Source organism: Ruegeria sp. CDSB029, assembly GCF_059611125.1.
The window spans coordinates 1-42,673 of sequence record NZ_JBXWOX010000028.1 but is presented as its reverse complement, the minus strand read 5'-3'; the positions used below and the strand labels follow the sequence as shown (position 1 = coordinate 42,673).

General features: G+C 59.2%; 38 protein-coding genes and 2 pseudogenes. 21 read left to right on the top strand and 19 right to left on the bottom strand.

The genetic code is table 11. The features are described 5' to 3' along the window. Positions 1-228 precede the first annotated feature (228 nt). Positions 229-615, top strand: a complete 387-nt coding sequence (locus AC2FI8_RS22330; protein WP_496781007.1) for a hypothetical protein — start codon at positions 229-231, stop codon at positions 613-615. Between the two features lie 119 nt (positions 616-734). Here AC2FI8_RS22330 and AC2FI8_RS22325 read toward each other — a convergent pair whose 3' ends face one another. Then, positions 735-2,000 carry an O-antigen ligase family protein gene (locus AC2FI8_RS22325; protein WP_496781006.1) on the bottom strand — a complete coding sequence of 422 codons (1,266 nt, stop codon included), beginning with the start codon at positions 1,998-2,000 and terminating at the stop codon, positions 735-737. A gap of 144 nt (positions 2,001-2,144) precedes the next feature. On the opposite strand from AC2FI8_RS22325, the gene AC2FI8_RS22320 reads away from it, so the two are divergent. From AC2FI8_RS22320 to AC2FI8_RS22295, 6 genes are all read left to right on the top strand, one after another. Continuing rightward, positions 2,145-2,963 carry a hypothetical protein gene (locus AC2FI8_RS22320; protein ID WP_496781005.1) on the top strand — a complete coding sequence of 273 codons (819 nt, stop codon included), beginning with the start codon at positions 2,145-2,147 and terminating at the stop codon, positions 2,961-2,963. Next, positions 2,960-4,483: an FAD-dependent oxidoreductase gene (locus AC2FI8_RS22315; protein ID WP_496781004.1), complete on the top strand. Its 1,524-nt coding sequence runs from the start codon at positions 2,960-2,962 to the stop codon at positions 4,481-4,483. Before AC2FI8_RS22320 ends, AC2FI8_RS22315 begins: the two co-directional genes overlap by 4 nt. A 109-nt stretch (positions 4,484-4,592) precedes the next feature. Continuing rightward, complete coding sequence (locus AC2FI8_RS22310; RefSeq protein ID WP_496781003.1) at positions 4,593-5,399, top strand: PIG-L deacetylase family protein; 807 nt, start codon at positions 4,593-4,595, stop codon at positions 5,397-5,399. Further along, entirely contained in the window at positions 5,396-6,211 is an 816-nt protein-coding gene (locus tag AC2FI8_RS22305) for a formyltransferase family protein (protein ID WP_496781002.1), read from the top strand. Before AC2FI8_RS22310 ends, AC2FI8_RS22305 begins: the two co-directional genes overlap by 4 nt. 277 nt (positions 6,212-6,488) lie before the next feature. Beyond that, positions 6,489-7,340, top strand: coding sequence for a sulfotransferase domain-containing protein (locus AC2FI8_RS22300; protein WP_496781001.1), 852 nt, complete (start codon positions 6,489-6,491; stop codon positions 7,338-7,340). Positions 7,341-7,345: 5 nt separating this feature from the next. Continuing rightward, positions 7,346-8,515, top strand: a complete 1,170-nt coding sequence (locus AC2FI8_RS22295) for a glycosyltransferase family protein (protein ID WP_496781000.1) — start codon at positions 7,346-7,348, stop codon at positions 8,513-8,515. On the opposite strand, the gene AC2FI8_RS22290 is transcribed toward AC2FI8_RS22295, so the two are convergent. Then, positions 8,512-10,080 carry a hypothetical protein gene (locus AC2FI8_RS22290; RefSeq protein WP_496780999.1) on the bottom strand — a complete coding sequence of 523 codons (1,569 nt, stop codon included), beginning with the start codon at positions 10,078-10,080 and terminating at the stop codon, positions 8,512-8,514. The two genes, AC2FI8_RS22295 and AC2FI8_RS22290, sit on opposite strands and share 4 nt — an antisense overlap. Positions 10,081-10,205: 125 nt before the next feature. Between AC2FI8_RS22290 and AC2FI8_RS22285 the strand changes: the two genes are divergently transcribed. Together AC2FI8_RS22285 and AC2FI8_RS22280 are read left to right on the top strand one after the other, a co-directional pair. After that, positions 10,206-11,159 (top strand): hypothetical protein, encoded by a 954-nt coding sequence (locus tag AC2FI8_RS22285; RefSeq protein WP_496780998.1) that lies wholly within the window; start codon positions 10,206-10,208, stop codon positions 11,157-11,159. Positions 11,160-11,376: 217 nt separating this feature from the next. Beyond that, a complete protein-coding gene (locus tag AC2FI8_RS22280) occupies positions 11,377-11,625 on the top strand; it encodes a hypothetical protein (RefSeq protein WP_496780997.1) in 249 nt (82 codons plus the stop codon). Between the two features lie 14 nt (positions 11,626-11,639). Here the strand turns inward: AC2FI8_RS22280 and AC2FI8_RS22275 are convergent, their stop codons facing one another. Together AC2FI8_RS22275 and AC2FI8_RS22270 are read right to left on the bottom strand one after the other, a co-directional pair. Beyond that, on the bottom strand, positions 11,640-12,266 hold the full coding sequence (locus AC2FI8_RS22275) for a sugar transferase (protein ID WP_496780996.1): 627 nt from the start codon (positions 12,264-12,266) through the stop codon (positions 11,640-11,642). A gap of 380 nt (positions 12,267-12,646) precedes the next feature. Continuing rightward, a complete protein-coding gene (locus AC2FI8_RS22270; protein WP_496780995.1) occupies positions 12,647-13,582 on the bottom strand; it encodes a glycosyltransferase family 2 protein in 936 nt (311 codons plus the stop codon). Between the two features lie 212 nt (positions 13,583-13,794). On the opposite strand from AC2FI8_RS22270, the gene AC2FI8_RS22265 reads away from it, so the two are divergent. Genes AC2FI8_RS22265 through AC2FI8_RS22255 form a run of 3 tightly spaced genes read left to right on the top strand, consistent with a single transcriptional unit; the run spans position 13,795 to position 17,528 of the window. Beyond that, a complete protein-coding gene (locus tag AC2FI8_RS22265) occupies positions 13,795-14,478 on the top strand; it encodes a family 16 glycosylhydrolase (RefSeq protein WP_496780994.1) in 684 nt (227 codons plus the stop codon). An 8-nt stretch (positions 14,479-14,486) separates the two neighbouring features. Then, on the top strand, positions 14,487-16,607 hold the full coding sequence (locus AC2FI8_RS22260; protein ID WP_496780993.1) for a glycosyltransferase: 2,121 nt from the start codon (positions 14,487-14,489) through the stop codon (positions 16,605-16,607). Positions 16,608-16,622: 15 nt separating this feature from the next. Continuing rightward, positions 16,623-17,528, top strand: coding sequence for a sulfotransferase family protein (locus tag AC2FI8_RS22255; RefSeq protein WP_496780992.1), 906 nt, complete (start codon positions 16,623-16,625; stop codon positions 17,526-17,528). A gap of 23 nt (positions 17,529-17,551) precedes the next feature. On the opposite strand, the gene AC2FI8_RS22250 is transcribed toward AC2FI8_RS22255, so the two are convergent. Then, positions 17,552-18,571, bottom strand: coding sequence for a replication initiator protein A (locus AC2FI8_RS22250; RefSeq protein WP_496780991.1), 1,020 nt, complete (start codon positions 18,569-18,571; stop codon positions 17,552-17,554). A 434-nt stretch (positions 18,572-19,005) separates the two neighbouring features. Between AC2FI8_RS22250 and AC2FI8_RS22245 the strand changes: the two genes are divergently transcribed. Beyond that, positions 19,006-20,394, top strand: a complete 1,389-nt coding sequence (locus tag AC2FI8_RS22245) for an AAA family ATPase (RefSeq protein WP_496780990.1) — start codon at positions 19,006-19,008, stop codon at positions 20,392-20,394. 31 nt (positions 20,395-20,425) lie between these two features. Continuing rightward, positions 20,426-21,484 (top strand): ParB N-terminal domain-containing protein, encoded by a 1,059-nt coding sequence (locus AC2FI8_RS22240; RefSeq protein ID WP_496780989.1) that lies wholly within the window; start codon positions 20,426-20,428, stop codon positions 21,482-21,484. 207 nt (positions 21,485-21,691) lie between these two features. On the opposite strand, the gene AC2FI8_RS22235 is transcribed toward AC2FI8_RS22240, so the two are convergent. From AC2FI8_RS22235 to AC2FI8_RS22220, 4 genes are all read right to left on the bottom strand, one after another. Further along, positions 21,692-24,454 (bottom strand): SGNH/GDSL hydrolase family protein, encoded by a 2,763-nt coding sequence (locus AC2FI8_RS22235; protein ID WP_496780988.1) that lies wholly within the window; start codon positions 24,452-24,454, stop codon positions 21,692-21,694. Then, positions 24,454-25,602, bottom strand: coding sequence for an acyl-CoA dehydrogenase family protein (locus tag AC2FI8_RS22230; RefSeq protein WP_496780987.1), 1,149 nt, complete (start codon positions 25,600-25,602; stop codon positions 24,454-24,456). Before AC2FI8_RS22230 ends, AC2FI8_RS22235 begins: the two co-directional genes overlap by 1 nt. Then, on the bottom strand, positions 25,583-27,109 hold the full coding sequence (locus tag AC2FI8_RS22225; protein ID WP_496780986.1) for an amino acid adenylation domain-containing protein: 1,527 nt from the start codon (positions 27,107-27,109) through the stop codon (positions 25,583-25,585). The genes AC2FI8_RS22230 and AC2FI8_RS22225 overlap by 20 nt, the downstream gene beginning before the upstream one ends. Positions 27,110-27,183: 74 nt before the next feature. Continuing rightward, the gene (locus AC2FI8_RS22220) at positions 27,184-27,444 is read right to left on the bottom strand and encodes an acyl carrier protein (RefSeq protein ID WP_496781010.1); all 261 of its coding nucleotides are present in this window, start codon (positions 27,442-27,444) and stop codon (positions 27,184-27,186) included. Positions 27,445-27,722: 278 nt separating this feature from the next. On the opposite strand from AC2FI8_RS22220, the gene AC2FI8_RS22215 reads away from it, so the two are divergent. Further along, the gene (locus tag AC2FI8_RS22215; protein WP_496780985.1) at positions 27,723-29,018 is read left to right on the top strand and encodes an NAD(P)/FAD-dependent oxidoreductase; all 1,296 of its coding nucleotides are present in this window, start codon (positions 27,723-27,725) and stop codon (positions 29,016-29,018) included. Between the two features lie 92 nt (positions 29,019-29,110). Here the strand turns inward: AC2FI8_RS22215 and AC2FI8_RS22210 are convergent, their stop codons facing one another. Continuing rightward, positions 29,111-29,977 carry a sulfotransferase family protein gene (locus AC2FI8_RS22210; protein WP_496780984.1) on the bottom strand — a complete coding sequence of 289 codons (867 nt, stop codon included), beginning with the start codon at positions 29,975-29,977 and terminating at the stop codon, positions 29,111-29,113. A gap of 355 nt (positions 29,978-30,332) precedes the next feature. Between AC2FI8_RS22210 and rfbC the strand changes: the two genes are divergently transcribed. After that, positions 30,333-31,025 carry a dTDP-4-dehydrorhamnose 3,5-epimerase gene (rfbC, locus tag AC2FI8_RS22205; RefSeq protein ID WP_496781009.1) on the top strand — a complete coding sequence of 231 codons (693 nt, stop codon included), beginning with the start codon at positions 30,333-30,335 and terminating at the stop codon, positions 31,023-31,025. Beyond that, a pseudogene (locus AC2FI8_RS22200) lies at positions 30,928-31,137 on the top strand (GDP-mannose 4,6-dehydratase); the annotation flags it as partial. The gene rfbC and the pseudogene AC2FI8_RS22200, both read left to right, overlap by 98 nt. Before the next feature lie 176 nt (positions 31,138-31,313). Here AC2FI8_RS22200 and AC2FI8_RS22195 read toward each other — a convergent pair. From AC2FI8_RS22195 to AC2FI8_RS22185, 3 genes and pseudogenes are all read right to left on the bottom strand, one after another. After that, a pseudogene (locus tag AC2FI8_RS22195) lies at positions 31,314-32,325 on the bottom strand (IS30 family transposase). Positions 32,326-32,658: 333 nt separating this feature from the next. Then, entirely contained in the window at positions 32,659-32,823 is a 165-nt protein-coding gene (locus tag AC2FI8_RS22190; RefSeq protein ID WP_496780983.1) for a hypothetical protein, read from the bottom strand. Positions 32,824-33,138: 315 nt separating this feature from the next. Continuing rightward, positions 33,139-33,354 carry a sulfotransferase family 2 domain-containing protein gene (locus tag AC2FI8_RS22185; RefSeq protein WP_496780982.1) on the bottom strand — a complete coding sequence of 72 codons (216 nt, stop codon included), beginning with the start codon at positions 33,352-33,354 and terminating at the stop codon, positions 33,139-33,141. A 226-nt stretch (positions 33,355-33,580) separates the two neighbouring features. Here AC2FI8_RS22185 and AC2FI8_RS22180 point away from each other — a divergent pair, with 226 nt between their 5' ends. Beyond that, positions 33,581-34,801, top strand: a complete 1,221-nt coding sequence (locus tag AC2FI8_RS22180) for a glycosyltransferase family protein (protein ID WP_496780981.1) — start codon at positions 33,581-33,583, stop codon at positions 34,799-34,801. A 138-nt stretch (positions 34,802-34,939) separates the two neighbouring features. Here the strand turns inward: AC2FI8_RS22180 and AC2FI8_RS22175 are convergent, their stop codons facing one another. The 5 genes from AC2FI8_RS22175 to AC2FI8_RS22155 form a co-directional block, all read right to left on the bottom strand. Further along, positions 34,940-36,118, bottom strand: a complete 1,179-nt coding sequence (locus AC2FI8_RS22175) for an NAD-dependent epimerase/dehydratase family protein (RefSeq protein ID WP_496780980.1) — start codon at positions 36,116-36,118, stop codon at positions 34,940-34,942. Positions 36,119-36,391: 273 nt separating this feature from the next. Beyond that, positions 36,392-37,147: an acyltransferase gene (locus AC2FI8_RS22170; RefSeq protein WP_496780979.1), complete on the bottom strand. Its 756-nt coding sequence runs from the start codon at positions 37,145-37,147 to the stop codon at positions 36,392-36,394. Next, on the bottom strand, positions 37,147-38,178 hold the full coding sequence (locus tag AC2FI8_RS22165) for a sulfotransferase family protein (RefSeq protein ID WP_496780978.1): 1,032 nt from the start codon (positions 38,176-38,178) through the stop codon (positions 37,147-37,149). Before AC2FI8_RS22165 ends, AC2FI8_RS22170 begins: the two co-directional genes overlap by 1 nt. Further along, a complete protein-coding gene (locus AC2FI8_RS22160; protein WP_496780977.1) occupies positions 38,165-39,181 on the bottom strand; it encodes a lysylphosphatidylglycerol synthase transmembrane domain-containing protein in 1,017 nt (338 codons plus the stop codon). Before AC2FI8_RS22160 ends, AC2FI8_RS22165 begins: the two co-directional genes overlap by 14 nt. A gap of 264 nt (positions 39,182-39,445) precedes the next feature. After that, positions 39,446-40,552 carry an NAD-dependent epimerase/dehydratase family protein gene (locus AC2FI8_RS22155; RefSeq protein WP_496780976.1) on the bottom strand — a complete coding sequence of 369 codons (1,107 nt, stop codon included), beginning with the start codon at positions 40,550-40,552 and terminating at the stop codon, positions 39,446-39,448. A gap of 368 nt (positions 40,553-40,920) precedes the next feature. On the opposite strand from AC2FI8_RS22155, the gene AC2FI8_RS22150 reads away from it, so the two are divergent. From AC2FI8_RS22150 to AC2FI8_RS22140, 3 genes are read left to right on the top strand one after another with little or no spacing between them, the layout of a single operon-like run. After that, entirely contained in the window at positions 40,921-41,025 is a 105-nt protein-coding gene (locus tag AC2FI8_RS22150; protein WP_496781008.1) for a hypothetical protein, read from the top strand. Further along, positions 41,006-41,179 carry a hypothetical protein gene (locus AC2FI8_RS22145; RefSeq protein WP_496780975.1) on the top strand — a complete coding sequence of 58 codons (174 nt, stop codon included), beginning with the start codon at positions 41,006-41,008 and terminating at the stop codon, positions 41,177-41,179. Before AC2FI8_RS22150 ends, AC2FI8_RS22145 begins: the two co-directional genes overlap by 20 nt. Further along, a complete protein-coding gene (locus AC2FI8_RS22140; RefSeq protein WP_496780974.1) occupies positions 41,179-41,334 on the top strand; it encodes a hypothetical protein in 156 nt (51 codons plus the stop codon). The genes AC2FI8_RS22145 and AC2FI8_RS22140 overlap by 1 nt, the downstream gene beginning before the upstream one ends. A gap of 181 nt (positions 41,335-41,515) precedes the next feature. Here the strand turns inward: AC2FI8_RS22140 and AC2FI8_RS22135 are convergent. Beyond that, a partial coding sequence (locus tag AC2FI8_RS22135; RefSeq protein WP_496780973.1) for a calcium-binding protein occupies positions 41,516-42,673 on the bottom strand: 1,158 nt, incomplete at its 5' end.

Below are 42,673 nucleotides of genomic sequence, written 5' to 3'. Positions count from 1 at the left end.
GTGTCCATCTTTCCGTCCTTCTTCGCCCAATTCCGTCAGACGGGCGCTGATATGAATGTCACCCAAACCTCATGGCCCGGGCCTTCTTCAAGGCGGATACAGCAGCCGGATAGAGTGGTGCGCAGACCCTGGTCCCGATAATCCTCACAAGATCGCCCACCAGCCCCACCTGGCAGATGGCAATGGATCAATCGGGATTTCCCGCTCTTCACAGACACGGCAGACACCATGGTGAAAAGATTTGCCTGCATCACTCCTCTAGCGGCCATCGATACTCCGCCGTACTTGATCTTCGTCTTTTTTAACCAACCCAAACCGGCCTATCCCCGCCTGAACATGGCGGAATATGTTACCGGGTTCGGAACCAGAACATTTACAATCGTCCTAAGATCAGCTTCGGCTCTCGGTCAACAATCCCCAAAAAACCCGGCAGAAATGCGCTCATTTACGGACAATCAGGCGGCGAAACTTTGTCATTTCGATTTTTTAGGGGCAAAATCCCAAAAAATCAGCGGAATTCAGCCTGTTTATAAACACTTCACCGCCGGAATCGGGCATGGTCGCAGGCCATCGGGCGATCTGCAATGGCGGCAGAAACATCCCTCACTTTCTTAACCTCACGTAACCTTAGACGCCGGGGAATACCGGTTGCGGATAAACACACGACCGGTGCCTCATACTCCGCCAGCCAAACCGGAGAGGTCGGGAACCGGCAGTGCACCGCGTCCGGAAACCTACCGTCTCGTGCGCATGAAAATCAGCAATGTCGACAGAGCGCCGATCCAGAACAACATGTGGAAAATGACGAAATGACGAAAGAAATCTGCCTCGGTGAATGTACGCAACAACACGGCCACCGATTGCGTAAGAAAATAGATCTGCGGCATGGAGGCTATGGAAAAGGCCCCGCGCAGGATCCAGCCCGTGGCCCAGAAAATTGTGGCAATCACCAACCCCAGGCCGATCAACCCCTGGTGAACGGCGATCTCATAGTAGCTGTTGTGGAAATTGAAGTGATCAAAGGGTGTCTTGTGATATTCTTCGTAAATACGTCGCACCAAGGGCGAAGCCTGATATCGCCAGAAACCACCGCCACCGACCCCCAAAACCGGTTCTTCTTGGATCTGCTTTTCGGCGTAGTTCCACAAGCCAGTGCGCCCGGTCAGCCCCCGATCTTTTCCAAATGCGTCCAGAACCTTTTCGACGGGGTCGATCTCGGTATAGGGGACAACCAGACTTGAAGCCCCCAACCCCGCGCCCAGCCCGAAACACAGCAGGGCAAGGCGCCCCACGCGCATCAACCCGCCCCGCAGCAGCACCGCGCTGAACAGATTCATCAGCCCGGTTCCGATCACCAGCAGAACCGCCGTGGCAGAGCCGCTGATCGAGGCGGTGTAGGCCGCCAGCAGGGCAGAAGCACCACCAACCCAGCGGATTTTCCGGGACGACCCGGGATCGAACAGCACCGCCGACGCAACCACCCAGGCGACAACCATATTCTTCCCCATCACGTTCTTTTGCGTGAAGATGCCGAGCGGACTGCCGCCGGGTCCATATATTCTCAGAATATTGACGACCACGATGATGCTGGTGGCCAGCAAGACCGCATGCATGATCTGCCGGGGCGAAAGGCTGATCGCGATCTGATAGCAGATCAGGATTGTGAGTGTCACATAAACCGAAAATTTGAAGGCTGCGACGGGTTCTACCGCCCAGAGTGGCGAAATCAGGCACCAGACCGGAAAACTGAGCAACACCCAGGATCGGCGCAGCAGCTCCAGGATTTCCTTCTGATTGCGCCAGGCCGAATAGGTAAAATACAGCGCCAGCGGATAGAGCAGCAATTCGTCGAAACGAAACTGCACAAACGTCACGAGCACCCAGAGCGTAAATGCATAAAAATCCCGGCCCGCTTCACCGGCGGCTGAGTGCCCAAAAAGGGGGGACGATGCGAATGTCGCGGACATAGGTCTGAGTACCTCGAGAATGTCTCCCGTCATTTGGCACGATCCGACCGTGGCGATCCAGCCCCTGCTGTGCAAAAGATGCCGGGTGTCCCTGCTTTGAGAGTTTTCCCATGCGCCGGGCTGTGAAAGACTGCTCGCGGGCCGCCCCGCGGTCAGAAATGTTTTCAGGGAATATTCATGGGTGAAAAGATATTGGTGGATGCTCATGTGCATCTTTACGGCTGCGCAGATCAGGGCCGGTTTCTTGACGCGGCCTGGGTGAATCTGGCAGCCGCGGCAAACGCATCAAACACCAGGCTGTGGAGCGCCAACCTGATGTTGACCGAAACCGCCGAGGAGGATGCCTTTTGCAACCTGTGCGACACCCCTACCTTGCCCGGCGGCTGGACGGCGGCTCCGTTTCCCGACGATCCGGCTGCCGTTGCCCTGCACCGGACGACGGACGATGCCGCGCTAACCGTAATCGCCGGTCGACAGATCATCACCGCCGAAGGGCTTGAGGTGCTGGCCCTGGCCACGACCCGCCAATTTGACGACTGGCAACCCGCCGAGGCGCTGCTGGATGATCTGCGTGCGGCAGGGATTCCGGCGGTGCTGCCCTGGGGGCTTGGCAAGTGGCTGGGCCGGCGCGGGAAGCTGGTCCGGGATCTTTTGACCGCGCAGGACGACCAGCCGCTTTTTCTGGGCGATAACGCGGGGCGGCCTGTCGGATGGCCCCACCCGCCACTGTTCCGCCGCGCTGCCGAACGCGGTATCGCGGTGTTGCCCGGCACAGATCCCCTACCCCTGCCCGGCGCTGAAACCGGTGTGGGGCGTTTCGGTTTCTCTCTGAACGGAAAGCTTGACCGGGAGCGTCCCGCCTTTGACCTAGCCCGGCGGCTGATGGCCTTGCAGGACCAGCCTGCGGTCTTCGGAGGGCGCCGTTCTATGGCCGCGGTTCTGGGCGAGCAGCTGGCCTTGCGCCGCAGCAAATGCCACAAGGAACCCCGGGTATGAAGCGCGCCGGACTGGTCGGGCTGACAAGCAGCATCTACGACGTTCTGGTCATTGGCGGCGGCATCTATGGCGTCATGGCGGCACGTGACGCCGCGCTGCGGGGGCTGCGCACGGCACTGGTCGAGCAAGACGACTTTGGCGCCGGGACATCGCATAATTCACTCAAGTTGATGCATGGCGGCATCCGGTATGTGCAGCATCTGGATTTTGCCCGCCTGCGCGCCTCGGCGCGCGAGCGCGCTTTCTGGCAGTTTGCCGCCCCCGATCTGATCCGCCCACTCGATTTCGTCATTCCACTCATGGGCTATGGGGTGAAAGGTCCCGAAGCTTTCGCCGCCGCGGCGGCCCTTTATAATATTGCCTCGGCTGGTCTGAAGGGACCACACTATCACCGCGCCCGTGTTCTGGGCCGAACAGAAGCCCGGGAGCGTCTCGGAGCGCATGCGCCAAACGGTCTGCGCGGTGGAGGTTTCTGGCAGGACGGCCAGATCCTGGATGTCAACCGGTTGCAGCTTGCGGCCCTGCGCGCCGCGTCCGGGGCCGGAGCGGATCTGGCCAATTACATGACCGTTGTGGGACTGCGTGCCGAGAAGGGCCGGGTCACTGGTGCCCGTCTGCGCGACGGGCTGACCGGCGACCAGGGTGAAATAGCCGCCCAGGTCGTACTGTCCTGCACCGGGGCGGCGGCCGCAGATCTGGCCGCGCCGGTTCTTCCGCAGGGCGCGCACGCCCGCTTTCCCGGATTTGCCCGGGCGACCAACATCACCGTCGACCGGCGCGGGGGAAAATGCGGAATGGGCGTGGTCAGCCGCAGCCGGTCAGACGCGGTCGTGGATCGTGGCGGGCGCATGTATTTTCTGACACCCTGGCAAGGGAAATTGGTAATTGGCACACATGAAGCCGCCGAAACGGAACCCGGCGCGGCGCCCAGAGAAGAGGCTGATATCGACGATTTTCTCGAAGAGCTGACATTCGCCTACCCGGCGCTGGCCTTGAAACGATCAGATATTCTGCATGTCTATCAGGGTCTCATCCCGGCCGATGTGGACGATGGCCAAGGCGAAATACGCCGGCAGACACGGGGGACTCTGATAGATCATCGTGCCATGGACGGAATTGCGGGGCTGATCTCGGTGATCGGGGTCAAATATACCACCGCGCGCCTGATCGCGGAGCGCGCTGTAGACTTGGCGGTGACACAGATGGAACCCGGGCAGGCGGGGCCGCCGACCAGCCATGAAACCCCGTTCCCACCTGTAGGGTTGGCGCCCTGTGATCCCGACTGCACCGAAAGCCTCGCCCGCCGAGTACGTGAAGCGGTACGGCACGAAGCTGCGGTCAGCCTTGCGGATCTGGTCTTTCGCCGAATGCTCCTGGTCGAGACCGGCGGATTACAGGGTGATGCCGGCGCGGCCCGTCTGACGGCAGCGGCAACGGTGATGGCAGCCGAGCTGAACTGGGATCAAGACCGGACACGGAAAGAGATTGCGACAGTCGGGAAGATGGCGGCGCGCGCTTGAGATATTTACTTTTTCCGCCCAATTGGTAGGTTATTGGTCGGTTTTTTGGAAGTTTTTGAGTATTGAAGGGTTGGAGTAAGTGCGTCGCTTCTGGAGCCGTATGGAACACATGGCCCTCCGGGCTTTTTGGAGGGGGCTGAGCTGGAAGGCGCGGGATGCAACCTCGACGCTTGCAAACCGCTCTTGCCTCGTTCTTGCCCCGCATCCCGACGACGAAACACTGGGTTGCGGTGGGGTGATCATGCACAAGCTGGCCGCATGGTCCCGGACCGAAGTGATCGTGGTCACGGACGGGGCAGCTTCGCACCGGGAGGATCCGGCCCGCAAAACCTCGCGCGAGGCGCTGGTCGAAATACGCGAAAGTGAAACGATCCATGCCTGCAAAGAGCTGGGGCTGACGTCGGAACATGTATCGTTCCTGCGGTTTCCCGACGGAGACCTAGCAAAGCATGCGGATGCCCTGCGGGACCGGCTGGTGGCGGAAATCACCGAGCGGCGACCAGAGGAAATCTATGTCTGCGCATTGCAAGACGGGCACCGCGATCATGTCGCCCTGGCACAGGCTGTACGCGATCTGGCCGCAGCCGGACGACTTTGCGGCGCGATCCATTGGGAATACCCGGTCTGGAGTTTCGATTTCAGCTCCTGGCGCCCGCAGGGACGAACCAACAAGGCCGGTTTCGTGCTGGGGGTGATCGAAATGCTGCGCAGCCTGCGTCAGGCCCGGGTGTCCTCGGTGTCGCTCAACGGGTTCCAAGCACGCAAGCGTCAAGCGCTCAACTGTCATCGCTCGCAGACCGGGCGGCTGGAAGACGAACCGAACTGGCCAGGGTTGCCCGAACCGTTCCTGTCATTTTTCTTTCGTGACCGTGAACTGTTTTTTCACATTCCACCAAGGGGCCGGACCTTCCAATGAGCGGTGTCACGATGATTACGCGGGACACGCCGTTCGGGCGGCATATGGCGGCGCGCATGGCCGCGGTTCTGTCGGAAAGCAGCGCGCCGCTGACCGCCATCCTGGTCATTGAGACCGCCCCACCACTACCGCAGCACCGGCCCTCCCGACTCACCCGCCTGTTGCGGCTGAAGGCTTTCAAACGGCTGGTGTCGCCGCAGGCCCGACTGAATTACCGGCTGTGGCAGTTGCAACAGGAGGCCGATACCGAATTTTCCGATCACGCCGGGCCGGCGCCGGATTGGCCTGTGTCGGCCCGTCTGCGTCACATTCCGCAATGCCAGGTCAACACACCCGATACGATCGGCTGGTTGCGCCAGCGCGCGCCTCGGCTTCTGATTGTGGCGGGCAGTCCGATTTTGAGTGCTGATCTTCTGCAAGTGCCGGATCAGGGCACGCTCAACATGCACAGCTCTCTGCTGCCACGGTATCGGGGTACGCGGGCCGAGTTCTGGCAGGTCCATAACGACGAGCTCGAGTGCGCCGGCATCACCATCCACTTTGTCAATACCAGCGTTGATGGCGGAGATATCGTGCGCCGCCATCCTCTGAATCCGGAACCCGGCGACAGCCCCTGGCTGATGCGCGCGCGCAACCAGCTCAACGGGCTGCGGGTTTTTCCGAGAACGGTCCGTGAGGTGCAGGAAGGTCTATGCGCACGCGTCCCCCAGCCGGCGGCAGCGGAACGGGCCTACCGCTATTCCGATATCACACCCGCCGCAACGCGTGCGGTGCTGCGCCGTGTTCGCCGGTCGAACATGTCGTGGCGTTAGGGGCTTTGTGCTAAAAAAAACGCGAGGGTTATGCTATACAGTCAGAAAACACGTGACTAATGTGAAACCGCGCGGCGGAGTTGTGCGGAAAGCATCTGAATTTGAAGGGTGTGTTTTAATTCGGCATCAATGGGTTTTTGCGCTTTGAATTTATGGGTCGACATATTGCAACAAAGCCATCTTGGGAGCGGTTTTTTGCAGGGCATTGGAGAAACTGATGGCCTTTGGAAACAACATCTGAACAGGCCGATTGCCAGGCGAAGCGGGGAGAAACGCGATGCCTCCTGACATCCTTGGTATAGGGGCCCAGAAATGCGCCTCGTCCTGGCTGCATGCGGTGGCGGGCTCGCATCCGGCAATCGGCCTGTCCGACCCCAAGGAGGTGGATTTCTTTTCCTATTACTTCGACCGGGGCTATCGCTGGTATGAACGGCATTTCCCCGAGACGCCGGGTGCCAGGGTTTATTACGAATGCTCACCATCTTATTTCCACGACCCGCGCGCGCCGGGCCGCGCGGTTGCCTACCGACCGGATCTGAAAATCCTGGCCTTGCTGCGCGATCCCGTGAAGCGGGCATTTTCCAACCACATGCACGAGATCATCAAGGGACATGTCCCGACCTGCCCCTTTGAAGACGGGCTGGAAAACAACCCCGCCTATCTTGAGCAGGGGCTTTATGCGACCCATCTGAAGCGCTGGTTCGACGCGTTTCCACGCGATCGGATCAAGGTGATGTTCGCCGAAGAAATCTCTGCCGATCCGAGGGCCGCCGCCGCCGAGGTTTTTTCATTTTTCGGCGTGGATTCCGGGTTCGACAGCGCCATCCTGCATGAGCGGCGCAACGAAAGCGACCGGGCCCAGTTTCCGGCCCTGCGCCTGGGGCTGAGGGCAGGAGGGGACTGGTTGCGCAGGCGGGGACTGGAAACGACCCTGGCCCGGATCAAAGCCACACCGCCCGTGGCCGGTCTCTTGCGCGCCAACAGTATCCAGATCCGCGATGAAATCCCGCCGATGCGCCCAGATACCCGGGCGCGGCTTGCGGCCTATTTCGCCGCGGACACGGAAGAACTGCGCCGCCTGCTGGGTCGCGAGAGCCTGCCGTGGGCCGTGCGCGAAGCCGCGGAGTAGACAACGTGGATTCCGTACAGAAATTGCTGGTCTTTGGGTTCGACGCCGCCGAGGCGGCGCAAATCCGGCGCATCCGCAGCTATATGGATTGCGGCTTCGATGTTCTGGCCTTTACCATGCGCCGTGACAACATGAACGCGGAATTCGAACCGTTCTGGCCCAATATCCATCTCTATGACACGCAGAACCAGAACATGACCCGGCGGTTGCGCGCAATCTCCGGGTCAATCGCCAAGGTCGCCCGGAACCGCGACCGGATGCAGGGCACCGATTTCATTGTAGCGCGCAATCTGGACATGCTGGTAATCGCGGCTGCCGCACAGGCCATGATCACGCCGCGCCCGCCACTAATCTATGAATGTCTCGATATCCACGGGCTGATGACCAATGAGGGAACCAAAGGGCGGCTGTTCCGCGCGGTCGAGCGGAAGTTCCTAAAACGCTGCGCCGCCCTGATCGTGTCGTCGCCGGCTTTTCTGCGCAACTACTTCGAACCGGTGCAGGGATGGGATGGCCCAAGTGCCCTGATCGAGAACAAGGTCTGGATTGGAGAAGACGGTCCGGCCCGACCGAAGCCGGCCGATTTGGCCCCACCCGATAGCAGCAGGCCGCTGGTGCTAGGCTGGGTGGGCACGCTGCGCTGTGCCCGAAGCCTTGCCTTGCTGGCAGAAACGGCCCAAAGAATGGGGTCCCGGCTCAGGATCGAGATGCACGGAATTGTGCATCGCCATGCTGTGCCTGATTTCGACGCCACGCTTACCTGCCATTCCAACATCCACTATGCCGGTCCCTATGACTATCCCGGCGGGTTGGCTGATATCTATGGGCGCTGCGACCTGGTCTGGTCTCAGGACCTGTGGCAGTGGGGAACGAATTCCACCTGGTTGCTGCCGAACCGGATTTACGAGGCAGGCTATTTCGGTTGCCCTTCGGTGGCGGTGGCGGGCACTGAAACCGGAGGGCGGGTATCCGAGGGGTTGGGCTGGACCATTCCCGAGCCGACCGCCGATGCGCTGGTGGCTTTGCTGAACGGTCTGACCCCTGTTGCCGCCATTGAATACCGCCGGTCTCTTTTGCATGCAGCCGCCACGCTATTCCGTCAAAGCCCCAACGAAATCCGCGACGCGATCCTGCTACCGCTTGTTCCGGCCCAGGCGGTTATGGGCAAAGGCTAGATGGACATTCCCTCGCAGTTGGCCGCGCGGTGGTCATGGTCGAACCAGCGGACCGCCATGACCGCGCCCTCGATACGGGTCTCGAAGCTGAGGCCCGCGCCGTCGAACAGGGGTTTCATCGATTGTTCCCCACCCTTTTCGAACCACCAACGGGGCGACGTCACAAGTATCCCCTCGCGCTTGCATTCCAAGACCATGGCGATCACTTCCGATCCCGCCGCAACCGGGCGGCCCGTTCTGGGATCGATCCCGAATTCCTTCGGCGGGTTCAACTCGGTGATGCGGCTGGAACTGATGAGCAGATCATAAGACCCCACATAGGCGAGCATGTGTAATTCGCGGGTCGTAACGGTATAGGGCGCGTTCAGCCAGTCTCCGATCACCTGCTTTGCATGGTTCCAGTCACCGCGCGGGGGCACCCCTTCGCCTCGCGCCAGCACCAGGCTGCGCGCCCCGAAACCGGATGTGGTCAAAAGAACCCCCAGCACGACAATCCCGGTTGCTGCGGTCAGTGCGCGCCTTGGGGCTTCCCGGCCCCGACTCAGGGCGGTCCCGACCCATGCAACCCCGTCGGTCAGAGCCAGGGCCCAGACGGTCAGCAGGAAGGGCACAGCGTAGGAAAGATACCGGAACGCTTTCATCCCACCAAAGCTGAGCGTGAGAAACAGGATGGCAAACAGAACCAGGCAATAGCTTGCAAGCCTGGGCCGGAACCACAGCGCAAGGAGGGAAAGAGCGGGTGTCGCATACCACAAGACACCATAGGTGTTGCGCAGACTCACGTGGTAGAACCCCGCATAATCCCGTGTCTCTGCGGCGTGGCCCGGGGCCCAGCGATAGAAGGCCCAGGCCCGTGCAAGCAGGTCCGTATAAGCGGCTGCTGCAAAAACCAACGCAACCACAACCAGCGCCGCCGCCCATGCTGCACGCGCCCGCCAGCCGGGGATCCTGCCCTGAACCCAAACTGTCCCGGCCCATATCAGGGCTGCGCCGATGCCGAAAACGGTGGTGATCTGCAGCTTGACCGCCAGCGCCCACCCTCCGGCGGCCAGGATTGCCCAGACCCATCGAAGCGACCCCGACATTGTCATGGCGTTGTAGAATGCGGCCAGGCCGACGAAAGCGCACAGAACCTGCAGGGCGTAAAACCGCATCAGCTGCGCTTCGATCAGGCCTTGGGGCCACAGAATGGCAAACCCGGACGCCACAAGCCCGACCGCCAGTCCGGCCGCACGCGTCAGCCATAGAAACAACACCGCAGGCAGCAGGCTGCCCGCCGCCACCGAGATCAGGCGCCCGGATGCAAGATCATCCGTTCCACTGGTTATAAAAAGCCATTGTACAGCTCTAGTAAACAATCTAGCCCGGTTGTATTCACCATCCAGTATTGTCGGTGCCCCGGTCTCCATCCAGCCCCGGGCGGCCAGAAGATGATACAGCTCATCGAACTCGGGGGGCGACGACAACAATCCCACCCGAAACATCACTGCCGCTCCGACAATCAGAAGAAACAGGAGACACAACAAAGGCCGGCTGTACTGGGGAATGTCGATCCTATCGGGCATACTTCTCTTCTAAACAATCTCCAGGTTGGCATTATTCGGATATGAAAGAATTGCGGGAACGCTGAATTCTCTGTTCGGCCTGACGTCTGTGTAAAAAATGGTGGCAGAGAAAGAGCGCAAAATCCATGCCTAATACACTGGCCCATATCGGCATTCAGGCCCTGATCACGCGGGGAATTGCCCAGCGAGCAGACCCAGTCTGGATTTTTGCGGGCTGTGTCCTGCCGGACCTGCCATGGATCCTGCAACGGATGCTGCGTGCCTTGCCCTTGGAGATATCGCCCTATGATCTGCGGCTCTATGCGGTGGTGCAAAGCTCGCTGGCACTCAGTCTGGTTGCGGCTGCGGCTCTGGCTTTTCTGTCGTCGCAACCCTTGCGCGCCGGGGTGGTCATGGGATTTGGGTGCCTTTTGCACCTGCTGCTGGATGCAACACAGACGAAATGGGCCAATGGGGTCGTGCTGTTTGCACCGCTGGATTGGTGGGTCCTGAATTTCGGCCTGTATTGGCCGGAAGACTGGCCAAGCCTGCTGATGACCGGGTTTGGTCTGGTCTGGCTCCTTTGGGCTTTGCTGCACTATCGCCCTTGGACCAGACCAGACGGGGTGACCGGGATACCGGCGATCCGGTGGCTTTGTGCTGCGGGAGGGTTGGTGCTCTATGTTCTGTTGCCTCTGCCGCTGATGCCGCAAGCCTTGCAGGCGAATCCGCATTTCATCGCGACGTTGCAGGACACCGCGGGCAGAGCCGGGCGCAGGGCCGGCTTCGACCGAAGCGTTCTGACGACCGGTTCCGAAGATATGCCGGTACTGCGCCCCTGGACCGAAGAAGGGTTGCTGCTGGCCGGCGATGATGTTGCCGATATCTCCGGTACGGTTTCGGTCATGGGGAAATTTGGCCCGGACGGAACTTTCACGGTGTACAGGCTGCATGTCCATCCCGGGAACCGCCGGGACATCTTTTCCTATATTGGCCTGCTGGCCATCGCGCTATGGGCAGTGACGGCCCTTTTGTCTTTTCGGAAGCCCCCCAAAGCCAGGGGAAACAGACTGCGCCGGGCACCGGATGACCCGGATTGAACCGTGGCTAGCGGGCAAGAATCCGCCCCCCATGCCCAATAACGATTGGACTTTTCATGCGGTTTTTGGCAACTACGTTTGTGGGTACCATCCTAAAGGTTGACTAGTAAGGTCCAGCACATAACTTTAAGTGTAAAAAAGATGGATGGTTTGGGCAGCATATGACCGGAGTTCACTGGTGCGGAGTGATGGCGGCATGTGCGTGAGAGAGGCAAACATGTTCGGGTCCATTGCAAAAGGATACGGCGCTACCCTTGTTGTCGGGCTGGCGGGGTATGTCGCAATCGGTGGCCCGCTTTGGGTCTGGCTGGTGATCATCTGGCTCGCAGGAGCCCCGGTCACGCTCTTTCTCAGGGCACCTGGGAAACGGTCATCCACCAACGCGCGCGCGCATTCGCGCGGTGTGAAGCTGTTGTCCTGGTTGAGGCCCGGATTCGGGAAGACCCGCCTTGGCGGCGGGTCCTGAAGGAGCGCCCCGTTTCAATATGCTCCGGGTGAGCGCCCACTCAGCAGCATCAGCGCGGTTTTACCCATGATCCAGATGTCATTGAGCAATGTCCAATCCCTGAAATAGGCAACATCCAGTTCCACCCGCGCCTCGTAGGTCGCGTCCGAGCGGCTTCCGATCTGCCATGGACCGGTTAGGCCAGGCCGCATCTGAATGTAAAGCCGCGCTGCCGATCCATAGCGGACCAGTTCCTCGCGGGTCACCGGGCGTGCACCGACAATGCTCATGTCGCCCCGGATGACATTGAAAATCTGCGGCAGCTCGTCCAGGCTCAATTGGCGCAAGCGATGACCGATGCCCGGAATGATGCGTGGATCGTTGCGCAGCTTGTGGTAGGCCTCCCATTCCTGCCGTGCGGCCGGATCGGTGGTCAGGAGGCGCGCAAGACGGGCATCCGCGTCTCTTACCATGGTGCGGAACTTCAGACATTTGAACTGGCGCCCGCCCAGGCCAACCCGGGTGTGGCCATATATAACGCCCCATCCGTCGCGATAGACAATGAGCGCGCCGATAAGGATCATCAGAGGTGCAAATAGCACGAGCATCACAAGACCGATGACGATGTCAAACGTGCGCTTGGCCGCAAATTTCAGCCGCATGCCTTGGGATTTTGGTCGTTTTTCAAATACATATAAATCGGAACTGCGGTCAAACACGCGTCATCCCCCCCAAAAAAAACCACATATAACACTCGATATAACACTCGACAGAGGAACCCGGTACAGAAATAGAAAGCAAAGCTTTCGCCTCAAAAGCTCTGCAGATAAAGACATCTTCATTATTCATTAAGATTTTAGAGATCGGCGTCGAGGGTTGGCAAGGGAAAAGTCCAACAATCACCCAATTTTGCCACATTTAAGCCGCAACTCTCACCGCGACACCTCTCCGAGCTTTAAAATATCGGTGACCGCGCCCAATTCGCGAACACTTTGAGAAAGTATGGCAAATTATCCCCAATCTGGAAACTATTGTCTTGGCATCAAGCCAGTCTGCGCCACAACGCCTGCCTTAACTGGGCCACAAAGCGCCCGGTCGCTCGCGGCCGGCGCATCAGTTCGACCGCGGCCCGGTCAGGGCGGAAACTCCGCAGCGCCTGCATTGCAGCCTCGGCCGTCGCGAGATCTGCAATACGTGTCTGCCGGCTGTGCATGAGCCTTGTGCTTTCGGGGCCGATCACATCCGCATAGCGGATCAGAAAGTCCGCATCCGCCTGCGCCAATGCCCGGGCGTGTTCGGGTGCAAGCCGGTTCGAAATTGATCCGGCACGGGTGGTATACAGATATCCCGCCTCGGGCGAGAACCACAGCCGCCCCCCCTGCGCAAGCATTGCCAGCATCAGATGGAAATCCTCTCCATTGCGCAGGCTTGGATTGTAGCGCAGGCCATTGGTATCAAGGAATCTCTTCGATATCAATGGCTTGAGGTACCCCAGGCTGGGTTTTCCCGGGCGCGCCTGATTGCCTGCGAGAAACCTTGCCAGATCCCATTCGACCGGCGCCGTTCCGGTGCCCGAAAGATGCGGTGCGCCGACCGGATGGCCGGCCTGGTCCACGGGTTGAAAATTGTCATAAACGGCATCGGCCCCACATCGGCGCGCCACATCGATCATGCCCGCCAGCCGACCGGGTTCCATCGCGTCATCGGCGTCCAGTACCGCGATCCAGTCTCCACATGCCCGGTCGATCCCTGCATTGCGTGCCGCCGCCGGGCCGCCGTTGCGCTTCTGCCGCAGGACCTTGATCCGTCCGTCCCGCACGGCCATCTCAGCAGCCAGCGCGGCGGTTTCGTCGGGCGAGGCATCGTCAATGACGATCACCTCCAGATCGACATCGCGCTGCGCCAGGGCACTTTTCACGCTGCGGGCCAGATGTGCCTCGGCCTGCCAGGCGGCAATGATCACGGTTGCCTCTGTCATGGGGCCAAATTAGTCTGAAAACGCATTCGTAAAACTCCACTGAGCGATTCGGTGGTTCTTTTGGTTATAGAGTTGGGCGGGAATTTTTTGCCATGACTTTTTTTAGCACTTTACAGCGCTGGGGCGTTGGTGTCTGCGCGCTGGGGCTGGCCGTTTTCACCTGGCCCGCGGAAGGAAGGCCAGAGACAGCGGGCACGGGGTTTCTCTCCCGAATGGAAGATCTGGACTCGTCGGACTGGTTTGTTTCGAATTTCTCCATCCAGAATCCCGGGTTCCGCACCGCCTGGCGTCGGCGGGCCGTCCGTTTCGACCCCAGGGACAGAGCCGCTGTCCTGACGCTCGCCCCCGCTCCCGAAGGAATGGAAAAGGATTTCGTGGGCGGTGAGTTGCAGCGCCGAAAGAGAACCTCGTTCGGCCGGTATGAAATCATCATGACAGCCGCCCGAGGCGAAGGTGTGATCTCCTCTTTTTTCACCTATACCGGCCCGTATTTCAAAACCCAACACGACGAGATCGATTTCGAGTTTCTCGGGCGTGACACCACGAAAGTCTGGCTGAACCGCTTTGACAACGGGCAGAAGCTGCCGGGACAGTGGATCGATCTGGGCTTTGATGCCGCCGAGAGCCCTCATCTCTATGCCTTTGAGTGGCAGCCTGACAGCCTGACATGGTACGTGGATGGCAAGGAACTGCTGCGGGTGACCTCGGCGGAGACCCGCATCCCGGCCACCCCGCAAAAGATCTATCTCAACATCTGGGGAGGGGCCGAAGCGCAGCGCAACTGGTCCGGCACCGCGCCAGCCGATACCCGGACCTCCGTACGCTATTACTGCATGTCTTACCGGCCTCCCGAAGATACCGGGCAGCAATGTTCGGATCTGCCGGCCCGCGAATGAGCCCTTCGATGCCCGACGCCCCCTCCCCGCAGGTTACCATCGTCATCGCTGCCTGGAATGCCGCCGCCACGATCGAACGTGCCGTGCGCAGCGCCCTGGACCAGACCCTGCCGGTCGAGGTGATGGTGGTCGACGATGCCTCGACCGATGACACTGCCGCACTAACTGAGCGCCTGGCTGATGGCGAGCCGCGGCTACGGCTGTTGCGCCAACCGGAAAATCTCGGCCCCTCGGCGGCGCGCAACCGCGCCATCGCGGAAAGCGGCGCGCCCTGGATCGCGGTACTGGATGCGGACGATTTCATGGAGCCGGGCCGGCTGGAGCACCTGGTGGCGATTGCGGCCGAAGAGGCGGCGGATTTCGTTGCCGACGACATCCTGAAGGTCCCCGAGGGCGACCTGCAAAGCCCTCGCCGGCGGATGTGGTCGGATACGGATATCGGCCGGATGCCGGTGGATGCGGCCCAGTTCGTGAGAGCTAACCTGTCTTCCCGTCATGGTGGCCGTCGCGAGATGGGGTTTCTGAAACCGCTGATGTCGCGGGCGTTTCTTGCCGAGCACGGCCTGTCCTATGATCCCGACATCCGCCTAGGCGAAGATTACGTGCTCTATGCCGCGGCACTTATCGCGGGGGCCCGCTTCGTGCTGACAGACCCGGCCGGCTATATCGCCGTGGTGCGCCCGGATTCGCTGTCGGGGGCACACCCGACCGAAGCCCATGCACATCTCATCGCGGCAGATCGGGCGCTGCTGGAGCGCCCGGGACTGGACGCCCCGACCCGAGAGGCCCTGGAGGCGCATCTGCTGGAAGAGCAGAAGAAATGGGCCTGGCGGCGTCTGATCGATGCCAAGCGAGCCCGCGATCCGCTGGCCGGCGCCGCCGCGTTCCGGGCCCCCCTGCCGGTCGTGGCCGATCTGACTCGGCGACTGGGGCAGCATCTGAGCCAGCGCGTGAGGGGCCGGAAGAAGGCAGGGGGCCGCATGTTCGACGTGCTGGTGGTGGCGGATGGCCGGTTTTCGGGCGGCAGCACCGCGGCGCTGGCGGCAGATGTGACCGCGCTGGCCGGGCTGGGGCTGCGGATCGGTCTTTTATTCGTGCGCACGGCCTATCTGGACGATACCCGCGACCCGATGAACCCGGCAGCACTGGCGCTCTGCGATCTGAACGGGGTGACACGCCTGTCTCCGGATCAAGCCGCCCATGCGCCGCTGGCCTTTCTGCATCATCCGCTGGTGTTCTTTCGCGGCATCGAGGAGCGGGCGCGGCTTTCGGCAGAGCGCGCGGTGATCGTTACCCACCACGCCCCGTTCCGCAATGACGGCTCGCTGGAATACAACCCCATCACCACCGCGCGCCGGGCCCGCCGGGCGCTGGGGCTGGCGCACACGCCTTGGTTCGCGCCGGTTTCGGGTGTGGTACGGCGGCAGCTTGCCAGTTTCGCGCCGCTGGTGAGGATGAGTTCCGAGGACTGGCCCAACATCTTCGACCCCAGGGATTGGCCCGTGCGTCATCCGATCCTGCAGAGAGAGAAGCTGACCATCGGCCGGCACGGGCGGGCCGACGCGATGAAATTTCCCGCCACCGGGGCCGAGATCGACGCCTCACTGCCAGCCGGGCCGGGTATCGCGGTGCGGATGCTGGGCTGCCCCGCCGAGGAGCTGGCCGCAAAAGGGGCCCATCCCGACCGGTGGGAGGTGCTGGCCTTCGGCGCCGAGCCGGTGGCCGAATTCCTCAACTCGCTGGATGTGTTCGTCTATCACTATCACCCCAAGCTGACCGAGGCGTTCGGGCGCACCGTAATCGAGGCGGTGCTGTGCGGGCGCGCCTGCCTAGTTGACCCGCGGCTGGAACCGACCTTCGGCGATCTGGTGGAGTATTGCGATCCTCCAGAGACCGGCGCGGCGCTGGCCCGGATCGCCGACGATCCCGAAGCCACCCGCGCCCGCGCGGATCGCGCCCGTAAGCGGGCGGTCGCGATCTATGGGCAACAGTCCCTGGAGCGGCGCTGGAAGGGGCTGCGCCATGATGCCGGTGTCACCATGCGGCAGCCGGGCGCGGTGCCGCCGGCGACGGTGCTACGAAAACTCGCCGGGCTCTACCGGCGGCGCGCCCGGGGCGCGATGGGGTGACGGGGTAGGCATCACATGAGTTTGCAAACAAAGATCGTTCGCCGAGCCCTTACGCTGGCCCAGCCATCGTTGCGTCTGCGGCGCGCACGCCCCGCAGACGAATCGCCGCTGTTCGTGATCGGATCGGGCCGCAGCGGCAACACCCTGGTCCGGCGTGTCCTGCTGGCTTCGAAACAGATCTACATCCCGCCGGAAACCTATGTGCTTGGCGATCTGATCGAAGGCTGGTCACAGATGGCGCTACTGCCGTGGCGGCAGCGGGTATGGCTGTTCTGCGCCCAATTCGAGAAACATTATCACTTTCCCACTTTCGGTCTGGACAATCTGAATGACTTCGCCGCCGAGGCCGAAAAGCTGCAGCCCCGGATCCTGCGCACCCTGATCGAGGCATTTTACACCTATCTCGCCGGCAAGAACGACAGCCCGGCCCGGCGCTGGGGCGACAAGACCCCATGGAACACCTACCACCTGCCGGCGATCGGGGCGATGTTCCCGCAGGCGCGTTATGTCTGGCTGATGCGTGACGGGCGCGATGTAGCGCTGTCATATGTGAAGGCGGGGCTATACACGGATCTGCCCGAGGCAGCGGCCCGATGGGCCGATGCCAACCAGGCCTGCGCCCGGTTCTCCCGCTGGTGTCCGCATCTTTACCGCCTGCGCTACGAGGATCTGGTCACCGATCCCGAGGCGGGGTTCGCGGCGCTGTTCGACTGGGCCGGGCTGACATTCCGCCCCGAGATGCTGGAAAGCCAGCCGGAAGTGATGGGAGATGTCGAGATCGAAGGTCACCACGCCCGCGTGCGCGAAGGCATCTCGGCGCACTCGGTCGGTCAGTGGCGTTCGGGTCTGAGCGACAAGGACCTGTCCGCGCTGCCGGAACGGTTCTGGCAACATCTGCGCTTGACGGGCTATGGAGACTGAGACCAACCCCGCACTCTGCCCCGTTAACCCCTTGCCCTCTTGCGCACCCAGCCCAGAAAGGCCGCATCCGGCTTCCTGAGACGCGGACCGCCTGAGCGGGCCCAGACCCCGCGCCATTCTGCCTCGAGCCCATAGACATCCACGCCCGGCATCAGGCCGCGCGCCTGCTCCAGCGTTTCGGGTTTCAGCGCCGGCGGCGGTGTGTCGGGCTCGATCAGGCCACTGCGGGGTGTAAAGCGGATCAGGTCGCCCGGTTCCTCACGCATTTCGTAGTCGGGCAGGTGGTCGGCCTCGATCATGTCACGCAGCATCTTGCGGAACACCCGTCGCGGGCTGGCGCTGCCGGATTTCTTCAGCAGCGTCTCAACCGACACGGTCCAGCCCGGCTGCCGACCGCAATGTTTGCGCGCCAGTTCATAGATCCGCCGCTCCAGCGGTTTGCGTAAACGAAAGTAATCACGGCTGAGGGTCAGGACCGATTTCGACAGCACCGCCCGATAGAGCCAGTCGCTCAGCGTGACCGCGACGCTGACCATGCGCCCGCCGCGGGTATGGCGCACGATCTCCCAGCGTTCGATCAGGCCAAAGCCGGTAGTGGTCTCTTCTTCGCCGGTGACTATATTGGTGGTGATACGGGTGCCTGCCAGCCGCTCGAACGCTTCGCGCAGGCGCCGGTAGGCATCGCCCGATGTTTCGCGGTTTGTTGCCACCAGCAGGTCATGCGCCTTCAGTTGCAGCGTCCGGTCGACCTGCCGCCCTGCATTGATTGCCGCCATCAGCTGGCTGATGCAAAAGATCAGGATGTCCTTGTCATGGATCGTCGCCAGCCCCTTGACCGAGGGTGTGACGGTGATCTGCACACCGTTGTGCTGGTAATCCAGAATCCGGCGATCAGGGCGTGTCGCCAACGAAAAGAGCGGATGCTCCATACTCGCCAGATCGTCTTTGGGGATCGCATCAAAAATATCGCAGACGAAGAAATCGCCCTGTTGCCTGCGATCCGGAAGAAGCCCCCCGTCCGTGTCTGTCACTGCCCTGCCCATGGCTCTTTTGTCCTGCCGCCCTCTTTTGGGGCTTTGATTGCGGTCGGTGTCCGACTCGTTCTCTTTCGTGGTTTTAATGACACCCACCCTAAAGTTATCCACAAGCCCACACAACGGGTTTCCATCGGGGGTTCGGAGTCACATGATCGGGGGTTCAGAGTCGTTTCATCGGGGTTTCAGAATCGGGCACGAGTAAAAATACGGCCTCAATCCCCTTATTTTACTGACCAAATCGCAGCTCAGTTGAGTCCTATAACTAATAAATAACACAAATCTAACACTATAAAAAAACACCCTCCCCTGAAATTGTGCTATATCAGCACCATCATCCCCTTATTTTACTGAGAAAAATCCCGCCTTGTGCTCATTCTTCTTCCATGTATCGTGTTTTTCGGTATCTTGTGTAAAACACGATACATCGAGCGGTTTTCATCATGGTAAAGGACGGCACCCCCCTTCCCCCGTATTTCAACATCGATCCCGATGCAGCACTTGCCGATCTGGACTTACCTACAGGCTCTGAAGGCTTTGCCGCCATTGCTCAAGCCTGCAGTCAGGGACGGTCGGATTTGGCTAGCCGGGGTATGGATAAAGCCGGGCGCAAGGCGTTGCGACTATTCTCCACTTGGGAAATCACCCGCTATCTGATCCCAGTCGCACAAGCCCATTTCCGCCGCGTGCTGAAACAGAATCCGGATTTGCCGCAGGGCCAGTCGGAATCCGAAGCTGGCGCCAAATGGTTCACCCTAGATGAGGTGTTGCGCCTGCGGGCTTTTTTCGGGGCGCAGGGATCGAAGGCCAAGAATTACCTGCCATACCGCCCTGCCGGACAGCCCGCCAAGATTGTGGCCGTAGCCAATTTCAAGGGCGGGGTTGGCAAGACCTCGACCGCAGCACATCTGGCGATGTCCGCCGCTCTTGACGGATATAAGGTGCTGGTCATTGATCTGGATAGCCAGGGGTCAATGACATCGATCTTTGGGGGACAGGTCGAAGATGAGTGGCAGACCGCTTTTCCGCTGCTAGCGCGCCATTACGGAGAATATCTGCGCATCGAAAATCAGCGCCGCCTGGATCGGGGTGACCCGCCCCAACCACTGGACGATACGCTTGGTGCCGCGCTGGACATGACTACGGGCGATGTAACCCAGAAAACGCACTGGCCCAATATCGACCTGATTGGCGCTCAACTGAATTTATACTGGGCCGAATTCCAGATTCCGGTCTGGCGCATGCAGGCACGAGGATGGAAGCTGTGGGATGCGTTAACGGACCGGCTTGAGGTGGACGGGGCGCTGGATGCGTATGATCTGGTGTTCATCGACACCCCCCCTGCCCTTGGATATCTGACCATAAATGGATTAGCAGCAGCAGATATCCTGCTGGTGCCGATGGGAGCGTCTTTTTTGGAATTCGATTCCACCGGTCGGTTCTTTGACATGCTGCATTCCACCTTTGCCAGCATCGAAGAGGGCGAAAATGTTGCCGCCCGTGCCCTTGGCCGCCCTGAAATGGCCTTTGAATGGGATGCCGTGCGGTCTGTAATCACCCGCTATGACGGGGCGCAGCAGGGTGAACTGGCCGCGCTGATGCAGGCCTATCTGGGCAAGACCCTGTCGCCGCACCGACAGGATTTCACAGCGCTGATCGGGCAGGCAGGTGAGCAGGTCAACGGCATCTACGAGGCCGATTACCGCGATTTCAACCGCGAGACCTATGCCCGGGGGCGCGAAACCTTTGACGCCACCTATGCGGCCTTCAAGCGCCTGTTGCTGGGCGTGTGGCGCCGGGATGAACGGGCAGCACAGCAGGCGGCGGAATGATCCCGTACAGGGGCAGGTGAGGAGAGCAGAGATGGCGAAACGAAAACGACTGACCCCGGCGCAGCCCAGTTATTTGGCTGCAGCCCCTGAAACCAAGCCCATGCCTCTGGGGATGAGCCCGGCACCGATTGCGCAGGTGGCGGGCGAAGCTTCGGCCACAGCGGCACTGGAAGAGGTGTCTCAGGCCCTGCAGTCCGCGCGCAGCGAAGGCCGGATGATCGAGCTGTTGCCGCTTGATGTGATCGACGAACACCATCTGGTCCGCGACCGTCTGGAGCAGAACGAGGAAGAGATGGTCGCGCTGACTGACAGCTTGCGCGCCCGAGGTCAGCAGATGCCGATCGAGGTGGTCGCCCTGCCCAATCCCGCCGGGGGCCGGACCCATGGCCTGATTTCCGGCTGGCGGCGTCTGACGGCGATAAAACGGCTCTATAAAGAGACTTTAGACCCTAAATATACGTCCATGCGGGCGATGGTGGTCGCCCCTGACAGTGCGCAGGACGCCTACGTGGCAATGGTCGAGGAAAACGAGATCCGCGTGAATCTCAGCCATTACGAACGCGCGCGCATTGCCGTGCGGGCAATGCAAGAGGGGGTTTATCCCACGCAGAAGACGGCGCTGCAGGGGCTCTTTGGCAACGCTGCTCGATCCAAGCGATCCAAGATCGGCAGTTTTATCGCTCTGGTCGAGGCCTTTGATGAGGTGCTTTATTTCCCCTCCGCCATTAGCGAGAAGCTGGGCCTAGCGCTGGTGCGCGGGATGAGCCGCGATCCGGGTTTTGCCGATGCTCTGAAAGAAAGGTTGAAGGCCACACCCCGCGATGGTGCCGAGGCCGAGATGCAGATCCTGTCCTCGGCCCTGGCTGAGCGGGCCACCCCCCCTGCCCCGCCCGGGGTCTCCGAACCAACCGCGCGCGTGTCAGTGCGTCAGCTAGGCTCGGTATTGGCGTCGGGAGAGCGGACCTTCACTCGGGTGACGACGGGAATCGAGATGCGTTTCACCCCGGATCAGAGCCGCATCGAGTTGCTGGGCGATGGCGTCTCGGATCGGTTGGCTGAGGCGCTTCAGGATTGGCTGAAGGCGCAGTGACCGTTTTCGGATGTTTCGCACGCGAAACATCCGCCCCGGGCGCGTCTTGCCCATATCGGTCTGCGATTGTTGAAGAGGGACGGTGAAACTAAGCTGACCCCATCGGCTTGATAGCCTTTGACGCCATCCGGTTTTGTGTAGATTCTGCCCACCCAATGGACGGCCTCACGAAAACCGGATGCGTTGCCAAGCGGATCATTCAGATGATCAGGGGGTAGACCCCGACAACAGCCTCTTGATGGGCGGGATCTCTTTCAGTTCGAGCTCAAGCCGGTCGGCAATTAACCGGTGGCCAGCAGCGTTCGGATGGTCGTCCCACGGCCGCACCCAGTAGTCCAGGGGATCCACGTTGTTATAGAGATCGTGAAGGTCAATGATTTCGAACCCAGCCTTCTCGGCGAGGTGGCGCAAAACCACGGCCTCGTCGGGGGGCTCGGAGTAAGCCGTCGTCGTAGGCAGGAACATCCAGATGGGAATGATTCCGGCGTCTCGGGCCGCATCGGCCACCCATTGGTAGGTCTGGCCGTTGATATCCTCCGCGACCTCACCCAATCTGCGCCAAAGTTCCTCCTTGCTCATCCCGGAATGGACACCGGCCTTCGCCAGGATTGGACCGAGAGAATCAAAAGGAAGATTTTCTCGTTCATAGAAATCGACGATCTTTGGCCGAACCTGGAGATCGGTTTCATGTGCTATGAAAATGACCGCATCCAAGGACATCGGCAGAGCATCTTCTTTGAACAGCACCGCCTTGTCGACCGCCCGGTAGCCACCGACCGAGAAGTTCCACATCTCGATCGGGACAGAGCCGTCTGCGTTAAGACGGTCCTCGATGATGTTCTCAAAGGTTTTTTCATCCGTGACCCCATAGCCCATACCCCGCGACGCTCCGATCAGGCCGATGCGGACGACACCGGATGGCTTTTCGACCGTGTATTCCCTGTCCCGCAGGCCCAGGCTGTTGGTGGACACCACGCTGCCCTTGAACTGGAACACAAAATTTGGGCGCAACACGGTTCCACGGAAATCGTCCACCGGCATCCCGCCTTCTGACTCAGTCAGCCTCCGCCAGTCTTCACCCCGCTGGCTCTGAAGCTGCCAAAGTTCGGAGTTAATCACCTTGGAATCTGTCAGGTTTTCGTAATAGCCACGCTGAAGCTGTTCTTGATCGCGGGCCGAAAGCCTCGAGGCTCCCATGTCGGCGACAAAAAGGGCCCCGCTGCGGGGAAGCTCATTGTAGATCTGCGGCAATTGCAAAAACATCAGGGCTCCAGCACTCACCGCGACGATGGTTGCGGTTCTGTCCAGCGGATAGGCTTTTCTGCGACCCCTAAGTGGACTGGGTTTTGGGTGCGAGCCTGGTGGTGCCAGGCCAAAAGTGAATCCCATCGTGATGGCGAGGAGCACGAAGAGGAAGGCCAGGAACCCTGCCGAAAGCAAAATATTTGCGACGGTCCAGGAGGCCGAGTCCTTCAGAAGGGGCACTCCGGCAACGGCAATCAACGAAAGCCACTCTTCCATCGTCTCGCTGCTCCAGAGCGACCACAGGATTACAACTGTCAGCATTGTCGCTAGCGTGCGGATGACAAGCAGCGTTCGCGGTCCAATATAGGCCACCGAACCCGGTTTTACGGGGCGCGCCTCGTCGATGGTTTGCACGATCAGCAGCACCCCGAGCAACGCCCAGAACAAGACATCTGGTACTGTAAACAGCAGCGTCCCCAATAGCCAGAACCACTGATAGGCATGCAAGGCCCAGGTGATCACGAACACCAGGGTGATAGCTACGATCACGGCATTCAAATGTGTCAGACCACGGTGCTTGAGCCATACGAAAACCGGATTGAAAACGGTCTTCTGCATGAAGTCTTTCCAGTAGATATTAATGCGCCGCCAAAAATCGATGAAGCTGTTCGAAAAATAGTACCTGATATGCGTTTCGGGCAACGCGAAGCCGAACAGAAACAGCGTTCCCAGAATAGTGTGAAACAGGCCGGAGATCTTCAGATACAATCCGAAGTTCATAATCGCGTAATAGAGGAAACTCCAAAATCCCGTAACGTCGCCGGGATCGATCGCGAGATAGTAATTTACCACCCGGTACAGCAGCAGGTGAACAATTCCGACCAATAGCCACATCGCGCCGCGCTGGTAGGTCTCGAGTTCCGCAACCGACTGGAAAGACCGGCCCCAGTTGGAAAAATCAACCAACGGGAAAAATGGAAAAGCGAAATTCGGCAGCATGAAGAAATACGACAGATGCATCGCCGGGGATTTCGGTCCTTTGCCATTATGGAGGTCGTAAAGGTAGATCACGAGCCGAAACATGAAGATCGAACTCAGGATCGGTAAAATCGTACCCAGACGATCCGCCTGGACTACGCCTGCCCGCACAAGACCAAGGGCGATGGCCACGCCGAAAAGCAAGGCCACACGAATCCACATTGCAGTTGGCAAATGGCAGATTCCAAACAGCAACAATCCCATGACCAGCATGAGCGTCCCGTCCATCCACCCGAATATCGCAAACATCACCCCCAGCGACAAAGCGAGAAAGAAGGTGGGGCGCAACGTATCGGGCATGAAGTGGTTGGCAATGAAACCGGTCAAAACGGCCGGCAAAAGCAAATCGCGGAAAACCGCGCTTTCCAGTTCGTAGCCGTTGAATACCAGATAGAGGAGGGCGACCTGCGCCGCGATCCCGGCAAAACGCAAACCGGCGGCCAGATTTCCGGACAGGTTATATTTGATCAGTGTCGCCAGCAGAACGGCCCCGGAGCCGCCAGCCAACAAAGCCCAGCGAAGGGCGCCGTATTGCCAACGACCGGTGAAATACCCGCGTGTCAGTGCCAAGGCACACAGCGCAGCGCCACCGACCCCCAGTGCCGCAATCAACAGTTTCGTCCAGGTCTCCCGGGTCAGTTTCAGACCGGGTCCATCCTCGTTGGCTTCGTAATTGATATTCGACATCACAGACCTAACCAATTCGCGATAATGTTGCGCTGCATTTCAGAGGTTCCGGAATAGATCGGCGCAGCAAGAACATCCCGCACCGAACGTTCCAGACCAACTTCCACCATATAGCCGCTGCCACCGAACAGCTGCAGCGCATCGAGCGCGGTTTTCACCACGGCTTCGCTGACATAGAGCTTGGTGACGGCCGCATGCAGACCGACACCCTTGCCCGTATCAAGCATCGAGGCTGCGTGATAGACGAGCAGCCGCGACGCCTCCAGTCGCACTTTCATGTCGGCAATCCGATGCGATACCGCCTGATAGTCGCCGATCCGCTTGCCGAAGGTCTTGCGGGTCTTGGCGTAATCGACCGTGCGTTCGATCAGGCGCTGCATGTGCCCGACATGGGCCGCAACCAGGCAAATCCGTTCCCATTCCATGGATTGCGCAAAAACCGGGCCGCCACCGCCCAGCTTGCCGAGTATCTTGTCCGGGCCAGCTCTCACGTCGTCGAAAACTAGCTCGCCGATCGGACTGGTCCGCAATCCCATTTTGTTAAAGGTCTGACCGCGCGACAGGCCCGGTGTGCCATGGTCGAGCAGAAACCCGGTCACGCCCCCCATGAACCCCTTGTCCGGGTCGTTTGCCGCATAAACCAGGATCAGATCGGCCACCGGCGCGTTTGACCCGAAAACCTTGGTGCCATGGATAACAAACTCATTATCGACCCGGGTTGCGCGCGATCGCATGTTGAACGCGTCCGATCCCCCTTCAGGTTCGGTCATCGCGTTGACCGCGATCAGGTCGCCGGAGGACAGGCCGGGAAGATATCTGGCCTTCTGATCCTCGGTGCCATGCAGCATGACCGGCACGACGCAGGCCAGATTATGTGCGCAAAGGCTGAAGACCAGCCCCGAGTCCTCACATCCATATCCCAGCGCTTCGAGCGCCATCGCTGTTGTCAGGGCATCGAGGCCCGCGCCGCCGTATTCCTGCGGCACCGGTAGACCGGTCAAACCCATCTCGCCGCATTTCTTCCACAGATCTCTCGGGAAACTGTGGGTCTCGTCCCGGGCTTCGGCGCCGGGGGTTAGCTCTTGCTGGGCAAATCTGACGATCCCGTCGCAGAGTTGACGCTGATCCTCAGTTTTTGAAAAGTCCACGTGCTAATTCCTTCAATTTCTGAAAATCAGTTTTGTCCGTTGATGTCTGGGGGATGTGGTCGACGGCCTGAAACCGGTCCGGCACCATGTACATGGCCAAATTCGCCGCGGCGAAGCGCTTCAGTTGGATAATCGAAGGGGCCTGGTCTTCCCGCCACTCCAGGAACACAACGATCTGGACTTCCCCATCCCCGTCCGTCACCGCGACCGCCGCGACCTGTTCAGTCAGATCGTGGCGCAGCATCGCCGCCTCGACTTCCCCAAGTTCGATGCGATAGCCGCGCCGTTTGACCATGCGGTCCTGGCGCCCGGAATAGATCAAGGCTCCGTCGGCTCTTTCGTGCACGACGTCGCCTGTCCGATACCATGTGCCACCTTCGGTCTGGACGAAGCATTCCGCGTTGCGCTCGGGAAGATTCCAATAGCCGCGCATCACGGAAGGACCGGCAATCAGCAATTCGCCGCGTTCTCCGTTGGGAAGCGGCCTGCCATCTTCATCCGCGATCACATAGCTGTCGCCTGATGCGGCGTATCCGATCGGAATGGTCTCGTCATCCTTCAAGGCTTCTGCGTCGCTCAGGTGAAAATAGGTGCAGACATTGGTTTCTGTCGGGCCATAGAGATTGAAGAGTTGGGCGGATGTGATCGTGCGGCTCAGGATTTTCAAATGTTTGGTCGGGTAGACTTCGCCGGCGAAACAGACGACACGCAAGGACGACACGTCGGTCTCGGCGAGACCGCCTTCGCTGATCATGGCGCGCAGAATTGTGGGGGTCGAATACCAGATCGTCAGCCGCTCATCCTCGACCAGTCGGCTCAACTCTCCGGGCTGGCGCGCTTCGGCCGCATCTATCAGGCGAACCGCCGCGCCATGCTTGATCGAGACATACAGATCGAGGATCGAAAGGTCGAAATGGATCGGCGCGTGTGAGCTGAAGCGATCCTGTTCGGTCGGCGAGAACATCTCGCTGCACCAGTCGACGAACGCCGCCGCCGAGTCATGGCTGTGTACGACGCCCTTGGGTACCCCGGTCGAGCCCGAGGTGTAGAGAATATAGGCCGTATCCGGATCTCCAGGCGCGCAGGGGCCGGTGGCCGATGCCACGTTGAAGGACAAAAGCGCGTCACCTGCCTCGACCGGGTGTTCGTCACATATCTCGTTGAACAGATCCCCGGAGATGGACGGAGCGGCCAGGATATGGCGCACTTGGCAATTGGCGAAAATTCCGGCGGACCGGCGTAGGGGGGCTGTGGGATCCACCGGAACATAGCATGCTCCGGCGCGAAGGATGCCAAACAAGGCGGCTATCGTGTCGATCGATTTCGGAGCGGCAATTCCAACCCTGTCTCCTGGTCCGATTCCGAGCGCGCCGAGCCGTGTGGCAACGGTTGCTGAAAGACCCTCGAACTCGCCATAGGTAACCGACCGCCCACCGCGTTCGATCATGCAGATGCGGTCCGGGAAACGCGCGGCGGATGCCGCCAGAAATTCGGCAAGACCGGGCATTGCACTATCCCCCCAATTTAATCCCCCAAAAAAATCTTTTGCCGCGCCCCGTCACCCGCGCCGCAGTCAATTCGTCAACTATTCTTCCTGTTCTGAGAAATTGTTTCCAAAATCAGATCAAGCCGGTCGAGATGTTCTGCATCCACTTCATGCGCTGGAATTGAAATGTTGAACGTCTCTTCGAGGAACGACACCAGTTTCAGCGCCCCCATCGAATCGACAATGCCTTCAGAGATCAGCCCGATGTCGTCGGTCAGATTCTCCTCCTTTTCGCCTGGTAAAAACTCATTCAATATGAATGACTTGATCTGGCTTTTGATGCTATCGGAATCCATCACACCTACAATTAACCTTTCCTCAAGAGTATTGACCTACCACCCGAATCCATTGAAGCGGCGCTCGAAAATAGTGTGGTCCAGCGTAACGAAGAATTGTCGGATCGCAAAAAAAAACGAAATCCGGCCGGGTCCGGGACTTATCCCTGGTGGCGGTATCATTCGTTGACGTGAGTTAGGTCAACATTTCTGCTAGGTACGAACATCTGCGTAATTCGTGAGCTTAGCTAACATAGCGGCAACCGCATTTTTTTTTAACGATTAACGGGGAGCTCGGAATGTATGACGTAATTATTATTGGTGGTGGGCCAGGCGGGTCTGTTCTATCGTGTTTCCTTTCTAAGGCGGGTATCAAGAACGTCATTTTTGAAGGCGCGGTGCATCCGCGCCCGCATGTGGGGGAGTCGCTCGTAACGTCGACCACCCGAATCTTCGATGAAATCGATTTCCTCGAGGTCATGGAGCGTGAGAATTTTCCAAAAAAATACGGTGCGGCCTGGCATCCCCCGCAGCGTCTTGCCACGGCACATATCCTGTTCAAAGAGTTTCCGCAGCCCGGAGTAAACCAAGACTACACGTATCACGTCGACCGGCAAAAATTCGACATGCTGCTCTTTAAGCATGCTGAGAAGTTCGGCGCCAAAACCTATCAGGGGACCCGGGTGCGCGAAGTCGTGTTTGAGGGCAACCGGGCCATTGGCGTTAAGGTCGATATCGCCGGTCAGGAGATGTTTGTTCCAGCCAAAGTTGTCGTTGACGCGTCGGGGCGCCACACACTGCTTGGCAATCAGCTAAAGCGGAAGAAACCCGATCCACAGTTCAACCAGTTTGCGGTGCATGCCTGGTTCAAGAACATCGACCGGGGTTCTGAGGACGTGCGCGATGATATCCATATCCACTTCCTGCCTGTTGAGCGGGGCTGGGTCTGGCAGATACCCATCACCGACGAAATCACCTCGATGGGGGCGGTTGCCGAAAAACACGCCTTTGACAAATCGCACCAGGACCGGTCGGCCTGGTTCTATGATCTTGCCAATTCGGCCCCGGATATCAAGAACGCGATGCGAGATGCCGAGCGCATAAACGAGTTCACCGTCGAGGCCGAGTACAGCTATTGCATGGACAGCTTCTGCGGTGATGGCTTCCTGATGATCGGCGACGCGGCACGGTTCGTCGACCCGATCTTCTCGTCCGGGGTGTCCGTCGCGCTGTCGAGCGCCAAGTTCGCCTCAGAGGTGATCATTGAGGGGCTTGCCGAAAATGATCTGAGCGAAGCCAGGTTCAAGCCGTATGAGCAGCGGCTAAGGCGCGGCACAACGATCTGGTACGAGTTCATTTCGCTTTATTACAAATTGCTGCCGCTGTTCACCTGGTTCATCGATTCAGAGGATCACCGTCACCAGGTGCTGCAACTTCTGCAGGGCGAAGTATACGACCGGCAAGAAGTTCCGGTGCTCGATTCGATGCGTGAATACATCGATGCTGTCGAAAAGAACGATGCGCACATCCTGAAAAAGGCGCTGGATCCCAACATCGACATCCATGAGCTTCACCAGATTGCTGTAAGCCGCTGATCTCGATCCGGCCTAGCCCGTGGCCATAGAGGCCGGCGAAACATGGCTCCGCCGGATAGGCGGGGCCGGCACTGGCATCTGGTGCCAGCCGATCAAACGCAAAATGCCCTGTCCTGCATGTTGCGGGGCGGGGTAGACAATTCTGCCTGCAGCGCCGCAAATCTCTTCTGGTCGTCCTTAACCCAATCGGCGATCAAATTTCTTATTTCATCACTGAATGGTTCGGCCGTGCGTTTGCGTGCCCCTTTGCTCACCAGGGCCTTGAGGTCCGAGACCATTTTTCGCCGAAGCCGGCGTTTCAGGGCCGATGCCAAGCGTGTCTCGCGAAAGCTGAACACCCAACGCGGCAGGCGTGACAGGGTTTCGGCAGAGTTTGTAGCGATTGTCTCCGGGGCGGGCCATTCGTCGCGGATGCCCAGAAAGGCGGACACTTTGCCCAGAGTGGGGGCGGGGTCCCGAACCAGATCTTCGAATTGAAGAAGCAGAAAATTCTCGCGAGGAAAAAGCGCGAGATAGGGGGCAAGCTGACGGGCATAGCAACTTGCATCCACCAGGTGTTGCAGGGTGTGTGACCCCGGAAGATCCTTCACCTTCGCCACGTTGATCCCACTCAGCGCGGCATGGCGGTACTGGCTTTCGGCGCGTTCGACCGGATCACGCGCCAGAAAGAGGAACTTGCAGTTCGGGATCGCCTCTGCGATGCGCTCGGGTACTCCGGAAAAGAGCTTGCGTTTGGTGTAGTTCGGAGAGGCTTCGGCATAGAGCCTGAAACCGGGCTGAAACTGGCCGTGATACCAACCAAAGCCGCGTTTCCAGTTCTTTTCGGCGACGAAGAAATCGGTTTCCTTTTCCGAAGAAACCCCGATCTGTTCATGGCCCGCCATATATTCATACAGGCTGGTTGTGCCGGATTTCATTGCGCCGATAACAATCACATCCGGCAGAATTCCTTCACTCACACGATGGCTCCATAGATTGAGGATTTCGCAAACCTGACCTTGCCGGAAAAGCCGAGCGTAGCGATGTCACGTTTGCAGTCATTGTTGCCCTTGTGAATGATTATGGTGAACGAAAGTGCCGAAAAATAGGAAAAGGTGGAAATTTCTGTTGGACCAACATGATTGCGGTTAGCTCATACAGTCTTACCACCGTTTGGTTTGATGGCCAATCAAGGAGACACTTCATACCCATCTATCACTGTGGATGGCGCCGGAGAGAGGCGCCTTTTTGATCAACCATTGCGTTTTCGCGTTAACCGGATGACACACCCGATACGGGTTGCTATAGAATGCAAACTTTCTTTTTTTACCAACAATTGAGACCTTATGCAGATCGAAGATACCCCGCTTTCCGGCTTTAAGATTCTTACTCAAACCGGTTCGGAGATGCCCTGGGCTTTTTCAGATAAAGCTGCAACAAGCGGGTTTTGGCGAACATGGCATTGCGCTGGATTTCGTGCGGGACAACCACTCGTTGTCCGAGCTGGTGGGGACGGTGCGGGGTCTGCATTTCCAGGCGCCTGCGAATGCCCAGGACAAGCTGGTACGCTGCGGGCGGGGGGCGTTGTTCGATGTGGCCGTTGACATTCGCAAGGGCAGCCCGACCTACGGGCATTGGTTCGGGACCGAGCTGACGGCGGAAAACGGCAAACAGCTGCTGGTCCCCAAAGGATTTTTGCACGGGTTCGTCACGCGGGCGCCCGATATCGAAGTTGTCTATAAATGCACCGATTACTATGCGCCCGAAAGCGATGGGGCAGTGCGCTTCGATGACCCCAATATCGGGATCGACTGGAGGATTGAAACAGAACCCGCTCCGTCCGGCAAGGACGCCGCGGCGCCGTTTCTTGCCGAATTCGACAGCCCTTTGTCTGGGAAGGGTCCGAAACATGAAGCTGATCGTGACCGGAGGGGCGGGAACCTACACGCTGCTCGAGGCGGCGCGGGCCTATTGGACCGGGGCAGGGCGGCCCGAGGGGTTCCGGTTTCACCATATCTCGACAGATGAAGTCTATGGCTCGCTGCCCGCCGATCCGCAAGTCAGGTTCACCGAAGAGACGGCCTATGACCCGCGCTCGCCCTATTCGGCCTCCAAGGCCGCCAGCGACCATCTGGTCCGGACCCTTTGCACCATTCTCGACCGGTTGCGGCGTTCTTGAAGCGAGAGTTGCGAATAAACGGCTCCCATGCGATGATCTCCTATTAGATAACTTATTGTTTTCTAATAGGAGTCGCGCTTCAGGGTGGCGCGCTCCGATGTGAACTCACGTTGAAGCGCAATTTCTGATTTATTCTTTTACGTCAGCCTGTTCTGAATTTCCATCAGGTTACTTTCGAAGACTTCGGCCGGCGTTCGATAGTCGAGGCACTTGCGCGGGGTAGAATTGAGGCGGTGGCAAATCGACCTCAAATATCGATTTGTCAGCGCCGTCGGTTCAGTTGATCTCGGCAGATACTTTCGCAGCCTGTTGTTTGTATTCTCGACGGTTCCTTTCTGGTACGGCGCTTGCGGGCCGCAGAACCACGCGTCCGCACCGATCCCGGCCTTGAGATGTTTCCAGGCCGAGAACTCGGTGCCACGGTCGAAGGTGATCGACTGGCGTGCATCAGCGGGTAGGGGAGCCAGCCCCTGGATCAGTGCTTCCATGATCGGTTTAGACTGGCGATCCTCGTTGCGCATGACGACAGCGTAGCGGCTCACGCGTTCGACCAAAGAGGTGACGTTCACCTTTCCATGCTCTTTTACGGAACATCATCAGATCGCACTCCCAATGGCCGAACTCCGTACGCTCTGAGACGCGCTCAGGCCTATGGGACAGGCTTTGTACGTCGAAGATGTGGGGTCGGTTGTGCCTGCGATAGCCACGGGGTCTGCGTCGATGGCGGTGTTCAGGCAGATGGCGATAGAACTGTTCGTCGCGACCGTCCTTGGAATAGGCAAAGCGATAGATCGTCTCGTGGCTCACTCGGATTGGGTGACGTTCAAGCCGCATGCGGCCAGCGATCTGTTCTGGTGACCACCCAGCCTTGAGCCGATCTTCGATGGCAGCCTTCAGCTCTGGATGCACGATCATCTTACGGTGGATGGCACGACGCTTCTCATACTTGCCTTGCGCGGTCACAGCGTAGTAGCCGTTGATCTGGGGAAGTTCCTTGTCGTCGAAGTAATTCCGCTTCAGTTCCCGGTAGATCGTGGACGGGGCACGACCGAGACGATCCGCAATCTCCGGAATTGGTATCTTTGCTTCACGCCACTTGTCGATCTTTCGGCGTTCTTCCAAACTCAGGTGAGGGTAACAGCTTCCCATTCATCAGCCTCCGTGCAACATTCTGTTTTAATACAGAATTTGCACTTCGTTTGTGAATCCACCCGGCTATATGAGATGTGAGAGATAAGAATGGTTATGTAAAAAATATTGGCCTAATCTGGAAAGCAAATTAGTGACCTGCTTGTCCACTAGCTTCATCGAAAACAGATGCCGGTTCAACACTACTCGACCCATGATGTTGCTCTTGGCAGCGACTTTGGGAACCGATGCCGGTGCTCAGGTCATGAACGACTGCTGGACGATTAAATCTCACGGCGGTGCCACCACTCTTCCAAGCTCTCACAAAACAAGCCGCCCAAACCATCCATAATTTTAAGCGGAATATGCCATCCAATTCGACCCGAGCTCCATTTCTTTTACGGGTGAAGCGTGCCTGCCAGCCCGCGCCAGACCTTCCATGGTGCCGATGGATTTCAGGATATCCGTCGTCTGTTCCTGAAGCATCACAAAGGCATCTTCGCCCAGATGGTCTTGCATGTAGCGAACATAGCGACTGGACGCGTTAACATAGCCATCGGATGCCTGGAAATCGCTGTTGCCAACGATATCAGCAAGCGCGGACAGATGTGGGCGGCTTTGCCCATCATCCCGGACGTCGTTGATATGAGAGATAACCAGATGAGCCAGATCCTCTCTTAACTCAGGCTGCCATCTGCTCCAAAAACCCTGACGACGGACAGGGTGCGCATGCAGTGCAATCCTCTGATGTCCTATTGCAATCGATACTATTCGGCGGTCGGTCCGAATAGATCATGAAGGGATGTGAGAGAGGCCTGAAACAAAGCGGTTCTTTCAGAAAGTGAATGTGTCATAAATTCCCTGATAAAATTTCTGGATTTTTTCCAACGCACGCACTCTCAATTCCTTGTAGTGCCCGCCCCGATTTGAATAGCAGGAAATGAAGCGTTTGACTGGATCTCTGACCACCGCAATGCGCCAGTAATCCTTAATGGGGGGATGAGGCTCTCTTTCGAAAGCTGGAGTACCGTGGCAAGCGGACGACGGCAATTCGCGCCACCCCCGAACCGGGCCAAGTTGGGGGCAAACTGTTCACGCGCGATCTGTTCAGATTGGATTGAGGGGCAGGCTGGCTAGGACAACAGCCACATGATATTGGTTCACAGCACGCCATGTGCGATTTCGGCGACATATTTTTCTTTGGCTGGAGGAAAACCCACTGGCAGCGCTCAAAAATTTGCGGGTATGATTTTAAGGTTCGATTAGGGGTACACAATTGAAAGCCGAGATCAGAGCAGGCACAAGTCCTGATACACGGGTGCGGGAAACCCCTGAAAATCTTCGAATGGTCTATATTGGCGGGGATTCAACGAACCCAACGCTGATCCTGCGTATCCGCTCCTTCCTGCGGGAGGGCGTCGATCTGACCGGCTTTACCTTCCGGCGCCGGAAGTTCAACACCGGATATCAGCCGGAATGGCATAACGTGCATCTCGGAGAGACGGTCGACCGGAAATATCTGCACCGTTTCTCGCGCCTTTTGCCGGCCCTGCGGATCCTTGTCCGCAACCGCGACATCCTGCGCGATGCGAACGTGATTTACACTCGGCAAATCGACCATCTGTTGCTGGGACTCTTTGCCAAGTGGCTGACGGGCAGCGGGGCCCGGATCGTCTATGAGGTAGAAGACGTTCAGGAGGTGTTTTTCAGGAAAACGCTGCTGGGACGCTTGTTCCGATGGAGCGAGCAGTGCGCACTCAGGCATGTTGACCTTTTGGTTGTGCTGTCTCCGGGGTTCCTGCATGGATATTTTGAGCCGATCCAGAACTACCGGGGCCCGAGTTTCGTTCTGGAAAACAAGATACAGCTCGGTGACAAGCCGGATGTGCCAACCGATGCGGGGTGCGTCTGGAAGGACATCAAGGGCCGGTGGATAATTGGCTGGTTCGGAACGCTGCGCTGTCCCAAGTCGATGGCATTGCTCGAACAGATCGCCGAGCGTCTGGGGCCGAAGGTCGAAATCTACACGCGTGGATACCCGACCGAAACCGGGCTTGAAGCATATCTGGAGATCGTCAACCGGCATCCGAACTGGACCTATGACGGCGAATATACCATCCCGGATGATCTCGAGGAGATATACGGGAGGGTGCATTTCTCGTGGTGCCTGGATTTTCTCGATGAATTCGGGAACTCGCCGCTGCTTTTGGCCTGCCGAATGTATCAGGGCGGGTTTTATGGAGCCGTTCCCTTAGTCGTTGAAGGGTGGGAGATGGACCGCTGGCTGCAACGGGCCGGGATCGGACACGCCTTCCCCGAACCATATGTCGAGGCGATTATCCAGTTCCTGGAAGACACCGATCCGGCATCCTACCAGTCGGAGCGGGCCGAGATCATGGCGCGCCGCCAGGATCTGTTTCTGGAGGACGGGCGGGATACGCATGCCATGCTCAACATGATCCGCGAGCAGGTGGTTGCCAGGGGGCGAACGTCCTAGTTGCGGATCCGCCAATCCTGTGGATCGGTCCCATCCCGGTTCTGTTAACGATCAATCCATAGAGGATACGGCCCCGATGCCGTTTGTTTTGGCGCTCAGATGTGCGCTCAGCGCCGGTGAACGGAGCTTGGAAAAACTTCAGGCCACACTCATCCGGTTCAAGCTGTCGCAGCATGATCCCTGAATATCCACGATCTCGGTTGCAAGCGTGCTTTCGAAGGTGCGCGGGGTGAAACCCAGATCGACCAGCGTATTGCGCGAGACGTCAAATTCGTTGCCTTCCGGTTCGCGGCGGGGGTTCTCCAGTTTCTGAATCTCGGCGCCCGTCAGCGTTGAAACGAGCGAAGCCAGGGAGTTGATCGTGCAAATATCGGAAAACTGGTTCACGATCCGGACTCGGTCACAATGTCCGGGTGGAGTTTCGGCCGCCAGCGTAATGCACGACAGCATGTCTTCGATGTGAATATAGGCCCGCATCTGCTCGCCGCTGCCGTAAACCGTCAGGGGTTTGCCCTGCAGGCCCTGCAGGATAAAGCGGTTCACGACCGTTCCGTAAATCGGATCGTGATCGAAGCGGTTCACAAGGCGCGGGTCACGGCGGGTTTCGGTGGTTTGGGTCCCCCATACGATCCCCTGGTGCAGATCGGTTATCCGGGTGCCGTGGAAACGCGCATAAAACGCAAACAACTGTTGGTCCAGGGATTTGGTCAGGTGATAGATCGAATCCGGCTCGCCCGGATAAACGATTTCCGTTTCCACGTCCCGCCCGTCGCTGCCATGCGCGGTGATGTTCAGATATCCCTCTGGCAGCTTCAGCCCGGCCGTACTGTAACCGTACACACCGATGGTTCCCAAATGGATCAGATGTGCGTCGGTTTGGGTTTCTGTCATGGCCGCCAGCAGATTGTGGGTGGTCCTGATATTGTTGTCGACGGAATAACGCGCCCCGGCAGAAGATGCCATGGAATAGGGAGCAGACCGTTGTTCGGCGAAATGTATGATGATATCGGGCCGCCCTGCTTTCAGAAGGCCGCACAAAGCCGGGTAATCGGTTGCAAGATCGATTTGGTGATGAGCGACAGAGGCGCCGATTTCCTCTTCCCATGCGCGAATTCGCCTAGACAGGGTCGAAATCCTTGTAAGAGATCTGGTGCCCAGGTCCTGATCTATCCTGCGGCGCGAACCATTGTCGGCAATAGCCACTCTTGCGCCAAGTGCAGAAAAGCGAAGTGCCGTTGGCCAACCGCAAAATCCGTCGCCACCAAGGACAAGAACGGACGTGTTTTTGGAACTCTTTTTTGAGTACTCGATATGCATTTGAAGCCTCTGTCGGCAAACCGACATCTTAAACACTGCCAGTCTATGACAACTAATCTCTGCGTGCAATAATAGCGTGTGGTTACATTAACTTGCTCCCAAAATGGAAACATTCACGAGGCAATAATATCTTTGTCTCGATTGATTGACGGGCCGCCCGGAAAAACGGTCCGTGCGAGGCCATTACGCCTCAGAACCACCGACCGATGGCCATCAGAGACACCAGGGGCGCGACGTTTTCGGAACCGGCAGGGGTGCGCAATATCCCGGTAATCAGGTCCGCATCGCGATGACGCGGGTGGGGACCCCTCCGACGATGGCATTTTCCGGGACGTCTTTTGTCACCACGGCACCGGCCCCGACAATCGCGCCATTGCCAATGTGGACCCCATCTATGATCCGTGCGCCTGCGCCGACCCACACATCATCGCCAAGAACAACGGGACCCTTGGTCGTAAGGCCCTGCCGCACCATCGGGCCAGCGCCCAGTTTGGTGTGATAGCGGCCGCCGCCGAAATAGCAATGTCCGGCAATAATCGCATGGGATCCGATCTCGATACCCGACGTGGCCGAAAAAGTGCAGTGGCTGCCCAGCGAGCAATCCGCGCCGATGCGGATATAGCCGTCCTTGACCACCAGTTCGGTTCCGCGCGCAATCAATGTGCGTGCTCCGATTGCAAAATCATCGGAACTGTCGGCTCCGCGCGCATCGAGCGCGCAGCCGTCATCTATCGTGACGTTGTCCCCGATGGTCATGCGGGCCGGACAACGCAACGCGATGTTACGGCCAAAATTCATACCCCGGCCCGCGGTTGCAAAAAGACCCGGATACAGCTGCTTGCGCAGTGCATATCCTGCGGCCCCCCGAAAACCTGACGCCAGTATCATGGTAAATTCATATCGAAAGAACGCGCCCAAGCTGGATCGCCCCACAAAGAACGCTTGGTATTTCTGAAATGCCGATCCGCCCGAACCGAGGGTTTCCACGACATTTTCCTTTGTCGGGTCTTGGGTGGAATTCAGTGTCATCAGTTTTCTCCCGCCTCTTGCGGCCTGCCTCTGCGATAGCCCCGGATCTTGCAGGCCAGATCGCGGGCGAGATAGGTGTAGCCCTGGCGATTGCGAAAGACATCGGGCAGGCGCGTTGCCGGCTGCTCGATATATTTGATCATCGTTTTCTCCCAGCTCGGAACCACAAGCCGACTGGATGCGGGGACATAGCCCAGACGCTGCATCTCGTCGGTGGCAACGGTTTCGATCAGGCGGATTTCGCGGGCGCTCAGGCCTGTTTTCCAGCGCCCGACGCTGTCCTGAGAGATCGGCCGCCGCAGCTGGTTCTCGTTTCGCGCATCGGTCTGATAAGCTGTCTTGTTGTGGTGAAACTGGAGCTGCTGCGGATCATAGCTTTCACCGAGGAATGTCATGATGCGCGTGAGCTCCACTTCCGGATCACTGACAACATCTTCATATGCGACAACAATCCGATCGTCTTCAGGGATTTCACGCATTGCCTCCTGCGCGGCCCGTTGATGACGAACCCAGCTTTCGGCGAAACGCTGAACATGCTTGCCGTGGAACCGCGCTTCTTTCCACGACAGTGAAACATCACGAGGATCGCGATGCAGCAGGATGACCAGCGCGTCCGGCCAGGCAGCGCGCACTTCGCGGTGCAAAAGCAGGTGCCAGGGGGTCTTTTCTCCCCAGCGCGGCTTGCTTTCCTGCCGCGCCCACCAATCCATCACCGCACGGGCGACACCGCCGAAAGTGGGGGTCTCGATCAGGGCTAGCACTTCGTTTTCGACGGGCCGCGGGTCCCAGTCATGGACAACGCCGAAGTCGATGATGTCCCGAACCAGGGCGCGGCGGTTTGTTTCGTAGGACAGGTCTCCGTACCCTTCGGCGCGCGGCAGCCATTGCGAGAACAGATGCGACTCGAACGGTATCGTTATGCGCGGATGGGCATCGATCAGCCGGCTCATCAACGAGGTACCCGAGCGCGGGGCGCCCAGTATGAGAATGGGCCGGTCGGCGCGCGGGGTCGTGATCTCAGATGCAGTCATTGGGATGTCTCTCCGTTTCGAGAACAGTCTTTGAAGACGGGGCCGGTCGGCGCCGGATCAACAGAACCAGCAGCGGTGGCAGGCTGACGAGCGTTTGGATTGCAAAGGCGAGAAGACCGACGGCGATGCTGACTTCGGCCATGATGCCCGCGGTTTCGAAACTCAGCACCAGCAGCCACTCGCGGACGCCGAAGCCTCCGATTGTCACCGGAATCATAAGCGCCATGAGCATCACCGGGATCGCAAAAAAAGCGAGTCCGAGAGGAAGGCTCTGACCGAGCGCATAATACAAGCAGATAAAAAGACAGGTCCGCAACAGTGTGACCAGCATCGAAAAAGCGACCCCTGGAAGCAGACCGCGCGAAACCATGCCCGGGCGCCGGATCAGCGACAGAAGGCCTTCGATCTTGGGTCTGAAGCGTCGCAGCGGGCCGGGCGTGAAGACCCGGATGACAGTGGCGGATCCACGCAGCATGACAAAGGTCGCCGCAAGGATCGCGAGTATTGCGCCGAAGGCGACAAGGGCCACTGCTGGAAAACCTGCGGCACCGGCCCCCAGAGCGGCCACGGCCAGGGTGCCCAGGGTTGCCGCATAGCGATCCAGAGCGATGCTGGCGACCACCTCGGAGGCCCGCGCGCCCTGTCCTCCGGCCATGCCGGCCCTGAGAAAGGTCCCGCGGGCGATGTCGGTGCCCAGCGAACTTGGCAGCAACGCGGCAAAGGCTATGCTGCCGGACACGATGCGGAACAGGTCCCCGAACGGGGGCCTTAGACCGATGCGTATCAGCAGCAATTGCCAACGCCAGGTAAGGGCCACGCGGGCGGCCAAAACACACACAACCGCAGCCAGGATCAAGTCCCATCGTGCGCCGAAGGCTAGCCTGGCCGTATGATGCCAATCCACCATGAGCGCGAGCGCGGTCAGAAGCGTCAGCGACACCGCGGCGCGTATCAGGCGCGCCGGCCGCCACGACCGTGATTTCTGAGGGGTCGTGTCTTTCATCCCCACCCCCTGGCAGATATCTGGCGGGCTGTCATGCCCCGCAGCGGATATCCAGTGCGCAGCCGGTCGAATTCCGCGTCCCGGCGGGTGTGGCAGCCGATCCGAATGACAGGCCGGCATCGAAGCCGTATATGGGAAAAGACAGAAGCACTCATCAAAACACTGCCGAATTGCTGACGCTCTGAAAATCCGGCATTCCAGAGCGTGAAAACCAATAAAGCCCGTGAAACAAGGACCTGCCGCCCATCCCGGCAGGACCGGAAACTAGGTTTCGGATCGGGCAGAAGTTGTATCGGCCTCCTTTTTGTCCGGGCCACTAAGCGCCTCCGGCAGCCGGCCGGTCTGCCGGCACCAGTCCACGATCTCGCGAAACGCTTCCATGTGGCCGCATGCCGGTTCATACCCAAGCAGGCGCCTGGCCTTGGAAATGTCAAAATGACGGTTTTTAGTGAAGAAACCGACGCGGCGGGGATGCAGCGGCGGCTCGATGCCAAGCGGAAGACAGAGCGCCTCGACGATGCGCCCGGCCAGCATGACCGGTCCGACCGGAATGTGCAGCCGCGGTGGCTTCACGCCGACAATTCCGGCGATATCCGCGGCAAGCTCGTTCAGGGTTGGGGCTGAACTACCCCCGATGAGGAAGGTCTCTCCGGCTGCGGCCGGAACCTCTCCGGCGCGCAGAAAACCCTGACACAGATCCTTGACATGCACCATGTGGAACCGTGTGGTGCCCGGCCCGATCATCACGAACTTCCGGTTGGCAATCGGAAGAGCCAGCTTCAGAAGCCGTTCGTCTCCGGCCCCCGAGATCGAACAGGGGCGGATGATGACGGTCTCAAGCCCAAGCTCTTCACCCAGCTTGCGCGCCAGGGTTTCGCCTTCCAGCTTCGTCTCCTGATAATCATCACCTGGTCCAAAAGGTGTGTCCTCGCCACTGGGCCCCCGTTTGACATCCCCGTGTACGCCAATGGTCGAAACATGGACAAACCGGCGCACCCCGGCGGCCTTGGCGGCGCGCATGAGAGACTCGGTCGCCCCAATATGAATAGCCTCCAGCGCGGTACGACCACCGACAAGCTGCCGGAACAGACCCCCGACGTTGAACACCGTGTCCATTCCCTCGACCGCCTGCGCGCAATCGTCGGGGTTGGTCATGTCCGCCTCGAATGGCGTCACGTTTCCGGCAGGTTCTACCTTGTTGCCGCCCGGGCGCTGCATGGCGCGGACCTCCGCCCCCCGCTCGGCCAGACTTTGCACCAGATGGCTTCCGGCGAACCCGGCGGCACCGGTCACGAGAACCTTGCGACCGTTCCAGAAACCCGGGGTCAGTCGCGGCGCGGTCGAGGGTGTATCCGGCATCTCACCGGTCATCAAAGCCTCCTATGGATCAAAATAGTTAGACTCAAATCTGGTACTTTGGCTCTGCCGTATTTGCAGACGGCTATAGGTGGAACGGCTTGTAACATTCAATAAAAGGCCGACCGACATTCTCGGGCAGATATCCTCGGTTGGAAGCCGATATTTGTCAATCTGTGGTGGCAGCGCGGCAGAATCTGGGCGCGATATGATAGACTCCAAAGGTTCTGTATCGGAGTCTTGGTGTATGTTTAATTGGTGTTTTCATTGTACTACTCATCATTTGGCGGATTCTCCTAGAGCTTCTCCAGCCTCTATAATTTCTACGTCAGCCATATAATCCCTTATATTTACGAGTATTGGTTCCGATGCGATGACAATGAATCCGCAGAACCACCGGAAGATCAGGTTCTGACCGGGACGACGGTGACAATACACTGACCGGTGGTGCCGGCAACGACACCATCAATGGCGACCGGGGGCGGTAATGACGTGCTGACCGGCGGGGCCGGTATGGACCGGCTGATCGCGGAACGCGGCAACGATGTTTTGACCGGGGGCGCGGATGCCGACACCTTCGTGTTCGAAGCCGATCACGGGGCGACCGGATCACCGATTTCGATACCGCCGGTGGCGATGTGATGGATCTGACCGCCCTGGGCCTGTCCGGGATTGGCGACCTGAGCATCGCGAATGATAGCAATGGCGATGCTGTCGTCGATACCGGCAATGGGACCATTACGTTGCTGGGTGTGGACAGCAGCGCCCAGGCCGCGGACGATTTCTTGTTTCTGTAGGCGCCGTTACGACGGGGCCCTGGCCGGGCGGCACGACCAAGTGTCAGCCTCGGCCTGGTTTCCCTGTCCGAGGCTCGTGCGGGCAAGGAACAGAGTGCCCTCGTCTCTACCAGTTTGCTCTACTTGTTAGGGACCCAGCAAGCTGGGTCCCGGCGTTTGGCATGGGTGCTGAAGGCGACCATCACAGGCTGAAAACGTCGGCCGCGAGGAATTCGGCTTCGGTCACACCGGGCAGCAGGACAAAGTTGAAGGCGCCATCCGGGGTTGCGATGCCGATCCGCAAGCCGGCGCTGATATCAGTGAAGACCAGCGCATCCGTCAGCGTCGCCTCATCCCAGCCGTAATGCTGGGCAATCGGGGTGAAGTCGAGCTTGTCGCCCTCGGCGATCGAGAAATCGAGAACCTCGTCGCGATAGCCGTCCAGCGTCTCGAAGGTGAACCGGAACACGTCCGCCCCCAGGCCGCCGGTCATCTTGTCCTTGCCGGCACCGCCGTCGAGGATGTCGTTGCCGCCATTGCCGTAGAGGTTGTCGCGCCCGCCCAGGCCGAGGATTTCGGTGGCGCTGTCGCCATCGGTCAGCGTGTCGTTTCCGTCGGTGCCCATCAGAACCGGCAGCGTCACGATCGTGCTGTCCAGGGTGATATCCGGGCCGAAGACGGTTGCGATGTTGCCATTGTCATCCGTGGCCGTGACCTCCAGCGTCAATATCCCATCCGCAAGCCCGCTGATATCCAGCACCACACTGCCGTCAGCGGCCAGCGGCGCCGAGGACACGCTGTTCACACCGTCATCCACCGTCACCACCGCCGTCGCATCCGCATCGATGCCGGTGACGTCAACCGTCATCGCCAACGCTTCGAGGGCGGTGATCTGGTTGTCCGGCGCGACGACCGTCAGGTTGCCATCCGCATCCGCTGACAGATCCGGTGCTGTTTCCAGTGTCAGGACCGGGCCGGACACCGTTGTCATATTGCCGGAACCGTCGGTGGCCGTGACCGAAGAGGTCACCGGGCCATCCGGCAGGCCGGTCAGGTCGAAGATCATCGGGCCGTCGGCAGTCGCGGCCTGAACGATATCGATCCCCCCTGCGCTGAAGGTCACTTCGGCCGTCGCATCGAAATCCAGCCCGGTCAGGTCGATCTGCACGGATGTGAGCTCGGTCGCATCGATCAGCAGATCCGGCGCCGAAAGCGACATGTTGCCGTCATCGTCTCCGGTATCGGGCGGCGGGCCGGGATTGAGGATCATCGTATCCGCCGCAAGGAATTCGGCTTCGGTCACACCGGGCAGCAGGACAAAGTTGAAGGCGCCATCCGGGGTTGCGATGCCGATCCGCAA

Bases quoted from the DNA above. Each gene is read 5' to 3' on its own strand.
- AC2FI8_RS22280 (WP_496780997.1), top strand. From the start codon at position 11,377: ATGTTCGGGTCCATTGCAAAAGGATACGGCGCTACCCTTGTTGTCGGG.
- AC2FI8_RS22265 (WP_496780994.1), top strand. From the start codon at position 13,795: ATGGAAGATCTGGACTCGTCGGACTGGTTTGTTTCGAATTTCTCCATC.
- AC2FI8_RS22285 (WP_496780998.1), top strand. From the start codon at position 10,206: ATGCCTAATACACTGGCCCATATCGGCATTCAGGCCCTGATCACGCGG.
- AC2FI8_RS22290 (WP_496780999.1), bottom strand. From the start codon at position 10,080: ATGCCCGATAGGATCGACATTCCCCAGTACAGCCGGCCTTTGTTGTGT.
- AC2FI8_RS22175 (WP_496780980.1), bottom strand. From the start codon at position 36,118: ATGCATATCGAGTACTCAAAAAAGAGTTCCAAAAACACGTCCGTTCTT.
- AC2FI8_RS22155 (WP_496780976.1), bottom strand. From the start codon at position 40,552: ATGACCGGTGAGATGCCGGATACACCCTCGACCGCGCCGCGACTGACC.
- AC2FI8_RS22140 (WP_496780974.1), top strand. From the start codon at position 41,179: ATGGATCTGACCGCCCTGGGCCTGTCCGGGATTGGCGACCTGAGCATC.
- AC2FI8_RS22240 (WP_496780989.1), top strand. From the start codon at position 20,426: ATGGCGAAACGAAAACGACTGACCCCGGCGCAGCCCAGTTATTTGGCT.
- AC2FI8_RS22330 (WP_496781007.1), top strand. From the start codon at position 229: ATGGTGAAAAGATTTGCCTGCATCACTCCTCTAGCGGCCATCGATACT.
- AC2FI8_RS22305 (WP_496781002.1), top strand. From the start codon at position 5,396: ATGAGCGGTGTCACGATGATTACGCGGGACACGCCGTTCGGGCGGCAT.
- AC2FI8_RS22190 (WP_496780983.1), bottom strand. From the start codon at position 32,823: ATGCAAGACCATCTGGGCGAAGATGCCTTTGTGATGCTTCAGGAACAG.
- AC2FI8_RS22310 (WP_496781003.1), top strand. From the start codon at position 4,593: ATGGCCCTCCGGGCTTTTTGGAGGGGGCTGAGCTGGAAGGCGCGGGAT.
- AC2FI8_RS22250 (WP_496780991.1), bottom strand. From the start codon at position 18,571: ATGGGCAGGGCAGTGACAGACACGGACGGGGGGCTTCTTCCGGATCGC.
- AC2FI8_RS22255 (WP_496780992.1), top strand. From the start codon at position 16,623: ATGAGTTTGCAAACAAAGATCGTTCGCCGAGCCCTTACGCTGGCCCAG.
- AC2FI8_RS22270 (WP_496780995.1), bottom strand. From the start codon at position 13,582: ATGACAGAGGCAACCGTGATCATTGCCGCCTGGCAGGCCGAGGCACAT.
- AC2FI8_RS22220 (WP_496781010.1), bottom strand. From the start codon at position 27,444: ATGGATTCCGATAGCATCAAAAGCCAGATCAAGTCATTCATATTGAAT.
- AC2FI8_RS22260 (WP_496780993.1), top strand. From the start codon at position 14,487: ATGCCCGACGCCCCCTCCCCGCAGGTTACCATCGTCATCGCTGCCTGG.
- AC2FI8_RS22275 (WP_496780996.1), bottom strand. From the start codon at position 12,266: ATGCGGCTGAAATTTGCGGCCAAGCGCACGTTTGACATCGTCATCGGT.
- AC2FI8_RS22300 (WP_496781001.1), top strand. From the start codon at position 6,489: ATGCCTCCTGACATCCTTGGTATAGGGGCCCAGAAATGCGCCTCGTCC.
- AC2FI8_RS22325 (WP_496781006.1), bottom strand. From the start codon at position 2,000: ATGACGGGAGACATTCTCGAGGTACTCAGACCTATGTCCGCGACATTC.
- AC2FI8_RS22320 (WP_496781005.1), top strand. From the start codon at position 2,145: ATGGGTGAAAAGATATTGGTGGATGCTCATGTGCATCTTTACGGCTGC.
- AC2FI8_RS22160 (WP_496780977.1), bottom strand. From the start codon at position 39,181: ATGAAAGACACGACCCCTCAGAAATCACGGTCGTGGCGGCCGGCGCGC.
- AC2FI8_RS22245 (WP_496780990.1), top strand. From the start codon at position 19,006: ATGGTAAAGGACGGCACCCCCCTTCCCCCGTATTTCAACATCGATCCC.
- AC2FI8_RS22315 (WP_496781004.1), top strand. From the start codon at position 2,960: ATGAAGCGCGCCGGACTGGTCGGGCTGACAAGCAGCATCTACGACGTT.
- AC2FI8_RS22145 (WP_496780975.1), top strand. From the start codon at position 41,006: ATGGCGACCGGGGGCGGTAATGACGTGCTGACCGGCGGGGCCGGTATG.
- AC2FI8_RS22165 (WP_496780978.1), bottom strand. From the start codon at position 38,178: ATGACTGCATCTGAGATCACGACCCCGCGCGCCGACCGGCCCATTCTC.
- AC2FI8_RS22170 (WP_496780979.1), bottom strand. From the start codon at position 37,147: ATGACACTGAATTCCACCCAAGACCCGACAAAGGAAAATGTCGTGGAA.
- AC2FI8_RS22215 (WP_496780985.1), top strand. From the start codon at position 27,723: ATGTATGACGTAATTATTATTGGTGGTGGGCCAGGCGGGTCTGTTCTA.
- AC2FI8_RS22225 (WP_496780986.1), bottom strand. From the start codon at position 27,109: ATGCCCGGTCTTGCCGAATTTCTGGCGGCATCCGCCGCGCGTTTCCCG.
- AC2FI8_RS22235 (WP_496780988.1), bottom strand. From the start codon at position 24,454: ATGTCGAATATCAATTACGAAGCCAACGAGGATGGACCCGGTCTGAAA.